The organism is Scytonema hofmannii PCC 7110, from assembly GCF_000346485.2.
Lineage (GTDB): Bacteria > Cyanobacteriota > Cyanobacteriia > Cyanobacteriales > Nostocaceae > Scytonema > Scytonema hofmannii.
Window position 1 is genome coordinate 2,412,200 of the sequence record NZ_KQ976354.1, and the last position, 57,671, is coordinate 2,469,870.

Consider the following 57,671-nt stretch of genomic DNA (forward strand, 5'->3'; position numbering starts at 1 on the left):
CCCCCCCCCGCCACTACATAGAAGACGGGCGGGGACGCCCGTCCCACAATCACCGGATAATTTATTTCCTGGAAATCCCTTAAGCAGTTATTTAGAAACCTGGTATCTCCAAGATACCGGGTTTGGTGCTCCCCTCTCAACCGCTTCAAACCCTTAACTGAACCAGATTGGGTTTTTGCCTCCTTTTTGAATACTGTACTGGCGTTCTATTCTCCAATACCTACATACACAAATAGTTTTTATTAACAAGACATTTATTATACATAAGCAAGAAAATTAAAAAACATCTCTTTTTATAAGATCTATACATTATTCATATAATATATTCGTTACCTCGTTGTATCCCATATCTCTAACACCAAGAATAACTATATGGATCTGAATCAGATTAGTCGAGTAGCACTTCAACTATTAACTGAGTTCGGACTCAAGCTTTTGGGTGCGATCGCGCTATGGATCGTTGGTCAGAAATTAATCGACTTTGCACTAAAGCTGTTAAAGCGCGGTTTTAGAACTCAGCACGTTGACCCGACAATCGTTAGCTATCTTGTTAATATCATTGCCGTAACGCTGAGAATTGTTTTAGTCGTTGCACTTCTGGGCTTCTTTGGAATTGAGACAACTTCTTTTGCAGCATTGTTAGCAGCTGCAGGCATTGCGATTGGCGCGGCTTGGGGTGGATTATTAGCAAACTTTGCAGCAGGCGCATTCTTAATTATCTTTAGACCCTTTAAAGCAGGTGATTTTATCTGCGCTGGAGGTGTTACAGGTACTGTGACAGAGATTGGATTGTTCACAACCTCAATCAATACACTCGATAATGTACAAACAATTGTCGCCAACAATAAAATCTTTTCCGATAATATACAAAACTTTTCAGCCAATCCCTACCGTCGCGTTGACTTAGTTGCTCAACTCCATCATAGTGTCAACCACAATGAAGCTATCCAATTATTAAAGGGGAGCGTGAGCCAAATTCCCAACGTTCTCAGCAATCCAGCACCAGATGTAGAGATTTTAGAATTCAATTTAGCTGGTCCTGTGCTAGCAGTGCGCCCCTACTGCAATAACGAGCACTACTGGCAAGTCTATTTTGAAACTAACAAAGTCATTCGTGAAACTTTTGGAGAAGCTCGTTACCCAATTCCCGAGCATCACTACGCACTTAGTCAGTCATCTCATAATGGTGCAGACAGTAGTTACATCCAACCACCTGTAGCTTATTAGTAAAGTATACAGCTAAGAGGATGTTTTAAAAGTCCTGGCCTCATATAATTCGCTACTATACAAACGCTCGTCCGCCTACGCGGACTAGTATTTTGAAACCCACGTAGGTGGGTTTTGCCTGTATAGACGCGAATTCCATTCGCCAAGACTTTACAAACATCCTCTAAATAGGTTCACATAAAAACATGAGCCATAAAAACCTGGTTTCTTTGAGAAACCGGGTTTTTGACGACAAGCATCTTACATTTAACTACCAACTGGATGTTTAAAACGCCGCAAGCGTTCTGAGTAACTTCGCATGACTTGCAATGCAAAAATAGGAGTTTCTTGAACAGCAAAGAGAAAGCCTTGTCGGTTGATAAATGCAAGCTCGCAATCGGTTTTGGCAGTAGCAGTAGAAGCTCTTGTATGTTCTGGGGTAACTAAGGCTCCTTCACCAAAAACATCTCCTTGGTGTATAGTCTCAACAACTTTACCATCAACAGATAAGTCTACTTCTCCACCTAAAATACCATACATATGCTCGCCATACTCACCTTCGGTAAAAATAACTTCACCGGCTGAGTAGGTCTTATGGTCTGACTGTTTTTGAAAAATCCTAACGGTTTCTGCTGGTTGAATCATAATTAATAAAACCTGTTTATTGCTCGTTTAGCTTAACAATTTACCCAGTTACCCATTATCACAAATCATGAACTCATTTTCACCACTTATAGGACAACCACAAGCAGTTGAATTGCTAACACAAGCTGTAGTCAAACAAAGAATTGCTCCAGCATACCTGTTTGTCGGTCCGGATGGAGTCGGAAGGAGTTTAGCTGCTAGATGTTTTGTTGAGTTGCTCTTTGACTCACATCAAAACCGCATACGTCAAGGGAATCATCCCGATTTACTTTGGGTAGAACCAACTTATCAGCATCAGGGTCAACGCCTGACATCAAAAGAAGCGGAAGAGAAAGGGCTAAAGCGCAAAGCACCACCTGTGATTCGTCTCGAACAGATCAGGCAAATTATTGAATTTCTCAGCCGTCCTCCGTTGGAAGCATCTAGAAAGATTGTTGTGTTAGAGCAAGCAGAAACAATGGCTGAAGCAGCAGCTAACGCCTTACTGAAAACCTTAGAAGAACCGGGACGAGCAACATTAATTTTAATTGCACCAACACCAGAATTTGTCTTGTCTACAATTGTATCTCGCTGTCAGCGCATTCCTTTTTATCGGCTTAATCGGGCGGCGATGGCTGAGATTTTGACACAAACAGGACACGGAGATATTTTGCAATATCCAGCCGTCTTTAGCGTTGCAGCCGGTAGTCCGGGAAATGCGATCGCATCCTATCAGCAATTGCAAGCTATTCCCAAAGAGATCCTGCAAGCCGCCACAAAATTTCCTTCATCTTATCGTGAAGCTTTGGAATTAGCCAGACAAATTGATAAGAATTTAGATACAGAAGCCCAACTATGGTTACTTGATTATCTACAACAGTCTTACTGGGAGCAATGGCGTCAACCTAGCATTATTCAACAGTTAGAACAAGCCCGCAAATCCTTGCTTAGCTATGCTCAACCGCGTCTTGTTTGGGAATGCACGTTTTTGTCAGTGACCAGTGACCAGTGACCAGTTAATCCTCATAATGTTTATATATCGAAATACTCAGATCCCCGACTTCTTTGAGAAGTCGGGGATCTTGTTTCTCCACATGATTTAGGACTGCTAGGAAAAATATTATTTTTTATTTGTATAAAAATATTTTTTAATCTAATTGAATTTCTCCCTCGATTTCAGTCGATTAACTTACCGATAAAAACTCTATCTTGCTGAATTTTTGCTGCATATTTTATGCCTCTAAGTTTTCTTGCTTGGGAGGGAAGAACAAATACAATTAATGATAGGAAAGAAAAATATTAAAAAAAGTAATGTAATCTAGCTATATCCTGTTTTCTGAGAAAATATAAAGAATTTATACATTTCAAAAGTCAATAATCCCCTCTTCGTTGTGCTGTTGGTACTAGTTTTGGGTACTGGAGAGCAAATTTGGTGTAAATTCTGTACGGTACTTTTGTACGCTAGCGTTCATGAAATTTCAGTTATATTAATTCATCAATTCTAAGTTGACATCAATATGTCCGTGTCAAATAGATGTCCAAGCACAATGAGTAGCATAAATAACTGATAAAAAGTTATCTCTTGCTACTCTATTTAAATTAAATCAGAAAATTTAGTGCATCATATTTGACTCGAATATGTAATGGCACTTTATTTAGATGTGGACAGACTGATGTGACTCATAGTGTTCCCAATGGCTAAAACAGTTCAAACACCAATTGACAATAAGCTGTTATCGTTACTACCCGATGAAGTCTATCGAAAATTACTTCCTCACCTAGAAACTGTTCCTCTTAATTTCAAGCAAGTTTTGTTTCAACCTGGAAGATCTATAAACTACGTATACTTCCCAATTCATGGTGTTGTTTCTCTACTGACGATAATGGCAGATGGAAGTCAAGCTGAAGTGGGTTTGGTTGGCTACGAAGGCATGGTGGGTATTTCCGTAGCGTTAGGAATCCCAACTACACCTTTTAGGGCAATTGTACAGATTCCTGGTGAAGCTGTGCGAATGCGTACAGATATCTTTAAAACAGCAGTGGGCGAGAAAACGCTACTACAAGAGATTCTCTTGCGGTACACGCACGCGTTAATTGTACAAATTTCTCAATCTGTTGCTTGTAATAGTTTACACTCAGTCGAACAGCGTATGTGTCGTTGGCTACTAATGATTCACGATCGCATGAGAAGAAATCCGTTTCCACTCACTCAGGAATCTTTATCCCAAATATTGGGTGTACGCCGTGCCAGTGTCGGAGCAGTAGCAAGAAAACTACGTACATCAGGACTGATTGATTACGATCGCGGTGAGATAACAATTTTAAATCGGCTTGAGTTAGAAACAATAGTCTGTGAGTGTTATGACATTTCCAGAACAGAGTTAAACCGATGGATTAGGGGAAATTAGAGAAAGTCGAGTAAATATTATGCCAAATTTTCTTCAATTAATCATGATGCAGTTTATCCCTCACGGACATTGCTACCTTTGGATACCAAATTTGGTGTGGCTGCATGGTGTATCTGACTCTTTGATTGCACTTGCCTACTATTCCATTTCTATCACCCTTCTTTATTTTGCTTACAAGCGGCAAGATTTACCCTTCCACTGGGTGTTTTATCTATTTAGTGCGTTCATTGTCACTTGTGGAACATCGCACCTGATGGAAGTGTGGACGTTATGGTATCCAGTGTACTGGTTGTCAGGTGGTGTCAAAGCAATAACAGCTACTATTTCACTCGTGACAGGTGTATTGCTAGTGCCAGTAATGCCTCAAGCTCTTGCTCTTCCCAACTTAACACAGCTAATAACAGCCAACCAAGAATTAGAACACGAGATTGGAGAACGTCAAAGAGTAGAGGAGGCGCTGCGAGAAAGTAATGAACGCTTTCGCAGTGCTTTTGATTATGCTGCCATTGGAATGGCATTAACGGCGACAGATGGTCGGTGGCTACAGGTGAATCGAGCTTTGTGTGAAATTACTGGATACTCGAAAGAAGAACTCTTGTCCACAACTTTTCAAGCTATCACCCATCCAGACGACTTAGATCTCAGCCTTAACTATGGCAATCAACTATTAAATGGTAAAGTTCGCTATTACAACCTTGAGAAACGGTACATCCACAAGCGGGGAAATGTGGTTTGGGTTCTTTTAAGTGCTTCACTAGTCCGCGATTTTTCTGGTACTCCACTATACTTTATAATTCAGGTTTTAGATATTACCGATCGCAAAGTAATTGAAGAGACTCTCAAACAACAGGCTTGTATTTTTGAAAATATTTCTGATGGCATTATTATTACTGATTTATCTGGTAATATTGTTGACTGCAATGCTGCGGCAGAAAGAATGTTTGGTTATGCTAGAGTGCGATCGCTAGGAACAACACAAGAGGTTCTCCACAAGTCAGAAAATTCTGCTGTTGTGACAGAAAAAATTATAGAACGGACTTTAGATACAGGTCGCTGGACTGGTGAAATGAATTTTACGCGCAAAGATGGTACTGAGGGGATATGCGAAAAAGTCGTTGTACCGCTTTACAACGAACAAGGTCAGCCTACTGCAACAATTGAAGTTAATCGAGATATTACGGAACGCAAGCAAACTGAAGCTGCACTCAAGCAAGCTAACGAACAGTTGTCCTCTTGGGTGAAAGAACTAGAAATTCGCAACAATGAAATTGCGTTACTCAGTCAAATGAGTGACTTTCTACAAGCTTGTATGACAAATGAGGAAGCTTACAAAGTGATTGCTCATTTTGTTCAATCCTTATTTCCTGATATGTCAGGAGGAGTTTTTATTATTAGCCCCTCAAAATATTTAGTAGAAGCTGTGACGACTTGGGGAAATTCAACATTATCTAGTAAAAAATTGTTTACATCTGAAGAGTGTTGGGGACTAAGGCGGGGACGCGCTCATTTTGTAGAGTCTCAATGCAGTGGTTTGCAGTGTACGCATATGAGTGAAGATTGGTGCGGTGAATCTCTTTGCGTCCCCATGATGGCACAAGGGGAAGCTTTAGGGATGTTGTATTTAACATCACAACAAGAGGAGCAATTTACAAAATCAAAACAACAGTTAGCCTCTAGAATTTCCGAACATATTGCACTTGCTCTGGCAAATTTAAAGTTACGTGAAGCATTACAACAGCAAAGTACTCGCGATCCCCTCACTGGTTTATTTAACCGCCGTTATCTTGATGAGTTTTTAGAACGGGAAATATACCGAGCAGAACGCAAGCAATATTCGGTAGGTATAATTATGATTGATGTCGATCGCTTCAAAGACTTCAACGACCTTTACGGTCATGAAGCAGGCGATACAGTTTTGCGAGAACTCGGTATATTTCTCAAACAACAAATTCGTCAAGCTGATATTGCTTGTCGTTACGGTGGTGAGGAATTTTTGATTGTATTACCAGAAACGTGCTTAGAAACTTGCTCCGAACGTGCCGAACATATACGGGAAGGTGTTAAACATTTAGATCTAGAGTATCGTCACCAGTCACTGAGCAGAATTTCTCTATCATTGGGGGTGGCGCTTTTTCCAATGCACGGTTTAACTCCAGGAGCAGTTATTCAAGCAGCTGATAGCGCTTTATATTGCGCCAAACAGTCAGGACGCGATCGTGTTATGACTGCTTTTCGTAAAGAAACAGCGACCAGTGACCAGTGACCAGTGACCAGGGTTTTATTGCACTACTCAACAACAGAAATGAAGTATGCAGATAGAGCAACGTAAGCAGCAAAGAAGGCGACAACAGCGAGCATATGAACTTCCTCCTTTTTAGGATATTCATAGAAACATTTTTATACTTTCAGTATATAACTTTTTTCCGCACTATATATCTCCTCAACAGATGATTCTCAGGGATAAGACTTAGTTACAAAAGATGATTTATTCGCTGTCAAAAGAAGTATTTGACTAGTGAGCAGTGACCAGTGACCAGTGACCAGTTAATTTCTATCTTGAAAAGTGGGGGTTTGAATGATGAATAAAATTATTTTTTGAGAGAAATTAATTTAGAAGCCCTAAGTAGGTAGGTGAAAAAAACCGAACTATGTAAAGGTATGTAAATGGGAGCATCCCGTTTTGGCAAATTGCCTCCAGAATAGAATTCTGAGGCTACACAAACGCTCGTTCGCAAGACAAGGACTTTATATTAAGTCACGCTATTAAATAGCGTTAAAACGTAGTAAATCAGGGTCAATTGTAGTAAAACTGTATTCATAGCCATCAGATTGATGAATTAGTTTGACGTATTGTCGATCTACGGCAATACGATGACCGCTAATTAAGACTTCCACTCCTTTTTGAGTTGGAGTTTTCACTCTGGCACGATAAATTCCCGCTTTGATATGCTTGCGATCTTTCAGTAAATTGAAAATCACATAATCACCTGTCGTCGCATGAGTGTATTTCTGATTTTTACTGACTAACTTGACTTCTTTTTTACCAGTAACGAGATTTTTCTTGATCCTAGCAATTGCCGGAAAGCCTTTAGCATTAACTCTTTGTACTTGCCTTGTGCCATGTCCAGTACAAGTAACACGTAATGGTTGGCAGATTCGCAATTTCACAATTTGGTCAGTTCCCACACAAGCACTATCAATCCAATGAGCTTTTGGCAATCCGCTTTTAATGCGAATCATTTTAGTAGATGCACCATCTCCACTAATTACGGGTAACTCAAATTTATGAGTCATCTCAAATATGGCTTTACGAGTTGAGTTAACAGCAGATGCATCACTTAATGACTTTTTTTGGTGTGATTTAATTTTTTTGAGAGTTTCGCCTTTGTTTTGCAGAAATTGCTCTACTGGTTTATTCCCCTTTTTTTGGTTACATGAGTCACAAGATAGGGTTAAATTAGAAAAGCGATCGCTACCTCCCTTACTTCGTGCATTAATGTGTTCTATTTGCAGGGGTACATCTGTCTTACCGCAATAAACACATTCTCTACCCCAGTGTTCTAGGAGTGCTTCACGTAGGGTGTAACCGAAAAGTGTACCTTGCTGATATTCAATACCTTCTATATCAGCTGTCTCCAATTTTTGCAGATCGAATTTCACAGATTCTATGGCAATGGATTTAATTGGTGCTACTTTCAGTAATCGTTTAATCCATGTCTCAGTGGTTAACAACCGATGTCGTAAACTAGGTGGTAGCCAACCATCTGGCTTTTTCCGATCGAATCTCTTTTGACGATAGCGAAGTCTTCTGGATCTTCTAGAACGACGAACACCTGCTCTTTTAATCAATTCCATTCTTATGGCTAATCCTCGGTGTTCTAATTCCATTGCCCATATAACCTCATTCTTAATTAAATCCACTAGAGAAACTCCCGAAAATCGGCTTCCGGGATCGATCCTCAGTTCTAAATATGGTTCTACATTTTCATCAATTTCCTTATCTAAAACTAGAGTAAATGGAAATAGCTTGAGTTTTTTAGCTTTGCCCTGTGTTTGAAGAATTCTAGCTCTAGCTGGTGTTGTTGGTTTTAGGATTTTTCCATTTTTACTCTCGACGAATACAGAATTGGTAATCATTTGATTAGCTCCCAAATGGGGTATAGTTTGCCTCAACACTGCTTTTAAACTTCACGGGTAAGGTTCGGTGTTGCACTATCGCAAAGTAGCCATGTTCCTTCCTCGACGCTTGAGACTGGCAAATCTCATTAAGTCATAATTTAAAAGCGGACTTAAACCTTTGCAGGTAATACAGAATAAACAGTTCTGTACTGAGTTATGGTGAAGTCAGTTAACCGAATTACTCGGTTTCACTACGAATTGCTCCGTTTTGCGGACTTCTCTAGCATATCTTCCTAAAAGTGCGATCGCCGGACTGCGGAATACAGTCATTGCCATAGCCCATGCGATCGTCACTGATAGCAAAATAATACGTGTGACATCAGAAGGAGGAAAAAAAACTGTCAAAGTTGGAATCGCAATAAAAAATGCTGATGAGAGAATCACACCAACTGAAATGAAGGGAAAACTCCTTCCTATTCGATGCTTAGCTTTATCGGAAAGCGCACCAAATAGTGGTTCCATCACCACTGCTAAGGCATTCTCCACAATCAGCACCCATACTGCCAAAGATGCAGGAAAACCAAACCCAGCCAACAGTCGTGGCAAGTACAAAGCATAAATCAGCCAACTTAGGGTAATTGCTCCCTGTACTCCTGCCAAACTGCAAACTTGCAACCATAAAATATGTGGTTGTGCTGAGGTTCCCGTATTTTTTTCCATGTTCTAAATCAAAAAGCTCACGCCAAGGCGCAAAGAGTGCTTGACGTCTTGGCGGTGTATTCTAATAACTCGGTATTGATGGGTCGATTTCTTTGCTCCAAGCAAGAATACCACCCTTTACGTTTGTCCCCTCAATCCCTGCTTCTTTGAGAATATTTAAGGCTTTTGTCGAACGCATACCCGATTTACAATGGGCAATCAATCGATGACCGTTCACTAATTCCCTTACCTTAGTAACTCCTTCACCGTTTTCAATCTCTGGTAACGGTATTAAAACAGAACCGGGAATTTTGGCTATTTCGTACTCGTGAGGATTGCGGACATCTAGCAACACAAAATCTTTTGCACCGCCATCTAGCAATTCCTTCAACTCTTGCACTGTCATTTCTGGGATTTCCATCTGCTGTTTCTCCTCTTGTGCTTTGGCTTGTGGGATACCGCAGAATTGCTCGTAGTCTATCAGCTTTTCAATCACTGGGCGAATTGGGTTGGGACGCAACTTCAATTCCCGAAACTTCATGTCTAAAGCATTGTACAGCAACAATCGCCCACTTAAAGTCGTCCCATTGCCGAGAATAATTTTGACAGTTTCCGTAGCTTGGATAACACCAATTATCCCTGGCAAAATTCCCAGTACGCCACCTTCTGCACACGAAGGAACCATTCCTGGTGGTGGTGGTTCTGGGTAAAGATCGCGGTAGTTTGGTCCACCCTCGTAGTTAAAGACTGTAGCTTGTCCTTCAAAACGGAAAATAGAACCGTAAACGTTGGGCTTATCTAACAATACGCAAGCATCATTGACCAAATACCGTGTTGGGAAGTTATCGGTACCATCTACCACAATATCGTAGGGTCTGATAATATCGAGAGCATTTTCCGAAGTCAGGCGAGTTTCATATAGATCCACCTGACAGTGGGGATTGATTTCTTGAATGCGATTTTTTGCTGACTCAATCTTGGGTTTTCCGACCCAAGACGTGCCGTGAATGACTTGGCGTTGTAGATTGGAGGTATCAACAACATCAAAATCAACAATACCGATGCGTCCGATCCCAGCGGCTGCTAAATACAATAGCAGTGGCGAACCCAAGCCGCCAGTACCGATACACAAAACACTAGCAGCTTTCAAGCGTTTTTGTCCTTCCATCCCCACTTCAGGCAAAATGAGGTGACGGGAGTACCTTTCGTATTCTTCTCTTGTTAGCTGGACTTCATCCAGATTGGGATTAAGCATAACAGTTTAATGAGGAAGCGCGGACTTATTATACTATCGAAAATTGTGTGGCATTGGGAGTGGTGAGTGAAGACTGGTGAATAAAACATTACAATTATTATTCCTTGGGACTCCCCGTGTTGATTGCTTCTTGTTGGAATTGATGGTCATCGTCCAATACCCAACTTTTTATGTCAGCAGCTTTGCCATTCATTACGGAGACAATAATATATGAGTATTCTTGCCAAGCTAGCTGGCGGTCCAATTCTGAAGGATTTGCTGGATTGTTGATGTGGGAGTGATAAATACCTATTATATTAAGGTTGCGATCGCGTGCATCTTTTTGGACTTGCAGCATCACTTGGGGTGCGATCGCGTATCTTCGTTGTTTAGTCGCTGTACTATCACATAAGGGGTCTGATGTCTCTGACCAAGTATTTTCTGTAGGTATGACTTCTAGCACTGTTTTGTTTTTGTCGGTTAGGGAACCTAACAGCAGCCCGCTGCACTCTTCTGGATAAGTGGTTTCGGCGTGGGAGTAGATGGTTTGGAGGTGTTCTGAGTTGAGATTCACGAGTAATTTTTAACCGCAGATGAACGCTGATGGACGCGGATGAATACAGAAATTATAGATTTTGAACGATGCGTTTAAATTCTACTTTTGGATTGCCAAAGTTGATTAATAGGCATATGTTAAGATTTGTAGCTTTTAGGTAGTTGAGGCATTGTGCAAAGTGGATTTCGTCTAGGGATTTTACGGCTTTTAGTTCGACTAACACACGTTTTTCTACCAATAAGTCGGCTACGAATCTCCCGACAACTACGCCCTTATATTGCACCTCAATCTCATACTGTTGTTCAACGAACAACCCAGCTTGTCGTAACTCATAAGTCAACGCATTCTCATAAACCTTTTCCAGAAACCCACATCCCAAACCTCTCCCAACCGTAAAAGAACAACCAATAATCCGTTCTGTAATCTCATTCAATTCCCATCTGCGTCCGTCTGCGTTCATCTGCGGTTCCTTATTCTCACCATTTATATCCCACCACTATGACACCAATTATCAAATAGCAGTTTTAGTACTTACACCCAATTAAGTATGAAAAATAACTATTAATTTGAGAGAAAAGAGGAGCTATACTTAAAAAGACCAAGCTCCTCCTCAATAATTCTACGTTGTAATAGACACTTTACCAGTATCAATATCGTAATAAGCACTTACAATTTGTAGTTTTCCTTTCTGAATAAGGTTAGCCAAAATCGTCGAGCGACTTTGTAATTTTTCTGCCTGATATTTGATATTAGCTGCGATCGCATTTTCCCGAACATCACCTTTACTTAGCCTAACTCTCGCGACAGCTGGTCTGATCCCCTCGACAATAAAGCTAATCCTACCTGGAGCTGGCTTCTCTTGTAGTGCTTCTATAACAGCACCGCATTTTTTATGTCCCAACACGACTATGAGTTGGGAACCCAAAACTGATGTGGCATATTCTAAACTTCCTATAGCTATATCACTAGCGACATTCCCTGCAACACGCACAACAAAAAGATTACCAAGCCCTTGGTCAAAGATAATTTCTGCCGGTACCCTAGAATCTGCACAACCTAATACGGATGCAAAAGGATACTGACCTTTTGCCAGCAATTGCACGCGTTTCAGTGATTGGTCGGGATATTTACGCTTTTGATCTACAAATCGTTGGTTCCCTTCCAGCAATCGTTTTAAAGCTTCTGTAGAAGTCACTGGACGGGGATTTACTGGATTTGCATCTGCACCCTCTGCTTGTAGTATAGAATTTGGTCGTTGATACCAAAGTAAGCCACCAGCTGTGGCAAAGCCAGCTGCACCCAGCAAAAAATTACGACGCCCTACAAATCCATTAATTCGACTCATCAATCTTTCTCGGTAAATGAATCCAACCCACAACAGCTTGGTTGTTGGCTGGAACATACCAAACTCTCGGAGGGTGCGAGAGTTAGCATCTACACGGTTTAAGAGTTATTTAACTTTGGCGTAGCTTCAGACTCCGCATGGTTAATACTGAAAGTATGCTTTTTTTGAGTTTGTTCCTCTTGAATACTTTTTTCATCCCGTTGAGTAAACTCAGGATTGAGTCACCAGAGCAAAGTTGGTCGGATTCCCTGTTTGACTGGGCTTTCATTCCATCCGCCCAAACACTTCAAATCTACACAAGTTATGCACTTGTTCAGGTCAATAAATGGACTGGTAAATATTTCTACCTCAATAACCCCTGTGGTATCTCGAAAAACTGCCCATTGCTGACAATTCGCTTGAATTTCGTCTTTTATCTGTTGTCCTAAGCGCTCGTAGTAAACAATTACACTCACCCACCTAGAAAAACCTTGTTGCATCACGTCCATCTCCGACTCCCGCAACATAGCCTGAATCTTCGCATTCTGAAACAGGCTGACAAACTCCTCTAACACGTACTGCTTTAATAAAGTAGCAGCCCTATTTTTACCTACCTTTAATGGGACATCATTAGAGTCAGAGTTAAGCATATTTTTATACTTAGTTAAATTTGAAGAAGAGGAAAGCAAGAAACGTAGGTGCTTGTTTGTGAAAACTTATTACGACAGATCGATCTTGTATATGAGGTAGGTTTCTTTATCAACGATTTTTCAACTCAACTAAATCATGGGAAAATCCCTCTTCCCCTACTCCCTACTCCCTTTTTTTAACTTACACTAAACTTGTACAAGTTTATGATGACTTTCCAGCCCCCAGATACAATTCGCCCACCTTGGGATCGTTGAGTAATTCCAAACCGGGACCGGAAATTGCGTCGCGTCCGGACTCCAGTACATAACCGCGATGGGCCATTTCCAAAGCTTTACGAGCATTTTGCTCTACGAGTACAATTGCCGTACCGCTTTGATTGATTTGTTTAATCTGCTCGAACACTTGTGTGACAAGGATGGGAGATAAAGCAGCAGATGGTTCATCAAGTAGTAATAAGCTAGGTTCTAACATCAACGCTTTACCCATCGCTAACATTTGACGTTCCCCACCTGAGAGAGTACCAGCACGTTGCTGACGGCGATCACTTAACTTAGGAAACATAGCAAATATTTTATCTTTCAGCGGTTTTAGGGGAACATTACGGACAAAAGCGCCCATTTCTAAATTTTCTTCCACGCTCAGGGAAGGAAAAACATTGGCGATTTGTGGTGTGTAGCACATTCCCCGTTGAACGATTTGGTTTGACTTTAGCCCAACGATATTTTCACCTTTAAAAGTAATTGTGCCTGTATGGGGAGTCAAAAGCCCAAAGATAGTTTTTGCCAAAGTCGATTTACCCGCACCGTTAGGACCGATAACTGTAACCAATTCTCCTGGTTCTACCCGGAAATTGACACCCTGCAGAATATCCACATCTTTGATGTAACCGGCGTGGACGTTTTGAGCTTCGAGTATGGGGGATGAACTGAGTGAATTAGACATAATTTTCTTACAATATTAGTAAAATATCTTTTATTGAACTATAGTTCGTTCGTCAATTTTGTAACACGAGGCGTTTCCCCTGCAACACTGCATAAAATATTCATTGCTTTTAACAATCTTCCTCTCGGTGCGCTTTTACGCTCGCAAAATTTTATCCCAATCTCTACAATATCTTTTGTAACTGAAAACAAATCGGGCGACATCGTCAACGGCTGGATATTTTTCTTTCCTTCAGGCAATGCGACCAGTTTCGTAATTATCTCATAGAGTTCATACACTGTCATGGCACGAGCAATAATTGGTAGCAGTGGTATCCCTTTATTCTCATTAGTCATCCCTTTCTGGGCAACTTTTCCGTCCATAATACGTAACTGTAGCAAACCAGTGTCATTTGCATTGCCTTCTGTAACAAAACGAGCATACACTCCCTCAGCAAGCTGACTCCACGGAGTGGCTAAAACATTCCCCGCTCCTGGTGTTCCATCATTCATCAAAAAAAGATCGGCTAGATTTTGCCAATTCCCTCCCTTCGCCACAAGACGATCGCGTACCTGTTTCATCGCAAACAAGCTACGTCCTGTGTCCCCAAGGTTCCTTGTTAAAAACTCTTGCAAGGAATGTAAGCGCAATGCTTGAGAGCTTTGATTCCATATCTGTTCAATCTCTTCCCACCAACCAGGCTTTAAAGCAGAACGATATTGAGGAATCAATCTATCTACCAAGGCTTGCATTTCAGCAGGCATATCTTTATATGATGCTCCAGCTTGTACCGCCCAAGAAAGGTTTTGCAAATCCTTTTGAGAAACATCAGAACTAGCAGCAGATCTGTTGAAAGCTGCAAGAACTTCTTTCCGGCTACCACCGTACTTCCCCAATAAATAACGATGTCCGTTAGGGCTGCTTGCTACTCTTTGCAAAGAGTAAACCTTTACTGGAATCACATAATCACCAGCAGGCAAAATTTGATCGGGAGAAGCACCTTCCAAATCAAGAATGTTAGGACGAAACGAACCACCTGGTAGAGAAGATACCAAAGGATAAAGGTTGTTGCTACTTGCTGTAACAGGAGCATTTTTCTCAGCAAGCTCTCGTATTTGTTTTGCTAAAAAAGTCTCTGTGAAATAACTTTTATCAATGCAGAAACTACGAAGGCATATCTTCTTATGACTTTGAGGAATACGATCTTGTTCCTGTAACAAGCTTTTTTGTAAATTGAGTTTATCCGTAGTAGACTGAGAACCAAGAGCTTTTTGCTGAAAAGTTAAAATATTATTAAACAGTAACAAAGATAGCAAGGAATAGGAAAAAAATCTTTTTGCAGAATTCATAAACCAACAAAGATATCAATTTATGAATTATTGACACCTAATTGTAAGTTTGTCAATGCTATGGTAAGGCGGAAATCGTCGTACATTAAGATAAAAACGAGTCAGCAAATCCAGAACAATCTCATCACTCAGGAATACAAAATAATGATACATCAGGAGCCAGCATCTACCATCGTCAATTCCACCGCAAACTACATCTCTCCCACCGAGCGACAAGCAGCTGGCAAAGCATTGCGCGATCGCATCCCCCGTTCTTCCCATAGCAAATGGAAGGTCCCTACAGATCGCCCCGACCCCATCGCTCTACTAAAAATCTCCAGCAAGGGAAGATTGCCCAACCTAGTACCCATCCGGTATGGTCGGATGCTCAAGTCACCCTTTGCTTTTCTTCGGGGATCTGCGATCGTCATGGCATCTGACCTGGCTACAACTCCTACAACAGGGATTTACGTTCAGGCGTGTGGTGATTGTCACTTATTGAACTTTGGTGGATATGCAACACCAGAACGCAACCTCGTCTTTGATTTGAACGATTTTGACGAAACGCTCCCCGCGCCATGGGAATGGGATATCAAACGTTTGGCAACCAGCTTTGTTGTTGCAGGTCGTCACATTAACGCTTCAGAAAATAATTGTCATGAAGCGGCGTTAATGGCTGCTTGTTCTTACCGACAGCACATGAGAAAATACGCTCAAATGGGTGCCATAGAGGTTTGGTATTCCCGCATTGATGCCAGTGTTTTGCGTAATTTTGCCCGCCATGTTCAACACCGCCAACGGATTGAATGGTATATGGAAAAAGCATTGACACGCACCTCTGCCCAAGCATTACCAAAATTAACCGAAGTTGTTCGCGGACAGTAGCGAATTGTTGACAATCCACCATTAATGTATCATTTATCACCCGATGATGTCCTAGAGGAAGAGGTGGAATCTGTTTACCAACATTACCGCCAAACTTTGCGAGATGACTTGCACGTTTTACTAGATCGCTATCGCTTAATTGATATTGCTATCAAGGTGGTAGGAGTTGGTAGTGTCGGTACGCGTTGCTTTGTCGCACTCTTAATGGCAGACAATAATGAACCTTTATTCCTGCAAATGAAAGAAGCCCGTGCTTCTGTCTTAGAAAATTATGCAGGCAAAAGCAACTACAAAAACCACGGTCAACGTATTGTTGCAGGTCAGCGATTGATGCAAGCAGCGAGTGATATTTTTCTTGGATGGACGCGCAGCGATACGGCTGAAGCCGTTGAGCCTCCGGCTTATCGCGGTCATGATTTTTACGTTCGTCAATTGCGGGATATGAAGACCACTGTAGACATCGAAGATTTATCTAGCTCGGAGTTGATCGGCTACGCAACATTGTGCGGGTGGGCGCTTGCTCGCGCTCATGCTCGTTCTGGTGACCTGATGATGATAAGTAGCTATCTCGGCAAAAAAGATGCTTTTGATGAAGCGATCGCAAATTTTGCCACTATCTATGCCAATCAAGTCGAGAGCGATCATCAAGCATTTATCGCTGCAGTCAACAGTGGTCAGTTACCAGTGACCAGTGACCAGTAATCAGTGACCAGTGACTGTTATTTTAGGACGATTTAGGGGAACTATTTACCTATAGTGCCACCCTTTATTGTCAGTGAACTAAAATGTTTCTTCTATCTGGTCGAAATTTAATTCTATTTTTTGCCACTTGTTTATGTATGTTAGGAGTGAGTTCGCTCCAAATGCCACGCATGCAAAAATTGCTCCATAGCAACAAAACGGTGCCAGTAAAAACTTTACAGAGAGAACTTGATTTAGAGAGAACCCGTCTTAATTTGATGGAGAAAATACCGAGTTTTGGCTATGATAATGTCATTGCCAATTTTGCATATCTCTGGTTTCTACAATATTTTGGTGACGATGAGGTTCGCTCAAAAACAAATTATAGTTTGAGTCCACAATACTTTGAGATTATTTTAGCACGCGATCCTCGATTTATAACTGCTTATCTGGGGCTTTCGACCAGTACTTCTATGTATGCTGCCATGCCAGAATATTCTATTAAATTAATGGAGAAAGGCTTAAAATCTCTATCTCCTTTTGCTCCCACAAAGTCTTATTATGTTTGGCGGTATAAAGGTATTGATGAGTTGTTATTTTTAGGACAATCCTTAAAAGCACGGCAATCGTTTGAAAAAACATCAGAATGGGCGAGTCATCATTCTGATGAAGAAAGCAAACAAGCTACAGCAATCTCAAAGAAGACTGCGGAGTTTTTAAGCCGCAATCCTAATAGTACATATGCAAGGATAGCAACTTGGGCTATGGTATTAAATAATCAAGTTGATGACAAAACTCGTCAACGAGCTATTCGTGAAATTCAAGCTTTAGGCGGTGATGTTACTAACAATACTGACGGTACTCACAAAATTAAACTTCCTGAAAAAGATTAATATGGTTAGTGGTTATTGGTTAGTGGTTAGTGGTATTGACAGATTTGGTATTTTACTAAAAACCTTTAACCACTACTAACAACTAACAACTAACAACTAACAACTAACCACTAACAACTATCAACCAACAACTAACCACTAACAACTATCAACTAACAACTAACCACTAACAACTATCAACCAACAACTAACAGAGGTATAATTATTTACTGGTACAACGGTCAATTAATCAAGTCTCAAACTATAGAGTTAGCAATTGACGATCCGGGATTACTCTATGGAGCAACGGTTTTTACGACATTGCGAGTTTATGACCATTCCCTTGACAGTAGGTTAACTCACTGGCAGGCACATTGCGATCGCTTAAAATCTAGCCTGAAATCTTTTGGTTGGAAGTTGCCAAGTGAAGAGAGATTGCGTCAAGGTGCTTTATCGATCGCGCCTGACTTTCCCGTTCTAAGAATCACTGTCTTTCCTGATGGAAGAGAATGGATAATTGGTAGAACTCTACCAGAAGGATTAATAGAAAAACAAAATCATGGTATAATTGGGTTTCTCTCTCAACCAGAATTTTCTCGTTGTCTTCCCGATCGCAAAAACGGGAATTATTTAGGCGCATGGTTAGCAAAATCCATTGCTCAACAGTCAAATGCACAAGAAGCGATATTAGTGGACGGGAAAGGAAATTGGTTAGAAACGAGTACGGGAAACCTCTGGGGTTGGTTAGATGGAAGTTGGTGGACGCCACCTGCAACTGGAGAAATTTTACCGGGAATTATGAGAGGAGAACTGGTCAAATGGCTTCGCCAAGAGGGTCTAGTTGTGAGAGAGGAACCTTGGACACCGAACCTAGTCAGGGAATTTGAGGCCCTTGCTTATAGTAATAGTGTAGTGGAAACCGTCCCTATACATACCGTTAGCTCGCTTGTAGGAAAGCTAGAATATAATCCGCACCATCCATGTTTTCAACAACTGCGGATGTTTTTTTCATAGCACTATAGGAGCAAAATTTGGTATAACTTAAGATAAGTTAATATATTTCTTAAAATGCCATCTCTTTAGAGAGACGCACTCGCGAACGCACAAGACAATTAGGAGGATTAGCCTCGGTGAATAATAAACGATGGAGAAATGCGGGGCTGTACGCACTGCTATTTATTGTTGTCATAGCCCTTGGGACAGCATTTTTTGACAAACAACCACAAAGCAGAGAAACATGGCGTTACAGCCAGTTTATTCAAGAAGTTCAAAATGGCAATGTAGAAAAAGTTAGTTTGAGCGCAGATCGGTCTACAGCTCTTGTCATGCCCAAAAATGACACAAACAAGAAACTGGTGACCTTGGTTAACGATCCTGACCTCATCAACACTCTGACTCAATACCAGGTAGATATCACTGTTTTGCCTCAAACCGACGAAGGATTTTGGTTTAAGGCACTAAGTAGCTTATTTTTCCCCGTATTGCTTTTGGTTGGCTTATTTTTCTTGTTGCGTCGTGCTCAGAATGGACCTGGTAGCCAAGCCATGAACTTTGGTAAGTCCAGAGCCAGAGTGCAAATGGAACCACAAACCCAAGTGACATTTAACGATGTCGCTGGTATTGACCAAGCAAAGCTAGAACTAAACGAAGTTGTAGACTTTTTGAAAAATGCCGATCGCTTCACTGCTGTTGGAGCCAAAATTCCCAAAGGCGTATTGCTAGTTGGTCCTCCTGGAACTGGTAAAACCTTGCTAGCACGTGCTGTAGCAGGCGAGGCTGGTGTCCCCTTCTTCTCCATCTCTGGTTCTGAGTTCGTCGAAATGTTCGTGGGCGTAGGTGCGTCCCGAGTTCGTGACTTATTTGAGCAAGCAAAAGCCAATGCTCCTTGTATCGTCTTCATTGATGAAATTGACGCCGTAGGTCGTCAGCGAGGTGCAGGTTTAGGTGGTGGTAACGATGAGCGGGAACAAACCCTGAACCAGTTACTGACCGAAATGGACGGATTTGAAGGCAACACTGGCATTATTATCATTGCTGCTACTAACCGTCCCGACGTATTGGATGCTGCATTACTGCGTCCCGGTCGTTTTGACCGTCAAGTTGTCGTGGATCGCCCAGACTACGCCGGACGAGTTGAAATTCTCAAAGTTCACGCCCGTGGCAAAACCTTGTCAAAAGATGTGGACTTGGACAGAATTGCCCGTCGTACCCCAGGATTTACTGGTGCAGATCTTTCCAACCTGCTAAATGAAGCTGCAATTCTAGCAGCACGTCGAAATTTAAGTGAAATTTCGATGGATGAAATTAACGATGCAATCGATCGCGTATTAGCCGGTCCAGAGAAGAAAGACCGTGTCATGAGCGAAAAGCGCAAAACATTGGTTGCATATCACGAAGCAGGTCACGCTCTAGTTGGTGCTTTGATGCCAGATTATGACCCAGTGCAGAAGATTAGTATCATTCCTCGCGGACGTGCAGGTGGTTTAACTTGGTTCACCCCTAGTGAAGACCGGATGGACACTGGTTTGTACAGCCGTGCTTATCTGGAAAATCAGATGGCAGTTGCCTTAGGTGGTCGCATCTCTGAAGAATTAATCTTTGGTGAAGAAGAAGTGACCACTGGTGCTTCTAATGACTTGCAACAAGTTGCACGTGTCGCTCGTCAAATGGTAACACGCTTTGGGATGAGCGATCGTCTTGGACCAGTTGCCCTCGGACGCCAACAAGGCAATATGTTCCTTGGTCGGGACATCATGTCAGAACGGGACTTCTCTGAAGAAACCGCAGCTGCAATTGATGAAGAAGTGCGCCAGCTAGTAGAAGCCGCTTACCGACGCTCTAAGGAAGTGTTGGAAAATAACCGCCACATCCTTGATAAACTTGCAGAAATGCTAGTTGAGAAAGAAACTGTAGATGCCGAAGAGTTACAAGAATTGCTTGCTAGCAACGATGTTAGAACTGCAACTTTTGCATAGTAAGTCTAGATTTAGGATTTAAGATTTACACAAATCTTAGTTTTTAATTCTTAATTCATGAGAATCAGGGTAATTTCAGAATTATCCTGATTTTTTGTTTTTACTAATAGTCAAGAATAAAAATCCATAACAATGTGTGGGTTCGCGCATGAACCCACACATTATCCACTTGTGAGGCAGCAGGATAAATTTGTAGACGATTGTGTAGATTCAACGGTTGAGGCAACTAGTTCAGCAATGAATTTGTCCAGCACTTTTACCGCAGTTTTGTACTGGGGGGAAGTTGTGGCAACTTTGTTTTTACCTTGAGTTAGGGATTTGAGGATGCGATCGCGTATTGCCTGTAAATCCGGTAGTGGCGTTGCAGTTCTTTCCTGCACTTCCAAATTATTCAACCTCATAAGCAACTCCTGATTCTCTACCTTGAGTGCTGCTATTTGTGCCAAAAGCTGCTCGTTCTCCTGCATCGCCTCCTCCTTTGGCTGTTGTTGTGCTGGTTTCTGCAACTGTTCTAACTGTTCTATACGGCTGTCTAGAGCAGATTCTAGATTGCGGAGATTGCCCTGTAACTCTTCTAGTTTCTCCTCTAAAATCTGAACCAAACGCAATTCTAGATTTCTATCCCGTTCATCTAGAAATTTATCTAGATTGTCTGGTAACTGTTGTTGTGCTTGGATTCTGGCTTCAATCCGAGGATCTATAATAGAATCTAGATTGTCTAGATGAGTGCTTCTTTTGGTGTCAGCAGCAATTCTGTTTCCAGACCGATACCAGCGAATGAAATCAACCAGCACGGCCGAGGCACTCGACCCCTCTGCTTTTGCCTGTGCCATAAAATCCTTCCACTCTTCTTGATTAATGCGAAAAGTGGCTAAGAATTTGTTGTCCATAGCCATATTCTAGAATACCATCTGTACAAATCTAGATAAGATTATTGTACAGATTAATGTACAGCATGAGTATAGATTTTTGGTCATCAACTAAAAACCCTGTGTGGAAAGTCAGGTCATTCCATACAGTCAATGCGAGTTTCTCACAAGACTACAGTACGCTCAACAGCTTTTCTTCTGCATTGCAAATTTTCTGTTCTTGAGTACACAATAATAATTGTCATTCACTGAATGAAGTGCTATACACCACATGGCTTCCTCACCTCAATTTAGTGTCCGAATCCCACCAGAACTGGATGAACGGCTTAATGCTTATGCAAAGCAAGCTGGTACAACAAAAACCAAGGTCATAATTGATGCTTTGGCACATTACCTGGGTTGTGCTGACGATGTGCCGTTGATACGCAGAGTTCTTGAGCTTGAGGAACGAGTAGCTGCTTTGGAAACTCAAGGAAGGCAAGTGACTAGCTAGTGTGGTTACTTGCTGAAATATATGTAAAAAATATCATTGATTTTGAAAAAAAGATAATGCTGACTTCCCAGCAACGCAAAAAATTACAAGATGCCTTGATTGGAGCTTTTCCTGAAAGGTCATTGCTGGAACAATTGTTAGATTACGAGCTAGATAAAAAACTAAACCTAATTACTCAAGATAGTAACTTACAAACCGTTGTTTACCAATTGATACAAAGAGCACAATCTGAGGGATGGCTTATTGACCTCGTTCGGGCTGCACGTCAAAAAAACCCTGGGAATTCACAGTTGCGAGCTATTGCTCAAGAACTATTTTCCTTGCCTAATATTCCTAGGAGACATCACATATCAAACTATGATAGTCTAAGTAATGCCAATTTTGACGGTGGTTGCACTGACATAGAGGGAATTCAAAGTAGCAGCGAGCATAAGTATCCTAGATTAGTATTCGTAAAGATACGGCTCCTAAATTTGAATTTTCAAAAAGAAGTTCAGCAATTTAATCTGATTTTAGATATTTCTTTTGGAGAAGAAGAAGAAAAGTTTCAATATAAAGAACAATTAGGTTTTGTAGAAAGGGAAGGATATATTAGGTTTGGAATCAAGTTTGGAGAATTATGTTTTCAATTGACCAATGGATGTATGCCTACAGATTTACGTAAATTTCCTAAAATTGAACAAGTTTTTGGATTGTTATCGCCTACAGGAACCGAGGAATATCCTATATGGCAGTTTAAAGTTGACGATAAGAAAAGCTCCACTTTATTTGGTTGTCTCACCAATCAAGAACTGGGAATTATCTCACTACAAAATATTCCTTGTGTAGTAGAAGCTACTTTTCAAATTAATGTAAATAGCAATAATTTAGGAGTAACTGCACAAGAGGGTGTGTGGAATGCTAAAACTAGCAAAAAGGTAAAAGAAACTAAACTTCGTGCTTTTTTTAAAAAAGTTGTAGAACCTAAACTAAAAGATTATGTGAGCAAGGTGGTATTGGAATATGACTCAACCTCTAACTCCTGAAGAACTTACCCAACTTTTCCAAACAATTGAAGGTGAATCGACAGGAAAGCTATCGGAGTTAGCAAAGGTGGCTGGACTGAATTTAGCTCAGGATTATATTGGTGCGGACTTAAGTAGTGAGGATTTAAGTGAAGATAATCTGAGTAACGCTAATTTCAGAGATGCCAATTTGAGTCATGCTAATTTAAGTGAAAGCGACTTGAATAGTGCTGTCTTAAGTAATGCTAACTTACATGATGCTGATTTAAGTAATGCTAATTTAAGTAATGCCAATTTGAGTTATGCTGACTTAAGCAGTGCTAACTTAAGTGGTGCAAATCTTTTTCATGCCAATTTAGATAACACTAACCTAAGCAATGCGAACCTAAGCAATGTTAACCTCAAAGGTGCTAGTCTTTTACGGGCAAAAAATCTAATCACTGCTAACTTGGTCGATGCTGTTTTAAATACAACCACTTTTGGACTCTCTCAAAAAGAGATGCTCGATTTAAAGCAACGAGGAGCAATTATTGAAGACGTTACAGTTGAAGACGTTACAGTCAGTCCAGTTAAAGTTTTAGAAAAATCTGAAAGCTCTACTTACAACTTAAACAATGCTAATCTCAATCAACCCCGGAGAATTTTGCTTTTGTCAGCAAATCCTACAGATAGCAGTCAGCTTCGTCTGAGTGAGGAGATGCGCGAAATTAAAGAGGGATTGAAACGCTCAACAATGCGCGACCAGTATTCAATAGTTACGGCGGAAGCAGTACGATACATAGACATACATAGAGTGCTGTTGCAGTACGAACCGTATATCATTCACTTTTCGGGACATGGGACGCAAGAGAAAGGCTTAGTCTTTGAAGATGAGTTAGGTCAAACTAGGTTAGTCAGTGCGGAAGCATTAGCAGACTTGTTTCAACTGTTTGCCGATCAAGTAGAATGTGTTGTTCTTAATACCTGCTACTCGGAGACACAGGCTCATGCGATCGCAAAACATATTAAGTACGTGATTGGTATGAGCGCAGAAATCAGGGATACGGATGCTATTAAATTTTCTATTGGCTTTTACGATGCATTATGGTCTGGTAAAACTGTTGACTTTGCTTACAAACTTGGTTGTTCGCTCATGAAAATAGCAGATTTTCCAGCCAACGTGGCTCCTACATTAATCACTAACTCTAGGATTTCATCTTCTCCAATTCCTTTAAGAAATCAAAATCAACAAACATCCTACTTAGGTAAGACTATTCTTTTACAAAGACCCAACTCTAACAAGACTGAGAATTCCTCATTAGTCTGTCAAAATATAGGTGATTTAAATTCTGAGGAGAATGATAGTAATATAGAGTTTTTACTTATGAAAATTCACGTAGAACCCGTAGACTCGCAAAAAGTTAATTTATATATCATTGCAAATTTTAGCGAGCAACGGATCGAGGTGAATGGTGTTACAATTTGGTTTGGGTTGAAGCGGGGACAACTAAAACTGTATTTAAAAAACGGCATTATCCCTATTGAATCCATAGATACATCTCAGTTCGTAAATTGTCAGGTTGATTTGGCACGAGGAACAGAGAATGATATATGTTGGATTTTTCAAGCTAATACAACACAAACTGATACACTAAAATGTTTAATTAATCGAATTAAGTTGGGAACTGTAGTTAAAAGTATGCAGCAAACAACATCGCAGCAACCTGTCGATGCAGAAGATAGTACAATATGCTCTATAAAAGCAACCTTTGAAGCTACATCCATCACAGATTTTTGCATTACTGAAATTGAGAATGAGAATGAGCAAAAGAACTCGCTTTTGGGGTTATTTAGAAATAAAAAGAAAAAAGCATTTGCTGAAAGGTTAATTCTTCTTAATTATTTAAAACCACGACTGAAACCTTGCATAGTTCAAGCAGAGTTTAATGTTTAAGCAACCTACGGCTAGAAAAGGAATTCTATGAACTTGCTCCTAATGGGACTTAAACAAAAATTAAGCCCAAATGTAGCCTAAACTAGCTTTGTAAGCGGCAAATACGTCACGATTATGATTCAACCACTCAAAGAAACGGTAAGACATAGCTGTTCTAAACGCTGATAACCCACATTCCGCACTTCAACTTGAAGCATAAGGAGACTACAGTCAAGATAAAAGCGAAAAATCAGGATAATTAAGAAAAGAATACTGATTTAATCTTATTAAGGGATAGAAGTCATCAAAAATAAAAAAATGACTCATAAAAGTGCTTATTTAAGCATTATAAATGCTTGGAACAGTTACTGTTCCTTCGTATTTTGATATTCTTATTAACTAAGGGCGCATGTCGTTTCAATTAAGAAAGCAGATAATACTTTTGACAAGATGATGGCAGATAATTCAAGATAAAATATCGTTCTGAGGTTAAATTAACAATTTGATTAACTCCATTCAATATTAAAAGATGAATACCTTGGAAACATTGAAATACCCATCTTAAGGTAGGAGAAATAGTTAACTTTCCTAGCTGATTTTTGATTCCAACTTTAGCTCTTTTTAAGCTATTTCTCAGTTCCCTTTGACCAAGGTTATAAACTAATAGACTTGGACTTTGGACAAAATCAAGATGTTCGCGGATGTTTTACGCGAACAAATATCTCATGAGTTTTATTTATATTTTTCTGTGGGTTCGCAGATAAAGTGAAATTTTGGGAACGGAATTATAGGGGTTCCAGTCTACGGAATTCGCGCATAAAGTGAAATTTGTGGTTTAATGAGACCCTAGTCGCGCATAAAATGCAACGAAATCGCGCATAAACTGAATTGTTCTCATGAAACCTCTACAGACGGGCATTCATCAATCGAACAGTTGCGATCGCTATCCTCAAAGAAGCTCACAAACCCCTATTATATCGTTTCATCAACGTCGGAAAATTTCATCTTATGTGCGAATTGACAAGGGAGCCTAAAACCCTTACTCCACGGTCAATTTCACTTTATGCGCGAATCTCGTCGCCTGAAACCCTTATAAATTCGTTCTCAGAATTTCATCTTATGCGCGAACCCACAGCTATATCAGCACCTGAATGCATCGCTTAGAAAAAATTAGATATGAATCTGTTTTAAGTTTATGCTTGTGTTCAAAATCGTATATTTGACTGCAAAAGTCAAAAAGGATATAGGTTTTTTTTAACATTATTGTAGATAATTTTGGAAAACTATTTCTATCCAAAATTACTTCATATTAATGATTGATACGATTCCAAGAAAAACAAAAATTTTATCAACAAATCCATCTAAAACCTTGCAGAAACAAGATCTTGCACATTATTTTTTTTACAAAAAACTTAAATTAACCGTATTTTATTAACCCCAAACTGTGCTAAAAAGTTTGAATTAATTACCTAAATTAGGTACATTATTTACGATTATTTAAGTATTAAATGCAATATTATGCAAATTCAATAAATAATTTTCATGAGACTAATAAATTAGATAAATGTATGTTAGTCTTGCTATAGGAATCAAAAAAGTAAACGCACAAAAAACTGCCAAAAACATTGAGGCAAGCTCAATAAAGTTCTTTTGTTCTGGTAAATCCACTTCATGAGTTACAGCTTTTTGTAACGAAGAGGTAAAACCAGAATGAATTAGAATAGCGGTTTTCGTCACAACTTAGTGGATTGCAATTTTGGTTGGTTGTATGGTTTAGAGAAAAACTCTGCGTAAACTTAAATTCGTACTATAACCACTCTTAAGGTTTGAGCAACTTATGGGATTTTGCCACAATCATCGGTCATGTTTGAGTTAGGTCTTAAAGGCTTCGTCATCAAGAGACGTAGACTCCCTCTACATCAACTTCAAGCAGCCGTACTCTACAGGATTTTATGAAACAAGCATCACTTCCTGTAGGGAGATCGTCACACTGCGCGTTTGATAGCACTTGCAATATCCGTTAAGCGAGACTTCACAGCAAGCCCTTCGGTATCTCCTCCGGAGACGCAACGCGTTACCTCTTACATCAACCTTCAGCTCCATAGACAAAGTAATTGTAGGAAAATATTAACCATGACTGACGAAAAAATTAGACAGATAGCTTTTTACGGTAAAGGCGGTATTGGTAAGTCTACCACCTCCCAAAATACTCTAGCAGCTATGGCAGAAATGGGTCAGCGCATTTTGATTGTCGGTTGCGATCCTAAGGCTGACTCTACCCGTTTAATGCTACACAGTAAAGCTCAAACAAGCGTTCTCCAATTAGCTGCTGAACGAGGCGCTGTGGAAGACATAGAACTTGATGAAGTGATGCTTACTGGCTTTCGGAATGTGCGTTGTGTGGAGTCCGGCGGTCCAGAACCTGGTGTAGGTTGCGCTGGGCGCGGTATCATCACCGCCATCAACTTCTTAGAAGAAAACGGTGCATACCAAGACGTTGATTTTGTAAGTTACGACGTATTGGGTGACGTTGTGTGCGGTGGTTTCGCTATGCCAATTCGTGAAGGCAAAGCCCAAGAAATCTATATCGTTACCTCCGGCGAAATGATGGCGATGTATGCTGCTAACAACATTGCTCGTGGTGTTCTGAAATATGCTCACTCTGGTGGCGTGCGCTTAGGTGGTCTAATTTGTAACAGCCGTAACGTTGACCGGGAAATCGAACTCATTGAAACCCTGGCAAAACGCTTGAATACCCAAATGATTCACTATGTACCTCGTGACAACATAGTGCAGCACGCTGAGTTGCGCCGCATGACCGTGAACGAGTATGCACCTGACAGCAATCAAAGTAAAGAATACCGGGCATTGGCTACGAAGATCATCAACAACGACAATCTCACCATTCCTACACCTATTGAGATGGAAGAATTAGAAGCGTTGTTGATTGAATTCGGTATTCTCGAAAGCGACGAAAATGCTGCAATGTTGGTTGGCAAGTCAGCAGCTGAAGCCTCAAGTAAAAAGTAGTACTAAGTAAGTAATGTTCTAGGGTGGGTAGCAGCCCACCCTTAGACATTCACCCTAAATCCTTAGTTTTAGATTTGTTAAATGATTAATTTATTTGTAGAGATTTGTCTATACTTAGACATGAATTGTTTATATAACTTTATATAACGTTTTTTTCATTGCCTCTCTGTAAAGTTATCTGCTATGTGATAATGAGAAGCGAGAGTTAATTCGGTTAACAGCGTTTGTTTTTATTAACAGGCTTTTTGTTTTTGGTATTGACAAACTTTTCTCCGAAACTTAAATCTCCACACATTTATGATTTCGGAGACAATGTATGTCAGTTTATGTAGGCAATCTTTCTTATGAAGTTACAGAAGAGAGTCTGAGTGGCGTGTTTGCAGAATATGGTTCTGTCAAGCGGGTTCAGCTACCTACAGACCGTGAAACTGGTCGTTTACGCGGCTTTGCTTTTGTAGAAATGGGTACGGATGCTGAAGAAACAGCTGCTATTGATGCGCTTAATGGTGCAGAGTGGATGGGACGTGATTTGAAAGTGAATAAGGCTAAACCCAGGGAAGAAAGAGGCTCCTTTGGTGGTAATCGGGGAAACACCGGCTTCCGCAACCGCTACTAAAGCTTTGCAAATTTAGCTCTTTGAGCTTAACCAATTAATTTACTAAATTAATTCTGTTTTGCAGTGGCTCAGGCAAGAATGCTTGGGCCTTTTTGATATATCCAAAATTCATTTTTACTGAAGTTTGAGTTTAATACAATACTGAGGAAATAAAAATGTCTAGTAACACTGACCTAGTTGTTTATGTTGAAGAAAGTGAATTTGATACTCTTTTAAGTGAAGAAAAAGTTGTTGTTGTTGACTTTACTGCTACTTGGTGCGGTCCTTGTCGTCTAGTCAGTCCGCTAATGGATCAACTCGCTGAGGAATACAAAGGTCGCGCCAAGGTCGTCAAAGTAGACGTTGATAACAACAAGCCAATTTTCAAAAAATTTGGGCTTCGCAGTATTCCAGCAGTTTTAATTTTCAAAGATGGTGAGTTAGCAGAAACCATTATAGGGGTTTCTCCTTACGAGGAGTTTAACAGCGCTGTTGAGAAGCTTTTTTAGCTGGTTTTAGGGATTGCTATTTGGTATTTGGTGCCAAAAGTCTGCTAAGGTCTGTAAACGTATCATAGAACGTGTGCCACATTACCAATTTGGTACACTGCCTCAATTTAACTTTGACAGAGTACTAGAGGTAGAGATTTGTTGAAATCATTTTGGGTTAGGCTATGGGCATTGATGAAATACTTAAAGCTGATCGGGAAGAAATTTTGAGAATTGCGGCTTCCTACGGAGCGTATAATGTCCGGGTGTTTGGTTCTGTAGCGAGAGGAGAAGCAAGACCAGACAGTGATGTAGATTTTCTGGTGGAACTTGAACCACAACGAACCTTGTTAGACCAAATTGCTTTAATGCAGTCCTTAGAAGAATTGCTAGGACGTAAAGTGGACGTAACTGAACCAGAAACTCTACATGAGTTGATTAGAGATAAAGTGTTGCGGGAAGCTGTGGCGTTATGAGAGACGATCGGCTGTACTTGAGCAACATCTTTGAATGTATCGAGCGCATAGAGTCTTATACTTGTGATGGCAAAGAGGTATTTTTGCAAACCACAATAATTCAAGATGCGGTAATTAGAAATTTTGAAATTATTGGGGAAGCAACGAAGCGGTTATCTCCCGAAATCAGAGCAGCTTACCCAGATGTACCTTGGCAGCAAGTAGCTGGTTTTAGAGATGTACTGATTCATGATTATTTAAAGGTAAATTTAAATCGAGTTTGGGGCGTGATTGAGCAGAATTTGCCCCAACTGAAGGCAACTATTGAGGCGATTTTGCAAGAATTGGGGAAGTAATGATACTGTTTCATTTACATTTCTACAATTAATCTGTTTAATTCTAAATTGACCATACCGACTGCGATAGGTATTGGCCCAACTTAGTTGCAGGGAGTACGATCGCTAGCGATCGCACTCTTGCGATCGTCAATCTGCTCAAACTGATGATTCTGTTTGTAGCCAATCTTCTAAAGAAATTCCTGGAACTCTCTGCATATCAGAATCATGAGAAACAAGAATTAAGCCATGTGTAATCGCTGTTGCAGCTATCAAAATATCTGCATCTTCCAGACGGTTACCTCTACGCTTTAAATCCAAATGAATTTCACATGCTCTCTCAAAAATTTCTAAATTGTCTAAAAATAAAATTTTGTAATTGGTGCAAACTTCATTAAGTTCAGATAACTGCCTAGTAGCATTTGCGTAAATAAGACCTCTTTTAGATTCGTAGTATGCTACGCAACTTATAAAAACTTCTTGTCTTAAAAACCTTACTTCTTCTAGTTTATTAATTATTTTTTGATTTTTTTTCAAAATAGCCGTTAATATATTTGTATCCAGGAGATAACCCATTATGACTCACTATCTCCCTTCTACTGCCTCATCATACATTTTTATTTGCTCCGGAGTTAAATCATTTAATGTTCCAGAAACTGCTTCTATTACTAAAATACTATCAATTATACTTACTAATTCATCATGAGGAATACTTTTTACATATTCCGGAGAAAATTTATCTACAAATTTTGCTAAATGTTGAATCATTCCCTCTTTATCTAACCTTTCCCTGTACAGGCTATTATCTTCTATCAATTTCTCAATAATCTTTGTTATACGTACAATGGCAACATTTCTTTCACTATAAAGTTCGTGCATAATTTACCCATTGTATAATTTAATGACTTCAAATAAAATCCATCATCCTAAGTATAACTTACTTTTGTAAGATTTAGGGGTGCGAGCGTCAATCTGCTCAAACTTAAGATTCTGTTTGTAGCCAATCTTCTAAAGAAATTCCTGGAACTCTCTGCATATCAGAATCATGAGAAACAAGAATTAAGCCATGTGCGATCGCTGTTGCAGCTATCAAAATATCTGCATCTTCCAGACGGTTACCTCTACGCTTTAAATCCAAATGAATTTCACATGCTCTCTCAAAAATTTCTAAATTGTCTAAAAATAAAATTTTGTAATTGGTGCAAACTTCATTAAGTTCAGATAACTGCCTAGTAGCATTTGCGTAAATAAGACCTCTTTTAGACTCGTAGTATGCTATGCGACTTATAAAAACTTCTTGTCCTATAAAATCAACCTCTTCTAGTTTATTAGTTATCTGTTCATTTTTTTTTAAGATAGCCGTTAATATATTTGTATCAAGAAGATAACTCATTATGACTTATTATCTCCCTTCTACTGATTCATCATACATCTTAATTTGCTCTGGAGTTAAGTCATTTAATGTTCCAGAAACTGCCTCTATGACTAAAATTTTGTTAATTCTATTTGTTAATTCATCATCTGGAATGCTTTTTACATATTCCGGAGAAAATTTATCTACAAATTTTGCTAAATGTTGAATCATTCCCTCTTTATCTAACCTTTCTCTGTACAGGCTATTATCTTCTATCAATTTCTCAATAATCTTTGATATACGTACAATTGCAACATTTCTTTCACTATAAAGTTCGTGCATAATTTACTCCTTGTATAATTTAATGACTTCAAATAAAACCCATTATCCTAAGCATAACTTATGTTTGTGAGATTGATGAAGCGATCGCCGAACCACAACAAGTGGCTGATACTTTTAATAAAATTAAGGTGCTACCAAAACAAGTAAGTAATAAAAAGGAAAATATTTGGAACGGCAATGTGTAATATAAACTCCCTGGCTTAGATAACCAGGAGTTTTTTGGTAAGAGTGACTAACATCATTACAAGCGATGCAGCAAACTTAAGCCATGAGTATCAGTCCCACAACTGTTAAATAGACTGTATTTACTGGCTAACTGTTGCACCTGTTCTGACTCTCTAACGCTAGGTTTCCAAGGGTTGGGATTGTTGTAGGCGTAAAAAGATTCGACGCCATCAATACCAACTGCAGCGGCGGCGGGAATCAAATCAAAGTGCGATCGCCGATAACGAGCCGGGTGAGCCAATACTGCCAATCCGCCTGCTTCATGAATAGCAGATATCACATTAGCTGCTTGATAGGTTTCCCCTGTCGTGACTTTTCTTTGAAGATAAGGTTTTATATTGGCTTGTTCTGGATCGAAAGCATACCCCAGAATATGGACATCTGTATTTAGAAGATTGGCGTTAATTTCTATACCAGTCCATAGATAAGGTGTATTTGCTCCTGGATTATTCCATCTCCATTGTTCTAACCAAGTTTGCGCTGCTTGATAACCAGCTATACTATGGTGGTCAGTAATGGCAAGCCCTTTTAATCCAATGGCAATAGCTTGCTCCATCAATGCACTTGGTTGTAATTTACCATCAGAGTGGATGGTGTGCATGTGAAAGTTGTAACTCATTGGACAACTCAATGTATTGATGCTTTGAAATATATACTTCAATTGTTCGCTTGAGGTGGACACCTCGACAACCTTTACACTCATACGTACCTCTTTTTTAAATAGGCGATTTTTTACACTAGAAAACATGACACTAATAGCCCAGAATGCACCAGCACTACATACGTATGTTGGTAATCAGCTTCTGGGCATTTGGCAATTTTTTTCAATATGTTAAGACTACGTTAGCAAATTCAAAAGCTGACGGTCATGCGTATATTCGATTGGTCTTATAAGAAAAAGTAAGAAATGTTGCAACCAGTATCCGTTAAATTCACTAGCTACAACTATAGAAATCATTTATAAATACAAGAAAAAATGCGATAAAAAAGAAAGTAACTTTTCCAAAATATGTATAAATTATACTATTTAAATTGGTAATCCCAATAATTCACCAGAGCCGGTAACAACCTCCCCAATGACATTGGCTGTAATATTTTGTAAAGCAAAATGTGCCATTGCTTGCTCTACTTCATTGGGGGTAACAAGCAGTACAAACCCGATCCCCATGTTGAAAGTGTTATACATGGCTTGTGAATTCACAGATCCCTTTTCAGCTAGCCATTGAAATATAGGTGGGACAGACCAACCACTGGGATCGATTTTAATCGCTTGACCCTTACCCAAGCAACGAGGCAAATTTTCAGGCAATCCTCCGCCTGTAATATGTGCCATCCCGTGGATTTCTAACCCTGCTTTACGCGCAGCTAGTACAGATTTGACATAAATGTAGGTGGGTGAGAGGAAAATTTCTCCTAGAGTTTGTCCTCCTAATATTTCTGGGCGATCGCTCCAAGAAAATCCTTTGTCGCTGACAATTTTCCTAACCAAGCTAAAGCCATTGCTATGTACACCAGCACTTGCAAGAGCGATCGCCACATCGCCCACTTGTACTTGAGAACCATCAATCATCTGGCTTTTCTCTACAATTCCCACACAGAAACCAGCCAGATCGTACTCACCCACTTGATAAAATCCGGGCATTTCTGCAGTTTCTCCTCCAAGTAAGGAGCATCCCGCCTGCTTGCATCCAGAGGCTATACCTGCAACCACCTCAGTTAATTGTTCTTTTTCCAAATGACCCGTTGCCAGGTAATCTAAAAAAAACAGAGGTTCTGCACCAGATGTCAACACATCATTGACGCACATTGCCACCAAATCAATGCCTATGGTGTTGTGACGATTGAGAGATTGAGCGATTTTGAGCTTTGTTCCCACACCATCAGTCCCTGAAACCAGAACTGGTTCCTTATAACCGTATGGTAGTTGAAAACAGCCACTAAAACCGCCCAATCCACCAATCACTTCTGGTCGAAAAGTACTCTGAACTAAATTCCGAATTTGATTGACAAATTCTCGACCAGCCTCAACATCAACCCCTGCCTCTTTGTAGTCCATTCCTCACAACACTGTTAAAGTTAATAATTGTTAGTTGTTAGTTGTTAGTTGTTAGTTGTTAGTTGTTAGTTGTTAGTTGTTAGTTGTTATTAGCTACTAACTACCAACTACTAACAACTAACCTTTAAAAGACCTCATCTTCAATACCAAGCCACCATTCCCCCAAATTCATCAAATCCTGGCGGATATCTTCTAATTCTTGAACATAATCAACTTCTGTCATTGAGTCTTTACGCTCTTGAAGTTTCTTCAATCGTAACTGCACTAACAGCCAAGGCTTGGTTATGCTGTTAGTCTGCTCTAAGTATTTTGCCAATTGTGTGCTATTCATACACCTACTTTAAACCAAACTTAGCAAAGATTTTCACAACTCTATACCATTTTGGATTTTGGAAGCGTGGATTTTGGATGCGTGAATTGAGAAAGTAGCCATATTGTACTTTCGTACACCAGCAGACATGAAAATTTCTCTGCCTCCACTCCCTACTCCCACTCTCCCACTCCCTATTCCCTACTCCCTATTTTTATACCTACGTAACGGAAAAACAACCATGCCAAGTGGCATGGCTGCTGTTGAGAAATTAATTCATGGGAGACAGGTAGCTGATTTAGTACTTAGCTGCGTGAGCATACTGTTCGGCAACAAAATCCCAGTTAATTAGGTTGTCTAGGAAAGTTTGCAAATAATCTGGACGGCGGTTTTGGTAGTCCAGATAATAAGCGTGTTCCCAAACATCAGCTGTTAACAAAGGAGTTTGACCATCAGTCATAGGGTTAGCTGCATTAGGTGTTTTGATAACCTTCAGTTCACCTTTATCCAGTACCAACCAAGCATATCCACTGCCAAACTGAGTTGCACCAGCTTGTTTGAACTGGTTTTTGAATTCATCTAAGCTACCAAAAGAAGCATTGATCTTTTCAGCTAACTCCCCAGTAGGACTGCCACTGTTTTTCTTCAAGCCATTCCAGTAGAAGGTATGGTTCCATACTTGAGCGGCATTGTTGAAAATACCAGCTTTAGATGAATCCTTAGCAGAAGCCAGTATCACTTCCTCTAGGGTCTTGTTTTCAAGGTCTGTACCTTTGACAAGATTGTTAAGATTAGTGACGTAACCTGCATGGTGCTTGTCATGATGGAACTCTAGAGTCTGAGCCGAGATAAATGGCTCTAGAGATTTGTAGTCGTATGGTAACGGGGGAAGTTCAAATGCCATTGTGTCCGATCCTCTCTTTACCGTATTTCAGTTTAAAGCCACTGGGGTAGCTATGGAAATTACACGTTTGTGTTGAGCAGTTTCAGGAGCTTAAAACTGCGATACCAAACTTAACAATTCGATTCTACCTAAAAATGCCACTTGTATCAGGGAAGCGATCGCGACACTGGTGATTTCATGAGCAGGATTGCGCTCTAACGGGGAATCTGAAGCCGATTCATTATAAAAAAGACTTGCTGTCAGGAAAGATTGACAATTCCGCGTTTGAGGGCTACAAGCACTGCTTGGGTTCGGTCATTAACACTCAATTTGCTCAAAATATTATTAATGTGGAACTTGACAGTACTTTCAGAAATACGCAGAGCAGCACTAATATCTTGGTTGCTCTTACCAACTGCCATTAGACGAAGGACTTGCGTCTCACGATCGCTCAGTTCCGGGTTACTCATCCGTTCCGCCAGTTTAGCTCCCACTGTAGGCTGAAGGTACTTTTGGTTGCTAGCAACGGTGCGAATAGCCCTTAAAAGTTCATCAGGTTCAGCGTCTTTGAGCAAATAGCCCCTTGCGCCTGCTCGCAATCCGCGATAAATATCTTCATCACCATCAAAGGTTGTCAGTACAATAATTCTGGCATCATTAAACTTATTACAAATTGCATCAATCGCATCAACACCCCCCATCTTAGGCATCCGTAAATCCATCAGGGTGACATCAGGTTGGTATTCGCAGAACATTTCTATAGCAGAATGCCCATCACCCGCCTGTGCTACGACTACCATATCTGGCTCTCGCTCAATCATCGCCGCCAAGCCCTGACGTACCACAGGATGGTCATCAGCAATCAAGACCCGAATAAGATTTGACTGAACTAAGCTCTTTGTCATTTACTTTGTTGTCATTTGTCACTGGTCACTGGTCACTGGTCACTGGTCACTGGTCACTGGTCACTGGTCACTAACTATTACCACAACTTCTGTACCCTCTCCCGGATGACTTCGTATCGTCAGTTCTGCTCCAATATTTATGGCTCGTTCTCTCATTCCTAAAAGACCATAACCATTAGTGACAGATGGGCTGTCAGCATCAAATCCCCGCCCATTATCTTGAATTCTTAACAGACACCGTGTTTTTTCGTATATCATTTCAACTCGAATTTCACTGGCTTCACCATACTTAACAGCATTTGTCAAGGCTTCCTGTCCAATTCGCAGGAGATTATTTTCTATATCTGAGCGTAGGGGGTAAACTTCACCTGTCACTTCCCAAATAATACAAGTGTTAGAATAAGATTGCATTTGCATCGTTAGGTGATTGAGAGCGCTACATAGGTCTCCATTCTCCAACAGATGCGGACGCAGTGCCTCTACTGAACGACGTGCTTCTGTCAAACCTCCACGTGCAAGGTCGTGTACTGTCTTAATATGTTCTCTTGCTTCCTCTGAAACACTCTCCATCACTCGTGAAGCTGCGCCCAAATGAACGATAATACCTGTAAAAGCTTGTGCTAGGGTATCGTGAATCTCTCGTGCCATGCGGTTCCGTTCTTCAAGAACAGATGCTTCTTCGGCTTGTTTGCGCTCGGTAATGTCTTGCCCTATACCGATAATCGTATCATTATTCAATCGAATATTTGCCCAAGAAGTCTCGATATAATGTCCCACGCGAATTTTAATTTTAAAATCCTGCCACCTTCCAGTGGCTGCTATCATATGCTCTAAAGCTAATGCACGAATCTTAGGATCGGGAAAGAATTCTTCTAGTATGTCAATTTTTTGAATTTCTTCTTGAGATTTACCTAAGAGACGTTGGAACTCTCGATTCACTAAATGAAACCGACCTTCATTATCGTAAAGAGTCAACATCACAGGAATGTAGTCAAAAATAGTTTGTAAAAGTTCTTTTTGATGCCGCAGATCTTCTTCCACACGCTTGCGTTCTTCAAGTTCTGCTGTTAGTCTTAAATTTTGCTCTAAAAGTTCTTTGGAAAGCCTTCTAAGACGCAATTGATTTTCAACTCGAGCTAAAACTTCTCGCTCTTCAAAAGGTTTGATAATATAGTCTACTCCACCTAAAGAAAAAGCTTTTACCTTGTCAAGTATTTCATGCAAAGCACTGATAAAAATAATGGGAATATCTTGAGTTCTAGGAGAAGCTTTTAACCGATTACATACTTCATACCCATCCATTCCCGGCATCATAATATCTAACAAAATGAGATCGGGTAAATTCGATTGAATAAACCTTAAAGCCAATTTACTACTTGGGGCTGGGTGTACTTTATATCCTGCTTTTGATAAAATACTGCTTAAAAGATTTAGGTTGTCGGGGGTATCGTCAACAATCAAAATAGTTCCTTTATCTAAGAAATTTTTAACCACGTTCATTGTTATTTTTTAAAGTCATTAAAAAAATGGGTTTTTCTGATTTATCTATGTGTCAACTGATAGCTGGATAAAATCTAACAACTTCTCGTACTGAAAATTACACGCCAAATTATCTATGACTTGGGATAAAGAAGGATTAAATTCATAGAAGAGATTAATAATTTTTTGGATCGACTCTACATCCAAAGCAACGAGTGCTTGATGCAAATTACCAACTAAATTTTTAGGAAGGCTATCAATAGCGGCTTTTGTTAAAATATTAGCTTCATTGGAAATTGTTCGATTCGTTTTATATGATGGGACATCTTCATCATAGACATAACATACGCCAAGGTGTTTGTGTATAGCTTCAAAAATATCTTTTACTTGAAAAGGTTTTCGGATAAAATCATCACAACCTGTAGCGAGAAACAACGATCGCTTGTCTTCCAAAATATCAGTGCTTAAGGCAATAATTTTAGTTGCGGACAGAGAATTTTGCTGCTGTTCCCTAAAGCGAATCCTTCGGATAATTTCACTCGCATTTAAAGCAGGCATTCGCAAATTCACAAACATAAGGTGTGGTTTCTCATCGTTCGACATTGCGATCGCTTCTCGTGCATTGCTAGCTTCTTGTAATTCAAAATTGAAGGGAGAGAGCAATTTCATCAACAATTGGCGGTTGTCTCGATTATTATCCACTATCAAAATGCGATACTGTGGTTGATTGGGAGCAAGTCCTATGACGCGATGAGTTGCTTGTTGGTTATTGAGGGGCGCAGTTTTAACAACGCAGGTAGGAAGATAAAATTGAAAGGTACTACCGCCGCCGACACAAGAACTTACACTCATGTCGCCACCCATTAACTGTACTAAGGAGCGTGCGATAGTTAATCCCAAGCCCGTTCCTTCTGGAAATTGTTGTCCTACAAGCGTTTGGACAAAAGGTTCAAAAATACTGTTTAACTCATTTTCAGCAATACCGCAACCAGTGTCTGAAATTTCAAAATGTAAAGAGTAGGGGGCGAGTTTCTGTTCCTCTCCTCTAACATAAAAGGTGACTCTACCTGTAGAAGTAAATTTCAGGGCATTAGAGAGTAAATTGATTAAAACCTGACGCAACTTGACTTCATCACCACGCACGTATCTTGGAACTTCTTGTTCGCGATGAAATAACAACTGTAACCCTTTACTGTCAGCCGTGAGTTGAAACATATTTTTCAAATCATCAAGCAATTGATGTAAATCGAATTTATTTTCATTAAGAATTGTTCGTCCTGCTTCAATTTTCGATAAATCTAAGACTTGGTTAATCAAGGTAAGCAGGTGTTCGCCGTTCCGAATGATAACCTGCAAGTTTTCTTGATGTTCGAGAGATAAGTCATTGCAACGGCTCATTAATTGTGAAAAACCTAAAATGGCATTGAGTGGCGATCGCAATTCGTGGCTCATATTTGCCAAAAATGCACTTTTAGCGCGGTTTGCTGCTTGTGCTGCTTCTTCAGCACGTCTGCGTTCTACAATTTCTTGTTGTAGTTCTACAGAGCATTGTGCTACTTGCATACTAAAATTATTTTCTAAATACATAATTTTTACCAATTTATTTTGTGAATTTATAATGCTGATTTTATCAATTGACAAAAGATGCATTATACGCATCAAAATTAATCCATTGCGATCGCAAGAAGTTCAGTCAAAAGACATAGCCCCTACTCTTAAGTTGTTGCAAGCAACATGAGCTTATGCACTTTTGGCTAGGTCAAAGCTAGCTATTTTGGTAGTTGGAAACCTGAACTTAAGGCTAGGTACTGCCTTGAAAACGGGGAATAGGGAGTAGGGAGTGGGGAGTGAGGAAGAGGGATTTTCATGTAAGGCTAGTGAAAATTTTTTCATCGGGACAGCCTTCTTAAGGTAGCCATTCCAAAACTACACCTACACGGCTGTCTTTCTGCTCTTTAGAATTTTGAAACTGAAAATCTGTAGATAGCCTTATGTCGCGAGTCACAGCGTAACTGACAGACAAAGTTGTTAAACCAACTTCTTCACTCGTGCGCGGGGCGACCCAACTTTGGGTCAAAGAAATATCTGCTGCACCGCCACGAGATAACACTAACAGCAACTTGACTCCTAAATTCACACCATTTGTTAAGTAGCTATCTGTTTCTAAGTGTCGGTAACCTGCAACGGCTGCAATATTTATATAGCTTCCTAAAGGACGCAGATAGTAACGTAAATCTCCTCCGTAAGTCTCGCGCTGACCGTTAAATGTTGCTTGGTACTCACCACTCACGGTTAAGCGACTGCGACTGATCGAGACATCTTCAACACCAAGATTTATCCCAAATGCTTCCTCTGTGGAAGGAAAGTAAGATAAGCCCAGCCTGATTCTAGTGGGAAAGCTGGGGTCATTTTTGATTTCTTCCAACACATTGGGGACTTGACGCTGCCAGCGTTGTAAAACTGGGCTATTCTTAATAATTTCTGGGTTTATATCTAAATCTTGGGCAGCTTTTGAAGGAGTTTCGCACCAACTTGGAGTAGTTGTTAGGAGAAAGTTGAGGCTCAACCCAAAACAAATCCCTTTGACCCCCCATTTTTTGGGGGGCGAGATACTATGCCTTTGGCATCTGTAGTTTATCAACCTGTAGTACCTAACGCTGTTGCTGATAGTAATTTACAACCTTTTTCACGTAATCACCTGTAAATCCACTATTGCACCCCGTATAGTTACCAGTCATCCACCAACAAGCCACACCGCGCACGGCAGCAGTTTCATTGCCAGTCGCAGAATATTGCTTGTTCAGTTCGCGAGTTGTAATACATGACACAACTTGACGTGCTAGCTTGACATCGTTCTCAAACTGTGTAGGTGTGACTTCTTTTTTCAAGCAATTTTTTGACCAACCTTTGAGGGTTTCTGGTTTGACTTGCCAATCACTGTAATATCCGTCATTTTGACTACCAGTTTTAGGTGCAGCCAGTCTTAGGGCTTCTACCATTGCCGCAACTTGGGCATTGGAGACTTGTTGCTTTGCTTGAGCAAAAGACGATTCTGGGATTACCAGTGAAGATAATCCCATGCTGAGAGTTATTCCAGCCAGTAGCGATCGCATTAAGTCTTTCATCCTCCATCCTTTATGCTTCATACTTTATGCTTACACAATCAGCATGAAGAGGTGATTGAAGAAAGGTTATGAATACAGTGTACGATGTTATCTTTATAGGTGGTAGGATATAGTTTCTTCTGAGCGGAATTGAGCACAAAACAGTTTTTTTTAGCCAAGACTTCTAAGCTCTCTTGGAGTTATGAACTTGCAGACTCTGACACCAAATGCAATCCGATTGAATTGCACTTGCCATTGTGCCAGTATGGATTTCTAGCTGAGCGTTGGCTGGTGTTTCAAATAAAAGTCTTTGTCCTGGAAACACGACTCGCTCAAAGTACCAGTTTGGAATGTTGTCAATTCGAGCAACCTGAACCTGGTTGCTAAAATTGACATAGCAGCAAAGAATTTGGTTGGAGCGAGAGGAGGATGGAGGAGCAAGTAGTTGAGCAGTCATTGCCCGGATTTTCCTTATTTCAATTTTTTTGAGTAATTCTACTTATTAAGTTTAGAAGAGATAAGATTTTCAAAAAGTGATAATTGTTACAGTTTTTAACTTTGTTTTCATACCCAAACTTATCTCGAATCAAATAAGTATTTCTTAACAGTGGAGCCAGGATGCTGTATCAGTAGGCTATTGACTGAGTAAGGACTTTTGTTTCATATTTGTTATAAAAGATAACAAAATTTTAATAAACATAACTAATGCGTGCATTTATCACTTCTCCTGACTTAAAAACCGTTCAGCCGTTGCCAGATGAGATGGATGGTGAGGAATTGCTCGGGCAAGCCTGTATATTTAACTTTCCTTTTACTCTGGAACAGCTACGCCTTCTGAAAACGATCGCGGCGGCGGGAAGTTTTTCACGAGCTGCTGATAACCTCTATATTTCACAGCCCGCTGTCAGCATTCAGGTTCACAACCTTGAATGCCATTTGCATATTCCCCTGTTTGTTCGAGAAGGGCGACGCAGGCAATTAACTGAAGCTGGCCGTCTCCTACTGAGCTACGGAGAACGCATTTTAAACCTTTGCCAAGAAACTTGTCGCGCTCTCGAAGATCTACAAAATCTTCAAGGAGGTACTCTCATCTTCGGTGCCAGCCAAACCACTGGAACCTACTTGATGCCTCACCTGATTGGCAGATTCCGTCAAAAATATCCTAAGGTTGCACTCCAACTTCACGTTCACTCAACTCACCAGATTTGCTGGAGTGTTGTGAATGCTCAACTAGACTTGGCCTTAGTTGAGGGTGAAGTCCCTTCCCAATTGCTGGAACATCTAGAAGTTATTCCTTACACAGAAGATGAACTAGCTCTGATTTTACCTGTCTCTCATCCTTTAGCCCAAATTGAGACGATTGAAAAACAAGAGCTTTACAAACTTCTGTTTATTGCACTGGACTCCCATTCTACGACGCGTAAAACAATCGAGCGGTTGCTAATTCGAGGTGACATCGATCCTCAACGTCTGAAAGTTGAAATGGAATTCAGTTCCATTGAAGCCATTAAAAATGCAGTTCAAGCGGGTCTAGGTGCTGCTTTTGTCTCAACTTTAGCCATTCAAAAGGAATTACAACTAGGCATACTCAAGAGGGTGCAGATTCAAAACATGGCGCTCAAACGAGTGATATCAGTCATTTTTAGTGCAAATCGCGATCGCTCAAAGGCTGCACAGACCTTTAGTCGGGAGATTCTCCTTCAATAAGCTAAGATTTTCCGTTGCTTCTAAAAGTTTTCCCGGAGAGCATCAGCAGTTTGGGTGAATCGATCGCACCAGCCGCCGCTTCCAAAAATAGATGTGAGGTGACACCAGGCCACACAACGTTAAAGCTGGAAATTAGGTTTCCAATCTTGGAATCTTTTGGCTGGAGTGCAGGCTTCACAGCAATTATGGTTTTTTTATTGAAACGGAAAGACGCGCCATGGCGCGTCTCTACAATGGTGATTTGTTGGTTGTTAGTTGTTAGATTTATAGTTTGAGCCACTATCTACTAACCACTATTGCTTATTTTGTTGGTATTGTTGACGGCGCGCACGCATTTCTTGCTTGTATTGATCGAGCTGTGCTTTCTGTTCTGTTGTCAAAATTGCTTCCATTTTAGCTTTCTGCGATCGCATAACTTCGCGGATTTGAGTTCTCTGCTCGTTGGAAAGATTTAAAGAAGCCATAGCACCCCTCCAACCACGCTTACCGTTTTGATTTTTCATGGTAGTCATGAGTTGTGCTCGTTGTTCTTCGGTCAGAATCTTGTCTATTTCTTCACGAGTAACACGACGAATGTCCTTAAGTTGGGTTTTTTGTGCATCTGTTAGCCCCAATTTTTTCCACGGACCTCTCATCTCTCTAGGTTGTTCTTGAGCAACAAGGAAGGGTGAGGATGAGGTCGTTTCTGCGTTGACTGCCAAAGAAGTGGCAGTTAAAGTCAGAGCAATGGCTCCTGCTATGAGTGATAAGTTTTTGAGTTTCATTTCTTTAGTTGTCTCCTGGGTTTCTCCTACCTGCTGTTACCAGCATAAAATCTTACTTATAAAGGTTACATGAGGAGAAAGTCATGAGTCTATCCATGACTTTAGTCATATTCCCCTGGATTCTAGTTTAAGTCAAAAATTTTTCTTGACTTTGACTTTTCTAAAAAAGTAACTTTATAGTAGCTATATAAATTTAAATCCCTGGGGTCACAAACCCTCTTTTACTTTTTTGTCAATCCGTAAATTCTCAGAATTTTTCTTATTAGAGATAAAATTTTCAGTATTTTCCCCGATAATTTCAAATTGATAGCACATTTTTCAAACCAGATTTAAAATATAAAAATATTACATTGAAACTCAAAACGAATTCAACGCTTATAATTTATCAAATTGAATTTTATGACAACTATCCTTAAAAATTTCATAATTCCACATCATACAGAATATTTAATTATTTCTCAAAATTTCATTATTTTAGAAACTTCTCCAGATGCTCAAAGATTTGCGGAATCTCCTAGTCAGACAGTCCCCGGAAAAGATATTCGAGATAGTTTTCCTGAGTTAATAGGATATGAGAACTATCTTATTGATATTTTTGAAAAGAGTCAAGAAAGGTTTGAGTTAAGAGGAATTGTTCGCAATCAAGATATCTTGTCGCCTCTGTATATTGATTTATTTATTAACTTTATTGGAAAAAGTTATGTCATTATCTTAGAGGATGCAACCGAAAGGATGGTTTTTGAACAAAAGATTCTCCAAAAAGTTCATGAAGATGCTTTCTTAGTAAACTATCTTTTAAATGCTTTATCTGCAGCTTTCAGTTATATTGACAAGTTAATTACATCTATAAACGATGTTCTTTTGGTGACAAATACTTTAGGCAAGATTGTTACGGTGAATCAAGCTGCTCTCCAAATTTTGGAATATAGTAAAGAAGATTTAATTTTACAACACATTTCAATAATTATTAGCGAAACGAATTTTTTATGTAAACCTTGTCAGATAAATTCCGCTCTTCTATTAGACTCATTTAAAGATTGTGAGATCGTTTGTTATAGCAAGACAGGTAAAAAGTTAATCATCTCCTTTTCCAAGCTTCCAACTCAGATAGAAGGCTTAGAACATTTTGTTTATATTGGCCGAGATACCACCGAACGCAAACGTTTGGAAAAAGCACTTTATGAAGAAAAAGAACTAGCTCAAGTAACGCTACAATCTATTGGAGATGCCGTTATTACAACTGATGCCATCTGTCAAATAAAGTACATGAACCCCATTGCAGAGCAAATGACAGGTTGGCTGCTTGCAGATGCCCAAGGAAAAGCTCTGACAGAAATGTTAAAGATTATTAACGAAACAACTAGAGAAACTGTAGAAAATCCAGTCGAAAAAGCGTTGAGTTCGGGTTCCATTGTGAGTCTTACCAAAAATACTATCCTGATTGCGCGTGATGGTACTGAAGTTCCTATTGACGACTCAGCAGCACCAATTCGCGATCGCGATGGTCAAATTATTGGTGCAGTGATGGTGTTTCAAGACGTTTCCCAAACACGCAATATGGCGCACCAACTTTCTGGAAAAGCCACTCACGATCCTTTAACCGGGCTGTTTAACCGACGGGAGTTTGAGCGTCGTTTGGAACTTGCCCTAAACACTGGCAAAACACAAAATCAGCAACACGCTCTGTGTTATTTGGATTTAGATAGATTTAAAATCGTCAACGACACCTGCGGACACCTTGCAGGTGATGAACTGTTGCGCCAAGTGACGGCACTATTGCAGAATCTAGTTCGCGCCTCAGATACCCTAGCGCGTTTGGGGGGAGATGAATTTGTTATCCTGCTAGAGTGCTGTCCTCTAGAACCAGCATTGCGAATTGCCAATATAATATTGCAGCGCATTCAAGAATTCCGTTTTCTATGGCAAGATAAAATATTTAACATTGGTGTCAGCATCGGATTAGTGTTGATCGATGCTGACAGTCAAAATATGGGTACTGTAATGAGTACGGCTGATGCAGCTTGCTACCTAGCAAAACACAACGGACGCAATCGCGTGCATATCTATCAAGCCGACGATAGCGAAATGGAAAAAGCACAAGGCGAAATGCAATGGGGAGTGCGAATTGCTCAAGCTCTTGAAGAGAACCGTTTTTGCCTTTACTACCAAAAGATTGTCCCCACCACCCCGCATCAGTCTAGAGAAGAACATTGTGAGGTTTTACTACGCCTGATTGACGAACAGGGCAATGTAGTATCTCCAATGGCTTTTATTCCAGCAGCTGAACGTTACAATCTTATGCCACTTATCGATCGCTGGGTCATCCGCAATCTTTTTACTTACCTTGGACAGTACAAAAGAGAACAATTAAACGATTATGCTAAATCGGAAATCAATCGTAGCAGTTTGTATGCCATTAACATCTCCGGTGCAAGCATTAACGATGACCAATTTATGGGCTTTGTGCGCGAACAGTTGGCGTTACACCAGATTCCACCACAAATTCTGTGTTTTGAAATTACTGAAACTGTCGCCATTGCGAACTTAACGAAAGCAGCCAGTTTCATCCGATCCTTAAGAGAACTTGGTTGTCGTTTTGCCTTAGACGATTTTGGCAGTGGAATGTCTTCATTTTCCTATCTCAAAAATCTGCCAATAGATTATCTTAAAATAGATGGAAGTTTTGTCAGGCATATTGTTGAAGAACCAATTGACATGGCAATGGTAGAAGCCATCAATCAAATTGGACACGTTATGGGCATTCAAACCATCGCTGAATTCGTTGAAAATGACGACATTCTTAAAAAACTCACAGTCATTGGAGTAGATTATGCACAGGGTTATGGAATAGCACAACCACGTCCTTTTTAATGAAAATTTTGGATTTTGGATTTTGGATTTTAGATTGGGGTATTGGGGATTGGAGATTTGCCTATGAAAGAATAATAACGTACAACTAATACACATTTGAAAAAAGGATACGAAAGAGAATTGGAGAAAATTCAGTCAGACAAGTCTTTCTCAATCCAAAATCTAAAATCTAAAATCTAAAATCGTATAATTATGAACCATTCAATTCAGTTCAAAAATCATCCTTTTCGATTTTTGCTTTATTTAGAGTGGGTTTTGCTGGTATTTGCTGTGTTTACGGCAGTGATGCCATTTCCAGCATATCGTTACCCCAACCAATTTCCAGAACTGACAATTTGCAGTTTAATTATTTTTGGCTTAATGGGATTATACCTACCCACAGGTCATAAAGTTACAAAAATATTATATACATCTCTAGAAATTTTCTTAATTTTAATTATTGGTTTTTTTAGTGGGAGAACTGCTCGGCTTTTCCCATTTCCTTACCTTATTTTCGTGACTCGTAGTTGTTTAATTTTTCAATTACCCGGTCGCTTGATAAGTGCAGTTCTATCATTTATCTTGTTTTTACTGACATTTAGACGTCGGTTAGAGCGCATACCACTGTCACCAATAGCACAGGAGCGTTTTTGGTTTTTTACTTTAAGTTTTGTGATTGTATTCGGGTTAGCTCTCGTTTTTATTTTGCTGTTGATGAATGCAGTTCTATCAGAACGGAAAAGTCGAGAAAAACTGGCGATCGCAAATGATAAACTTCGTCAGTATGCTTTACAAATCGAAAACCAAGCAACTTTAGAAGAACGCAACCGCATTGCTCGTGAAATACACGATTCTTTGGGACACTCTCTGACGGCTTTGAATCTGCAATTGGAAACGGCTTTAAAGCTATGGCAATCTAACCCAGAAAAGGCAAAGGCTTTTTTAGCAAGGGCAAAGGAATTGGGAAGTAGTGCTTTACAAGATGTGCGTCAATCAGTTTCTACCATGCGTTCTCATCCTTTGCAAGAAAAATCCTTAGAAGAAGCAATTTTAGGACTAATAGAAAATCTTCAACGTTCCACGAGTATTACTCCAATTTGTCACATCCAATTGCCTCACCCTATTTCCGTTGAAATGAGTACCCCGATCTATCGAATTATTCAAGAGTCATTGACAAATATTTACAAACATGCACAAGCGACAAAAGTTAAACTGGAACTAATTGCGATTGATAACAGTCTACAGCTTAAGATTCAAGACAATGGAGTGGGGTTTGATTTGAAGCAAAATACCACGGGATTTGGACTAAAAAGTATGCGCGATCGCACTTTGGCATTAGGAGGTCATTTTCATATTCAATCTGCTCCTAATAGCGGTTGCACTATTACAGTGACTATTCCCATCTTGGGGAACTATGAATTATGAATATTAATTTGACATTCAAACTTCAGCATTCACCATTCTATGATTAAAGTTTTGCTAGCCGATGACCAGAATTTAATCCGTCAAGGATTAAAGGCATTATTGGAACTAGAAGAAGATTTAGAAATTGTGGGAGAAGCAGAAAACGGTGAAATGGCACTTCGCTTAATTGAAACATTACATCCAGATGTAGTCTTGATGGATATTAGAATGCCAATTATGGATGGAGTCGCAGCTACACGAGAAATACAAAACCGTTTTACTGAAGTTAAAGTTTTAGTGCTCACAACATTTGATGATGATGAATATGTAAAAGCAGCATTGCAAAATGGAGCAACGGGCTATTTACTGAAAGATACTCCTTCTGAGGAGCTAGCGTTTGCCATTCGTGCTGTCAACAAAGGTTATACTCAACTAGGACCGGGGATAGTTAAAAAACTTCTCTCTCAAGTTCCGCCCATAACTTCAACCCAAACTTTACCATCTGGCTTGGTTGAACTAACTCCTAGAGAAAAAGAGGTTTTGCGATTAATTGCCACTGGTGCGAGTAACCGAGAGATTGCTCAACAACTTTTTATCTCAGAAGGAACTGTCAAGAATCATGTAACAAATATTTTAAACCGATTGAATTTACGCGATCGCACTCAAGCCGCCATTTTTGCCAATTCGTTTTTACCCTATCTCGATCGGGAAATAACTAACTAAACAGTTTGAGACACTCCTCCCTTAAAATACCTTTTGTAATCTGAATTTTTCTAAAACTCTTAGCAATCACTTCCTCACAAGATATATTAATTTGAGATTGATTAACCGAGATTAAATCTTCAATAGATGCGCCATAAATAATTTCCGAGACACCAGCCCAAACACAAGCAGTTGCACACATTGGACAAGGTTCGCCTGTTGTATAGATAGTATAACCTTCCAAAGAAGGATTTTTAAGACTGGCAGTTAATTTCCGTATAACATTAATTTCCGCGTGTGCAGAAGGATCGCTATCTTGCTTCACGGTGTTGTAAGCCTTTTCAATAACGCGATCGTCTTTCACAAGAATAGCACCATAGGGTGCATCCCCTTTCTGAGCTTCTTCCAACGCCAAGCGCATAAAATTTTCTGTGTTCATAACTAATTTTAGTAGGATCTACCTCAGATTTATAACCAATTATCAATAAGAATTTAGAAATACCTTAATTTTGATACCATAATGTTAGCTGTTCTTCCACCCATTGGCGATTGAGTTCTGATATGGGAGGCGGAACAGCTTGTCTGTAGTCAATTCGGATAGCGTAACCGCCTCGCTCATAAACACCACTCACAACAGATTGTAAATTTACAGTTATGACCTCTTGCGGTTCCTTAAGTGGTAATAAAAATTCAGGAATTGCCTCACGCATTGTAAAAGCATATAGATCGGCTTTCGGGCGGCGATCGCACTGACTCACTACAATTCGATAATCAGTTATGAGATCGACTCCTTTCATTGCCATAGGTTCATCTGCAAGGGAGCAAGTCTATTTCAACCAAATGAGACATACTTCCTAAAATCGCATGACGTTTTTCTTCGTAAACAGAACGTCCTTTTCCTTTGCGTTTATTCTTAGGCGATAAAACTTCAATTACCGTAATTACGGCATCTGTTCGGTGTTCCCTCACTTCCAAGTATCGTTCTGTTATTTCCACTGGCATTGGTAGAGTAATTTGCTGAGGACGAGATTGGACTGCAACAGGATTAGCCTCTTGATGGCTAATTTGTTTTGAAGATTGCTTACCTGCTGATGAAAGAACAACCGCGTCCGGAATTCCAATGAGTAGTTCCTCATCAGAACTATCAAGATAGGTGCGAGTTTCTACCCCAACGTAGTATTTAGGGAACAAATTTGGCGCAATGGTATCTGCAAGCGCCACAATCAGACGGCTGTGGAACTCTGACCAGAAAATTGGCTGCTCCAGGTAAGGATCCATTCCTGGAAACGGTGATGGCATAAACGACCTCACACAATGGAAGATATCCTGATTTTAACTGTTCGAGCGGGAGTTCCACGCTTAACAAACATGGACTTTCCAAAATTGGAAAACTAATTTCCTCTGTTGACGATGTATGTTGAATAAAGTACAGATTCATCCGCGTTCGTCGGCGTTCATCTGCGGTTCCATAAATTTTTTATGTATTGCACCCAATTTCGGAAACTCAATTTTCTGATTTGATGCTGTATGTTCAATCAAATCGCTGTAATGTTAAAGAAATCAATAAAAGGGATTGCAATTGATTTCTTCTTAAACTACATTACAAATTGTTAAAAAAATGACTCAATACGATTATGTTGTTATTGGTGCGGGTTCGGCAGGCTGTGTCGTTGCCAACCGTCTTACAGAAGACTCTAACACAACTGTATTATTGCTGGAAGCTGGTGGTCCTAATACCAAACCAGAAATTCAGAATCCCTTAGACTGGACTAAACTATGGGGTACTGAGGTGGACTGGGCATATTTCACTGAAGCCGAACCGTACCTCAATGGGCGCAAACTCTATTGTCCCCGTGGTAAGGTTTTAGGTGGAACCAGTTCGATTAACGCCATGATTTATATCCGTGGCAACCGTCACGATTACGATCGCTGGCAAGAGTTAGGCAATCCAGGTTGGAGCTACCAAGATGTGTTGCCCTACTTCAAGAAATCTGAAAACCAGCAGCGAGGCGCGTCCCAATTTCATGGAGTCGATGGACTCCTAAGCGTCACCGATCCAGTGGCTCCGGCGGTAACATCACAAAAATTTGTGGAAGCCGCGATCGCACTGGGTTACGAGCAGAATCCTGACTTCAATGGCGCACAACAAGAAGGCGCAGGACTTTATCAGTTAACAATCAAAGATGGTAAGCGAGAAAGTACAGCATCGGCTTTTTTACTGCCAATTCTCCATCGCCCCAATTTAACTGTCACAACCGAAGCATTAGTCACCCGCTTACTATTAGAGGGAACACGCACAGTTGGCGTAGAATATCAGCACAATGGGATAATACACCAAGTCAGGGTCGATCGGGAAGTCATACTCTGTGCAGGTGTCTTCGATTCACCCAAACTGCTCATGCTCTCAGGGATTGGACCAGCAGAACACTTGCGATCGCTCGGTATTCCTGTAATTGTTAATTTACCAGGTGTCGGTCAGAACCTCCAAGATCACCTTCATGTTCCAGTAGCACATCAGTCAACTCAGGCTTTGGAACCCGCGCCAAGTAGCAATATTGCAGAAGCCGGATTGTTCCTACATAGCAAGAGCAATTTAGATGCTATGCCAGATTTGCAATTTTTCTCAGCTCCTGTTTTGTGGGTTCCTCCTGCCTATGCTCGTGAAGGTGCAGGATTCGTCACTACAGTGTGCTTGAATCATCCCCAAAGTCGTGGCAGTGTTCATTTGCGTTCTGCTTCTGCTAAAGACTCACCTGTCATTCAGATGAATTATCTCCAGAGTGAATCCGATTTGCAAAAGCTGGTTGCAGGAGTCAAACTTATCCGTCAGTTGTTTCAAACAGAAATATTTAATGAGTTCCGAGGTGAAGAAGTTGCACCTGGGGTTGACAAGCAGAGCGATGAAGCACTCCAAGCTTATGTCCGTGAAGTCTGCGATACTGTATACCACCCTGTCGGCACTTGCAAAATGGGAACTGATTCATTAGCAGTGGTAGACCCAGAACTGCGAGTCCGTGGGGTAGATGGTTTGCGTGTCGTAGATGCATCAATTATGCCAACCATTACAACAGGAAACACAAACGCACCCACAATTATGATTGGTGAAAAGGCAGCCGATATGATTAAAGCGGCAAGTCATGTTTCACAGAAAGTTTTTTCCACAACTGCAGTTGCATGAATGCATTCACAAAAAGGCGACATAAATATGTCCATTGCTAAGTAAGTAGGCGAGAAAAAACCAAACTATGTAACGAAAAGTAAAATCTCTGTATTTGGCTCGTAGTAGCGCTTTAGCGCATGCATCGCCACTACAAACTAGTAATGATTATTTGCGCCAACCTACTTACAATAGAACTAAATGTTAGCGTGTCGGCTTTTAAAAAGACCGATCGCACATCCTTAGATAAGAAAAAGATAGCAATTGAGCTTAATAAGTTAGAGATCGGAGATGCTAATTTGAGTTTGTTAAGATTCATTGGAAATCTTTGAGAGGATGTTTTAAAAGTCTGGGGCGAATTATATTCGCAAAGGCAAGTATGAATTGAGACTTTACAAACATCCTCTAACAAACTACTCCTATCCCGCTCAAAGATTACTGAATTAAATGAACCGCAAAGACGCAAAGAGCAAGGGAGTAAGAGGAGAAGAAGATCGGTAATCTTATGGCGGGAAGGCATTAATTCCTCTTGCTCTTCAAAAATGAGCGAACGTATAGCTATGAGGATGCCAACGGTATGTTCATATTGCACCTCGATTTAAGAAAGTTTAGTGCGGTGAGTGTCAACTTTCATCACAACTGAGAACTGGCAAATTAGCAGTAGCATTAGGCACGACGGCCACCAACTCCAACTCGCCCCTAGAATTCATCACCCATCCTTTTGCTTCCACAATGCTTTCATCTAGCATTTGCCCTCTATCAGACCGCTTGTTAATTGTTTGGGGTTGATTTTCTGCTTTTTGTGAGTCTGGCAAATTCCGCACATCGTACCATAAAGTCTGATCTCGTAATGTATTATCAGGATTTTCTGGTAATCCACCTCGTCCACTAAAGACTAAACTATTGTCTCTTGCTGCCGTAGGGCAACCTGTTGTGATTCGTTGGGAGGGATCGGTTAAACTTGTTGGTAGTTCCACTAACCCGCGAGAAATGTCTACATCTGGAGTGTTGACTTGTACCGTACCATTAAACTCCGGTCCTAGTTCGGAAGAAGCGGTGATATCACTCTCTAAAGTCTGTTGTTGGCGAACCTGGTCACCAAAAATACCTTGGGAATTGATGACAACCCTTCCACCAAAACCTTTTTGAGCATTTGCAGTTATGTCACTATTTTCTATAGCGACTAAAGTATTAGTAGAAATGGTAAGATTCCCACCACGAGAACTGTTAAGGGCGTTGGTACTAATCCTACTTCCTTGACGCATTATCATGTTTTGCGATTGGATTGTAATGTTGCCAAAATCGCCAGCGTTTGTATCGGCAGTCATTGAGCCTTGTTTCATGAGTATAGAAGGGACATTCATCTGAATACTACCAGCCGTCCCTGTACCAGGAGGAAGTTTGTTTTGACTCTGGAAGTTGCTCACACTGATAGTCGCGCCATCACGAATAGTTAATTGATTAGCAGTAAGTGTGATGTTACCTCCATCACCACTTTCTTGGATAGCGCTAGCAAATAATCCACTCCGAGTTGTTTTGCTAACCCCTATCAATTCAACATTGTTAGCGTTCACTTGCAAATTCCCCGCATCTCCCAAGCCAAAGGTTGTAGACGCTATTTGACCACCTTCCACAAGACGCAAATTTTGGGTTTGAATCTTTACATTTCCACCCCGACCAGTGCCAGAATTGGAAAATCCTGGGATTTTTTCGACTGTGGCTGCAAGTATACTGGGGTCTTCTACACTTTCACCAGTAAAAATGTCTGTATATTCTGCAACACCTTTGACTTCTATATCATTCGCTTTGATAGTTAACTCTCCAGCATTACCAGAGCCAAAGGTCGTTGCGATCATCTGAGCGCCCGCTAAAACTCTTAAACTTTCAGTTTCAATATTTAAGTTACCTCCATTGCCAGTGGCTCCTGGTGTGACTGGGGAAAATAGACCACTTGCTCCTAGTAGAGAATCGCCAATCAGTTGAATATCTTTCGCTTTCACATCTAAATCCCCCGCAGAACCAATCCCATAAGTGGCACTTTGTATTTGACCCCCATCCATCAAGAGCAAGGATTGAGTGTCGATCGCGATCTTGCTGCCATTTCCTGTTGCGTCTGGTGCAACATCAGCAAAGATACCGCTGTAATATTGACTGTTGGGATTATCAACTATCCCTTGTACCTTTATGGTTTCAGAAGCCAAGACATTGAGTGTTCCTGGAGTCCCATTCCCGAGCGTGTCTGTGAAAATAACTGAACCATTGGTCAGGCTAATGTTTTTTCCTCGCAGTTGTATGCCACCTGCACTGTTGCCACTGGTATCAATAGATGCGGCATTCAACAATTCTATATCAGAATAATTAATTCCTTGCCCTGGTTCAAGTTGTAGTTGTTGGTTTTTGTTGATTAAAGAAACTTCACCATTGTTGACTGACCAAATTTCTACTCTCCCTTGTGGAAGGGTAATATTTCCACCATCCAAAACCACATTCGCTCCTACCAAAGCGATGGTTTTACCTGTTTGGGTTCCAGAGTGCAATCCTAATGGACGATTACTGCGATCTACATAATCAGAATCAACAGAGAATCCTAAATTGTGACCGTTACCGTTGACACGAATACTACTGTTAGGATTTGACCCGTATTGCAACCCAATGGGAACACTAATTGTGAGCAGTGGATTGGCTGTAGGGCTAGTGGCGACAAATTCCGTACCGTCAGCAAATTTTATTTTATCTGCAGTAGTGGCAAAAAAAGAACCACCTATATCTAAACGAGCATTTTCTCCAAAGATAATACCACTGGGATTGATCAAGAAGAAGTTGGCACGACCAATATCTGCGGTACCTTTTATGAGTGTTTGAATAGTGCCGTTAATTTGAGAAGGCAACCCACCAACGATCCGGGTGATAATGTTCTCAATACCTTGAGGATGAACGAATCGAGCTGTATCTCCCGATTTTATGGAGAAATCTTTTAAGCTGTGGAAAAGATTGGTACTGTTGTTGGGTTGTCCACCTCCAGTAATTTCATAAACTCCCTCACCAATATTGTTAATATTGGTGGGTAAGCTACCATCTGGCGTTATTTGAGTTTGTGCTCTAGCTGGTAATGAGGTATTCCAAACTAGAGAAATAGTAATAAGATTATATAGGGATTTTTTTTGAAAAAGTAAATACAAAGTTTCCTGTAAAATTGTTGTCAACTTAAAAAACATATAGAAATCCTATTTGATTTTTGAACCACACGTAGGTAGGGCTAAAGCCCACCACATAAAGCTTGTGTGCGGCATAGACCTACCTACAGTACTTAAAGTTCCAATTCAAGAGGGAAAAATCCGATTTCTCTAGACGCGCAAAGATTGATATCTCATAGGCTAAACTGAAAGAAACCGGACTCTGGGGGGATTAAAGACCAATGCTCTAGATAAGACTTCCTTAGTTCAAGATAGACCTATCTGATTTGAAATTACTGACTATATTACGTCTTCTCTGGTGACAAACTCGTGACAAGATATAATCCTCCACTACCTTGTTTTTTTCACTATTGGGGAGTTGATTTTGCCTTGCACGATTCTTTTTCTTAGACGCAGAGCTAATAATCCACCTAATACTAGTAGACTTGAAGTAGCAGATGATTCTGGCACAGATTTAGGAGCGGAGGTAATGAGTGGATTTGGTTGCCACCTTTGCTTTAAACCTAATTTTTCATAATACTGTTTCCATTTTTCAGAACCAGAAGCTCGCCATCTTATACATTCAGATGTGTTGTAGTTCTCTAATAAATTACAGAACTCTGTTAGCGCAGAGTCTTGCAAAGACAGTGAGGGCGGGGTATCATCATCATCGTCATCATCATCACTGTTATTGCCGTCCACAGTTATAGGATTTACAAGTGGTGGCGGAGCACTCAAAATCCAGGTAGAAGAATTTGCAATTTTGGATTCTGCTGTAGCTTTGGCTTGGTTGTATAAAGTTGGTAAGATAGGTGCAAATTGGTCTAGTTGCAAAGCTGGCGATCGCACATCCCAACCAATTAAATCCAATGCAATGAGATCCGTGCTTGCGATCGCCTCTCTCTTACCTGTCCCTAGATAAGGCTCCATGATAGCATTTTTGTCTTGTTTCCAATGAGAGGCTTGGTCTCCATCTCCACCTAGTGTAGGGTCTTCTCCTGTTGCCATGTCCTCAACTTTTGAAACGCCTCTATTCAAGGTGAAAAAAGGATCTTTACCTATTGATAGGTCTGGTATTCCCTTGGTACTAGGGCTATCATCATCACCCGATACAATCTTGTCTTTGCTTTGAGTGGAAAAGCGGTATAAGTCTAGTGGAGTCATACTTTTTTCCAAAACAGAATCCGTTATGCTTTTACCCGTAGTTTTCTTGTTTTTGATTGCCGATTTTAAGTTGGGATTATCCACCCCACTGATAAAACCTAGAGTGTGACCCATTTCATGTACGACCGTACTTAAAAAATCTAATTGGTCAGACGGAATCAGATTACTGGTAAAGTTATAGCTCCATTTCAATGGAATGTTTGAGTCATTCAGTTTATTGAAAACAATGTGACCGTCAAAACCAGAATCGTTGCTGGACAGTAGCCCTAAAGCTTTGGCATTAGCACGAGTAGATTGGAGGTAATCAATGTTTGATACTACGCGATCGCCAACCATCACATTTAACCCAGAATCATCATCATCTCCTCCTTTTTGAAAGTTTGTGTAGGCAGTTGCATCATTTGGCGATTTTTGGTCTGTAGACAATTTAGAGAGAAAAGTTTGGTATGAAGTTTGGGGTACTGACATTTCTGCTGTTGCACTTCCCAAAACATCTTGAGGAATCTGATTGGTAGTTGTCGCGAAAAGCTTAATGGTAACATCATCCGCTAAGAATTCTGCCCAAACATTGGCTGCCAATTCAATTCCAATCATTTGGTCTAAAGTGGTCTCAGGTCCATAAGATATTTGGAATTTTGGCTTTGTTGTTGAGCTAGTCGTGTATGCAATTTGTGCTTGTGCTAGCGTTGAATTACCAATATCCGCAATGAAAAAAAGTAATGTTAGCAAAGACAACTTTCTTAAACGAGTGTTTGGCTCGCTCTTATTTCCACGACCGTATATGAGAGACTTTTGATTGCTAATGCTTTTCATGGCAAGTTTGTAGCTACAAAGAAATAGTTTATTTTTCGATTTCTGAAAATCTTTTCACTGACTATCCCGTTACATTCATCAATAATGATACGTTTATATTTACTCTAAAAAATTAGAGTACCCGGATTTTATCTTATAAGTAAATATACTATAGTTAAAATTAATCTCTACATCTATTGCGATAGGGCAGGAATTTAACATCCAAAAATCAAAGTTCAGAAGTATATGGTGCAGCTTTTTCAGACCTTTGCTCGCTTCGTTCAGTGTGGAAATTTTCATATTATAAATCAATTAAAAAAAATTATAATTTCTGTGGAAACAGAAAGAAAAACGATTTAATGTGGCATGATAAAGGATATACTAATTTCTACTTGCCTTGGTGACTGGAAGTCGCAGCTACACAGACAAACCACCTATGCACTTCGTGCATCCTATTTTGTGCAAAGCACACGCTACGCGAACGTGAGTTTAACTTCATGAAGTCCGCAAATTACGATTTTGTTCAAGAAACAATTTTTTATTTTTGCAAAAATACCTGCTTTAGGTTAAGATGAACCCCAAAGATAGCAAAATGTTAGAATCAACGCTATCTTAATGAACACAGGGTGCGTAAAGCGTAGATATTAAGATTTGAATTCCCTGAAGAACTCTCAACAGACATTACAGTATATGCCAAATCAGTGTAATTCTGTACTCAAATCCCACCTCTTGGGAAGCTCTTTGTTCATGTCATTGTTTTTAACCCCTACTTGGGCTGGACTGGAGGCTGCTCAAGTCACTTTCAAACCTCCACGAGTATCTGCACCAAGGCAATCAACAGGAGGATCTTCGCGAGTTGGTGACAACTGCTTTACGACTCAAAAAGTAGGGTTGACAGCCTCGGTTATCCCCTTACTTCCATCAAGCGGAATAGGCTTGACTGTAAAAGAGCATCCAGTAATATTGGTCTACATTCCGCCTACTACCGCCAAACAAGCATTGTTTAGCGTGCAAGATGAGCAAGCTATAAACCACTACCAAAAAACTATCAATTTACCTGCAAAACCGGGCGTGATGGTAATCAAACTCCCTAATTCCATACCGGGAATCAAGACAGGGAAGAATTATCAATGGTCTTTGGCAATCATGTGCTCAGCTGAATTAGAGCCAGATAGCCCACTAGTCAGTGGATGGATTCAGCGAGTTCAAAACCCTGTCGGCTTAAAAAATCAAAGCAACTTATCTCCTTCTCTAGAATTGGCTTCTCACTTAGCCAAACATGGTGTTTGGTATGATACTATTTTTGAACTTGCTAACTTAATGCAAGCTGAGCCAAATAACCCGATTGTAAAAGCTTCTTGGCAACAACTGTTAAATGCAGTGGGTTTGAATGCGATCGCCAATGCACCAGTGACCAGTGACCAGTGACCAGTGACCAGTGACCAGTGACCAGTGACCAGTGACCAGTGACCAGTGACCAGCGATCGGTGTTAGTCAGGTGAAATCTCCTAGTTCGGGAGCATCCTGAATTTGCCAAAAGCCTGCAAGAATGGAATTCTCTTGCTATACAAACGCTCGTCCACCTGCGTGGACTTTATAAGAAGTCCGCGTTCGCGGACTTGGTCTGTCTAGGCGT

53 protein-coding genes and 3 pseudogenes are annotated in these 57,671 nt (G+C 40.3%); 23 read left to right on the forward strand and 33 right to left on the reverse strand.

What is annotated here, in order from left to right; translation table 11 throughout:
• Positions 1–372: 372 nt before the first annotated feature.
• Positions 373–1,227, forward strand: a complete 855-nt coding sequence (locus WA1_RS10375) for a mechanosensitive ion channel family protein (protein WP_017743937.1) — start codon at positions 373–375, stop codon at positions 1,225–1,227.
• A gap of 246 nt (positions 1,228–1,473) precedes the next feature.
• On the opposite strand, the gene WA1_RS10380 is transcribed toward WA1_RS10375, so the two are convergent.
• The gene (locus tag WA1_RS10380) at positions 1,474–1,851 is read right to left on the reverse strand and encodes a cyclic nucleotide-binding domain-containing protein (RefSeq protein WP_017743938.1); all 378 of its coding nucleotides are present in this window, start codon (positions 1,849–1,851) and stop codon (positions 1,474–1,476) included.
• A 67-nt stretch (positions 1,852–1,918) separates the two neighbouring features.
• Between WA1_RS10380 and WA1_RS10385 the strand changes: the two genes are divergently transcribed.
• The 3 genes from WA1_RS10385 (at position 1,919) to WA1_RS10395 (ending at position 6,501) form a co-directional block, all read left to right on the forward strand.
• Positions 1,919–2,842: a DNA polymerase III subunit delta' gene (locus WA1_RS10385; RefSeq protein WP_017743939.1), complete on the forward strand. Its 924-nt coding sequence runs from the start codon at positions 1,919–1,921 to the stop codon at positions 2,840–2,842.
• Positions 2,843–3,524: 682 nt separating this feature from the next.
• A complete protein-coding gene (locus WA1_RS10390; protein WP_017743940.1) occupies positions 3,525–4,238 on the forward strand; it encodes a Crp/Fnr family transcriptional regulator in 714 nt (237 codons plus the stop codon).
• A 19-nt stretch (positions 4,239–4,257) separates the two neighbouring features.
• The gene (locus WA1_RS10395; protein ID WP_017743941.1) at positions 4,258–6,501 is read left to right on the forward strand and encodes a PAS domain S-box protein; all 2,244 of its coding nucleotides are present in this window, start codon (positions 4,258–4,260) and stop codon (positions 6,499–6,501) included.
• Between the two features lie 500 nt (positions 6,502–7,001).
• On the opposite strand, the gene iscB is transcribed toward WA1_RS10395, so the two are convergent.
• The 9 genes from iscB to WA1_RS10440 form a co-directional block, all read right to left on the reverse strand.
• On the reverse strand, positions 7,002–8,375 hold the full coding sequence (gene iscB / locus WA1_RS10400) for an RNA-guided endonuclease IscB (protein ID WP_017743942.1): 1,374 nt from the start codon (positions 8,373–8,375) through the stop codon (positions 7,002–7,004).
• A gap of 207 nt (positions 8,376–8,582) precedes the next feature.
• Entirely contained in the window at positions 8,583–9,077 is a 495-nt protein-coding gene (locus WA1_RS10405; protein WP_017743943.1) for an MFS transporter, read from the reverse strand.
• Positions 9,078–9,138: 61 nt separating this feature from the next.
• The gene (gene moeB, locus WA1_RS10410) at positions 9,139–10,311 is read right to left on the reverse strand and encodes a molybdopterin-synthase adenylyltransferase MoeB (protein ID WP_017743944.1); all 1,173 of its coding nucleotides are present in this window, start codon (positions 10,309–10,311) and stop codon (positions 9,139–9,141) included.
• A 97-nt stretch (positions 10,312–10,408) separates the two neighbouring features.
• On the reverse strand, positions 10,409–10,864 hold the full coding sequence (locus WA1_RS10415) for a M67 family metallopeptidase (protein WP_017743945.1): 456 nt from the start codon (positions 10,862–10,864) through the stop codon (positions 10,409–10,411).
• Between the two features lie 52 nt (positions 10,865–10,916).
• Positions 10,917–11,306 (reverse strand): GxxExxY protein, encoded by a 390-nt coding sequence (locus tag WA1_RS10420; protein ID WP_017743946.1) that lies wholly within the window; start codon positions 11,304–11,306, stop codon positions 10,917–10,919.
• Between the two features lie 159 nt (positions 11,307–11,465).
• Entirely contained in the window at positions 11,466–12,191 is a 726-nt protein-coding gene (locus tag WA1_RS10425; RefSeq protein WP_026134712.1) for a carbonic anhydrase, read from the reverse strand.
• Positions 12,192–12,412: 221 nt separating this feature from the next.
• Positions 12,413–12,820 (reverse strand): hypothetical protein, encoded by a 408-nt coding sequence (locus WA1_RS10430; RefSeq protein ID WP_017743948.1) that lies wholly within the window; start codon positions 12,818–12,820, stop codon positions 12,413–12,415.
• A gap of 202 nt (positions 12,821–13,022) precedes the next feature.
• Positions 13,023–13,763, reverse strand: a complete 741-nt coding sequence (locus WA1_RS10435; RefSeq protein ID WP_017743949.1) for an ABC transporter ATP-binding protein — start codon at positions 13,761–13,763, stop codon at positions 13,023–13,025.
• A 38-nt stretch (positions 13,764–13,801) separates the two neighbouring features.
• Complete coding sequence (locus WA1_RS10440) at positions 13,802–15,091, reverse strand: hypothetical protein (RefSeq protein WP_017743950.1); 1,290 nt, start codon at positions 15,089–15,091, stop codon at positions 13,802–13,804.
• A 144-nt stretch (positions 15,092–15,235) separates the two neighbouring features.
• Between WA1_RS10440 and WA1_RS10445 the strand changes: the two are divergent.
• The 4 genes and pseudogenes from WA1_RS10445 to ftsH3 all read left to right on the forward strand — a co-directional run bounded on the left by WA1_RS10445 (position 15,236) and on the right by ftsH3 (position 20,483).
• Positions 15,236–16,657: pseudogene (locus WA1_RS10445) on the forward strand (DUF2252 domain-containing protein).
• An 83-nt stretch (positions 16,658–16,740) separates the two neighbouring features.
• Positions 16,741–17,529, forward strand: a complete 789-nt coding sequence (locus WA1_RS10450; RefSeq protein ID WP_026134713.1) for a hypothetical protein — start codon at positions 16,741–16,743, stop codon at positions 17,527–17,529.
• A 198-nt stretch (positions 17,530–17,727) separates the two neighbouring features.
• A complete protein-coding gene (locus tag WA1_RS10455) occupies positions 17,728–18,522 on the forward strand; it encodes an aminotransferase class IV (protein WP_026134714.1) in 795 nt (264 codons plus the stop codon).
• Positions 18,523–18,638: 116 nt separating this feature from the next.
• A complete protein-coding gene (ftsH3, locus tag WA1_RS10460) occupies positions 18,639–20,483 on the forward strand; it encodes an ATP-dependent zinc metalloprotease FtsH3 (protein WP_017743955.1) in 1,845 nt (614 codons plus the stop codon).
• A 161-nt stretch (positions 20,484–20,644) separates the two neighbouring features.
• Here the strand turns inward: ftsH3 and WA1_RS10465 are convergent, their stop codons facing one another.
• A complete protein-coding gene (locus WA1_RS10465) occupies positions 20,645–21,373 on the reverse strand; it encodes a coiled-coil domain-containing protein (protein WP_148662667.1) in 729 nt (242 codons plus the stop codon).
• A gap of 250 nt (positions 21,374–21,623) precedes the next feature.
• On the opposite strand from WA1_RS10465, the gene WA1_RS10470 reads away from it, so the two are divergent.
• The 3 genes from WA1_RS10470 to WA1_RS10480 are packed head-to-tail and all read left to right on the forward strand — an operon-like array spanning position 21,624 to position 24,782.
• Complete coding sequence (locus tag WA1_RS10470; protein WP_017743957.1) at positions 21,624–21,845, forward strand: ribbon-helix-helix protein, CopG family; 222 nt, start codon at positions 21,624–21,626, stop codon at positions 21,843–21,845.
• The gene (locus WA1_RS58620; protein ID WP_017743958.1) at positions 21,845–22,870 is read left to right on the forward strand and encodes an effector-associated domain EAD1-containing protein; all 1,026 of its coding nucleotides are present in this window, start codon (positions 21,845–21,847) and stop codon (positions 22,868–22,870) included. The genes WA1_RS10470 and WA1_RS58620 overlap by 1 nt, the downstream gene beginning before the upstream one ends.
• Positions 22,848–24,782 carry a pentapeptide repeat-containing protein gene (locus WA1_RS10480; RefSeq protein ID WP_017743959.1) on the forward strand — a complete coding sequence of 645 codons (1,935 nt, stop codon included), beginning with the start codon at positions 22,848–22,850 and terminating at the stop codon, positions 24,780–24,782. The genes WA1_RS58620 and WA1_RS10480 overlap by 23 nt, the downstream gene beginning before the upstream one ends.
• Before the next feature lie 400 nt (positions 24,783–25,182).
• On the opposite strand, the pseudogene WA1_RS54845 reads toward WA1_RS10480, so the two are convergent.
• Positions 25,183–25,437: pseudogene (locus WA1_RS54845) on the reverse strand (IS1634 family transposase); the annotation flags it as partial.
• A gap of 220 nt (positions 25,438–25,657) precedes the next feature.
• On the opposite strand from WA1_RS54845, the gene WA1_RS56820 reads away from it, so the two are divergent.
• The 6 genes from WA1_RS56820 (at position 25,658) to WA1_RS10510 (ending at position 29,685) form a co-directional block, all read left to right on the forward strand.
• Positions 25,658–25,795 carry a hypothetical protein gene (locus WA1_RS56820; RefSeq protein WP_158516625.1) on the forward strand — a complete coding sequence of 46 codons (138 nt, stop codon included), beginning with the start codon at positions 25,658–25,660 and terminating at the stop codon, positions 25,793–25,795.
• Positions 25,796–26,894: 1,099 nt separating this feature from the next.
• A complete protein-coding gene (gene nifH / locus WA1_RS10490) occupies positions 26,895–27,791 on the forward strand; it encodes a nitrogenase iron protein (protein WP_017743962.1) in 897 nt (298 codons plus the stop codon).
• A gap of 316 nt (positions 27,792–28,107) precedes the next feature.
• Positions 28,108–28,407 (forward strand): RNA recognition motif domain-containing protein, encoded by a 300-nt coding sequence (locus WA1_RS10495; RefSeq protein ID WP_017743963.1) that lies wholly within the window; start codon positions 28,108–28,110, stop codon positions 28,405–28,407.
• 155 nt (positions 28,408–28,562) lie between these two features.
• A complete protein-coding gene (gene trxA, locus WA1_RS10500) occupies positions 28,563–28,895 on the forward strand; it encodes a thioredoxin (RefSeq protein ID WP_017743964.1) in 333 nt (110 codons plus the stop codon).
• 164 nt (positions 28,896–29,059) lie between these two features.
• Positions 29,060–29,350, forward strand: coding sequence for a nucleotidyltransferase family protein (locus WA1_RS10505; RefSeq protein ID WP_017743965.1), 291 nt, complete (start codon positions 29,060–29,062; stop codon positions 29,348–29,350).
• Positions 29,347–29,685, forward strand: coding sequence for a HepT-like ribonuclease domain-containing protein (locus WA1_RS10510; protein ID WP_017743966.1), 339 nt, complete (start codon positions 29,347–29,349; stop codon positions 29,683–29,685). The genes WA1_RS10505 and WA1_RS10510 overlap by 4 nt, the downstream gene beginning before the upstream one ends.
• Positions 29,686–29,823: 138 nt before the next feature.
• Here WA1_RS10510 and WA1_RS10515 read toward each other — a convergent pair whose 3' ends face one another.
• The 14 genes and pseudogenes from WA1_RS10515 to WA1_RS10580 all read right to left on the reverse strand — a co-directional run.
• Positions 29,824–30,240 (reverse strand): type II toxin-antitoxin system VapC family toxin, encoded by a 417-nt coding sequence (locus tag WA1_RS10515; protein WP_017743967.1) that lies wholly within the window; start codon positions 30,238–30,240, stop codon positions 29,824–29,826.
• Positions 30,241–30,249: 9 nt separating this feature from the next.
• Positions 30,250–30,543 carry a hypothetical protein gene (locus WA1_RS10520; protein ID WP_017743968.1) on the reverse strand — a complete coding sequence of 98 codons (294 nt, stop codon included), beginning with the start codon at positions 30,541–30,543 and terminating at the stop codon, positions 30,250–30,252.
• A gap of 103 nt (positions 30,544–30,646) precedes the next feature.
• Positions 30,647–31,057: a PIN domain-containing protein gene (locus tag WA1_RS10525; RefSeq protein ID WP_017743969.1), complete on the reverse strand. Its 411-nt coding sequence runs from the start codon at positions 31,055–31,057 to the stop codon at positions 30,647–30,649.
• Between the two features lie 9 nt (positions 31,058–31,066).
• Positions 31,067–31,360, reverse strand: a complete 294-nt coding sequence (locus WA1_RS10530) for a hypothetical protein (protein ID WP_017743970.1) — start codon at positions 31,358–31,360, stop codon at positions 31,067–31,069.
• 241 nt (positions 31,361–31,601) lie between these two features.
• Positions 31,602–32,288 (reverse strand): PHP domain-containing protein, encoded by a 687-nt coding sequence (locus WA1_RS10535; RefSeq protein WP_017743971.1) that lies wholly within the window; start codon positions 32,286–32,288, stop codon positions 31,602–31,604.
• 324 nt (positions 32,289–32,612) lie between these two features.
• Complete coding sequence (gene purM, locus WA1_RS10540) at positions 32,613–33,641, reverse strand: phosphoribosylformylglycinamidine cyclo-ligase (RefSeq protein ID WP_017743972.1); 1,029 nt, start codon at positions 33,639–33,641, stop codon at positions 32,613–32,615.
• A gap of 124 nt (positions 33,642–33,765) precedes the next feature.
• Positions 33,766–33,972, reverse strand: a complete 207-nt coding sequence (locus WA1_RS10545; protein WP_017743973.1) for a hypothetical protein — start codon at positions 33,970–33,972, stop codon at positions 33,766–33,768.
• Between the two features lie 277 nt (positions 33,973–34,249).
• Positions 34,250–34,855, reverse strand: coding sequence for a superoxide dismutase (locus WA1_RS10550; RefSeq protein WP_017743974.1), 606 nt, complete (start codon positions 34,853–34,855; stop codon positions 34,250–34,252).
• A gap of 239 nt (positions 34,856–35,094) precedes the next feature.
• On the reverse strand, positions 35,095–35,739 hold the full coding sequence (locus tag WA1_RS10555; RefSeq protein WP_017743975.1) for a response regulator transcription factor: 645 nt from the start codon (positions 35,737–35,739) through the stop codon (positions 35,095–35,097).
• A gap of 60 nt (positions 35,740–35,799) precedes the next feature.
• A complete protein-coding gene (locus WA1_RS10560; protein WP_017743976.1) occupies positions 35,800–37,239 on the reverse strand; it encodes a response regulator in 1,440 nt (479 codons plus the stop codon).
• 45 nt (positions 37,240–37,284) lie between these two features.
• Entirely contained in the window at positions 37,285–38,805 is a 1,521-nt protein-coding gene (locus WA1_RS10565) for an ATP-binding response regulator (RefSeq protein ID WP_051077053.1), read from the reverse strand.
• Between the two features lie 319 nt (positions 38,806–39,124).
• Positions 39,125–39,784: a BamA/TamA family outer membrane protein gene (locus tag WA1_RS10570; protein ID WP_017743978.1), complete on the reverse strand. Its 660-nt coding sequence runs from the start codon at positions 39,782–39,784 to the stop codon at positions 39,125–39,127.
• Between the two features lie 85 nt (positions 39,785–39,869).
• Complete coding sequence (locus WA1_RS10575) at positions 39,870–40,331, reverse strand: hypothetical protein (protein WP_026134715.1); 462 nt, start codon at positions 40,329–40,331, stop codon at positions 39,870–39,872.
• A gap of 193 nt (positions 40,332–40,524) precedes the next feature.
• A pseudogene (locus WA1_RS10580) lies at positions 40,525–40,779 on the reverse strand (DUF1830 domain-containing protein); the annotation flags it as partial.
• Positions 40,780–41,117: 338 nt separating this feature from the next.
• Between WA1_RS10580 and WA1_RS10585 the strand changes: the two are divergent.
• On the forward strand, positions 41,118–42,029 hold the full coding sequence (locus WA1_RS10585; protein WP_033335364.1) for a LysR family transcriptional regulator: 912 nt from the start codon (positions 41,118–41,120) through the stop codon (positions 42,027–42,029).
• Between the two features lies 1 nt (position 42,030).
• On the opposite strand, the gene WA1_RS10590 is transcribed toward WA1_RS10585, so the two are convergent.
• A complete protein-coding gene (locus WA1_RS10590) occupies positions 42,031–42,309 on the reverse strand; it encodes a hypothetical protein (protein ID WP_017743982.1) in 279 nt (92 codons plus the stop codon).
• Positions 42,310–42,322: 13 nt separating this feature from the next.
• Positions 42,323–42,793, reverse strand: a complete 471-nt coding sequence (locus WA1_RS10595; RefSeq protein WP_017743983.1) for a Spy/CpxP family protein refolding chaperone — start codon at positions 42,791–42,793, stop codon at positions 42,323–42,325.
• A 399-nt stretch (positions 42,794–43,192) separates the two neighbouring features.
• On the opposite strand from WA1_RS10595, the gene WA1_RS10600 reads away from it, so the two are divergent.
• The 3 genes from WA1_RS10600 (at position 43,193) to WA1_RS10610 (ending at position 47,770) form a co-directional block, all read left to right on the forward strand.
• Positions 43,193–45,664, forward strand: coding sequence for an EAL domain-containing protein (locus WA1_RS10600; protein WP_066612817.1), 2,472 nt, complete (start codon positions 43,193–43,195; stop codon positions 45,662–45,664).
• Between the two features lie 192 nt (positions 45,665–45,856).
• On the forward strand, positions 45,857–47,068 hold the full coding sequence (locus tag WA1_RS10605) for a sensor histidine kinase (RefSeq protein WP_017743986.1): 1,212 nt from the start codon (positions 45,857–45,859) through the stop codon (positions 47,066–47,068).
• Positions 47,069–47,107: 39 nt separating this feature from the next.
• Positions 47,108–47,770: a response regulator gene (locus WA1_RS10610; RefSeq protein ID WP_017743987.1), complete on the forward strand. Its 663-nt coding sequence runs from the start codon at positions 47,108–47,110 to the stop codon at positions 47,768–47,770.
• On the opposite strand, the gene WA1_RS10615 is transcribed toward WA1_RS10610, so the two are convergent.
• From WA1_RS10615 to WA1_RS59610, 3 genes are all read right to left on the reverse strand, one after another.
• Positions 47,763–48,188, reverse strand: coding sequence for a nucleoside deaminase (locus WA1_RS10615; RefSeq protein WP_017743988.1), 426 nt, complete (start codon positions 48,186–48,188; stop codon positions 47,763–47,765). The two genes, WA1_RS10610 and WA1_RS10615, sit on opposite strands and share 8 nt — an antisense overlap.
• Positions 48,189–48,252: 64 nt before the next feature.
• The gene (locus WA1_RS59605; protein ID WP_017743989.1) at positions 48,253–48,552 is read right to left on the reverse strand and encodes a DUF4058 family protein; all 300 of its coding nucleotides are present in this window, start codon (positions 48,550–48,552) and stop codon (positions 48,253–48,255) included.
• A 4-nt stretch (positions 48,553–48,556) separates the two neighbouring features.
• Positions 48,557–49,048: a DUF4058 family protein gene (locus tag WA1_RS59610; RefSeq protein WP_017743990.1), complete on the reverse strand. Its 492-nt coding sequence runs from the start codon at positions 49,046–49,048 to the stop codon at positions 48,557–48,559.
• A gap of 319 nt (positions 49,049–49,367) precedes the next feature.
• Between WA1_RS59610 and WA1_RS10625 the strand changes: the two genes are divergently transcribed.
• Positions 49,368–50,927 (forward strand): GMC family oxidoreductase, encoded by a 1,560-nt coding sequence (locus WA1_RS10625; protein ID WP_017743991.1) that lies wholly within the window; start codon positions 49,368–49,370, stop codon positions 50,925–50,927.
• Positions 50,928–51,529: 602 nt separating this feature from the next.
• Here the strand turns inward: WA1_RS10625 and WA1_RS10630 are convergent.
• Both WA1_RS10630 and WA1_RS10635 read right to left on the reverse strand, forming a co-directional pair.
• A complete protein-coding gene (locus WA1_RS10630; protein WP_017743993.1) occupies positions 51,530–54,121 on the reverse strand; it encodes a beta strand repeat-containing protein in 2,592 nt (863 codons plus the stop codon).
• A 309-nt stretch (positions 54,122–54,430) separates the two neighbouring features.
• Positions 54,431–56,056 carry an NF038122 family metalloprotease gene (locus tag WA1_RS10635; protein WP_017743994.1) on the reverse strand — a complete coding sequence of 542 codons (1,626 nt, stop codon included), beginning with the start codon at positions 56,054–56,056 and terminating at the stop codon, positions 54,431–54,433.
• A gap of 726 nt (positions 56,057–56,782) precedes the next feature.
• Between WA1_RS10635 and WA1_RS10640 the strand changes: the two genes are divergently transcribed.
• A complete protein-coding gene (locus tag WA1_RS10640; RefSeq protein ID WP_148662668.1) occupies positions 56,783–57,463 on the forward strand; it encodes a DUF928 domain-containing protein in 681 nt (226 codons plus the stop codon).
• Positions 57,464–57,671 lie beyond the last annotated feature (208 nt).

What these genes read in the sequence shown, in the direction of transcription:
- WA1_RS10505 (WP_017743965.1), top strand. Translation starts at nt 29,060, where the DNA reads ATGGGCATTGATGAAATACTTAAAGCTGATCGGGAAGAAATTTTGAGA.
- moeB (WP_017743944.1), bottom strand. Translation starts at nt 10,311, where the DNA reads ATGCTTAATCCCAATCTGGATGAAGTCCAGCTAACAAGAGAAGAATAC.
- WA1_RS10385 (WP_017743939.1), top strand. Translation starts at nt 1,919, where the DNA reads ATGAACTCATTTTCACCACTTATAGGACAACCACAAGCAGTTGAATTG.
- WA1_RS10575 (WP_026134715.1), bottom strand. Translation starts at nt 40,331, where the DNA reads ATGCGATCGCTACTGGCTGGAATAACTCTCAGCATGGGATTATCTTCA.
- WA1_RS10375 (WP_017743937.1), top strand. Translation starts at nt 373, where the DNA reads ATGGATCTGAATCAGATTAGTCGAGTAGCACTTCAACTATTAACTGAG.
- WA1_RS10535 (WP_017743971.1), bottom strand. Translation starts at nt 32,288, where the DNA reads ATGAGTGTAAAGGTTGTCGAGGTGTCCACCTCAAGCGAACAATTGAAG.
- WA1_RS10530 (WP_017743970.1), bottom strand. Translation starts at nt 31,360, where the DNA reads ATGCACGAACTTTATAGTGAAAGAAATGTTGCAATTGTACGTATATCA.
- WA1_RS10465 (WP_148662667.1), bottom strand. Translation starts at nt 21,373, where the DNA reads ATGGACAACAAATTCTTAGCCACTTTTCGCATTAATCAAGAAGAGTGG.
- WA1_RS10395 (WP_017743941.1), top strand. Translation starts at nt 4,258, where the DNA reads ATGCCAAATTTTCTTCAATTAATCATGATGCAGTTTATCCCTCACGGA.
- WA1_RS59605 (WP_017743989.1), bottom strand. Translation starts at nt 48,552, where the DNA reads ATGGCAATGAAAGGAGTCGATCTCATAACTGATTATCGAATTGTAGTG.
- WA1_RS10545 (WP_017743973.1), bottom strand. Translation starts at nt 33,972, where the DNA reads ATGAATAGCACACAATTGGCAAAATACTTAGAGCAGACTAACAGCATA.
- purM (WP_017743972.1), bottom strand. Translation starts at nt 33,641, where the DNA reads ATGGACTACAAAGAGGCAGGGGTTGATGTTGAGGCTGGTCGAGAATTT.
- WA1_RS10470 (WP_017743957.1), top strand. Translation starts at nt 21,624, where the DNA reads ATGGCTTCCTCACCTCAATTTAGTGTCCGAATCCCACCAGAACTGGAT.
- WA1_RS10605 (WP_017743986.1), top strand. Translation starts at nt 45,857, where the DNA reads ATGAACCATTCAATTCAGTTCAAAAATCATCCTTTTCGATTTTTGCTT.
- WA1_RS56820 (WP_158516625.1), top strand. Translation starts at nt 25,658, where the DNA reads ATGAAACCTCTACAGACGGGCATTCATCAATCGAACAGTTGCGATCGC.
- WA1_RS10600 (WP_066612817.1), top strand. Translation starts at nt 43,193, where the DNA reads ATGACAACTATCCTTAAAAATTTCATAATTCCACATCATACAGAATAT.
- WA1_RS10565 (WP_051077053.1), bottom strand. Translation starts at nt 38,805, where the DNA reads ATGTATTTAGAAAATAATTTTAGTATGCAAGTAGCACAATGCTCTGTA.
- WA1_RS10440 (WP_017743950.1), bottom strand. Translation starts at nt 15,091, where the DNA reads ATGAATTCTGCAAAAAGATTTTTTTCCTATTCCTTGCTATCTTTGTTA.
- WA1_RS10390 (WP_017743940.1), top strand. Translation starts at nt 3,525, where the DNA reads ATGGCTAAAACAGTTCAAACACCAATTGACAATAAGCTGTTATCGTTA.
- WA1_RS10435 (WP_017743949.1), bottom strand. Translation starts at nt 13,763, where the DNA reads ATGTCTAATTCACTCAGTTCATCCCCCATACTCGAAGCTCAAAACGTC.
- WA1_RS10525 (WP_017743969.1), bottom strand. Translation starts at nt 31,057, where the DNA reads ATGAGTTATCTTCTTGATACAAATATATTAACGGCTATCTTAAAAAAA.
- WA1_RS10510 (WP_017743966.1), top strand. Translation starts at nt 29,347, where the DNA reads ATGAGAGACGATCGGCTGTACTTGAGCAACATCTTTGAATGTATCGAG.
- WA1_RS10405 (WP_017743943.1), bottom strand. Translation starts at nt 9,077, where the DNA reads ATGGAAAAAAATACGGGAACCTCAGCACAACCACATATTTTATGGTTG.
- WA1_RS10425 (WP_026134712.1), bottom strand. Translation starts at nt 12,191, where the DNA reads ATGAGTCGAATTAATGGATTTGTAGGGCGTCGTAATTTTTTGCTGGGT.
- trxA (WP_017743964.1), top strand. Translation starts at nt 28,563, where the DNA reads ATGTCTAGTAACACTGACCTAGTTGTTTATGTTGAAGAAAGTGAATTT.
- WA1_RS10430 (WP_017743948.1), bottom strand. Translation starts at nt 12,820, where the DNA reads ATGCTTAACTCTGACTCTAATGATGTCCCATTAAAGGTAGGTAAAAAT.
- WA1_RS10450 (WP_026134713.1), top strand. Translation starts at nt 16,741, where the DNA reads ATGTTTCTTCTATCTGGTCGAAATTTAATTCTATTTTTTGCCACTTGT.
- WA1_RS10595 (WP_017743983.1), bottom strand. Translation starts at nt 42,793, where the DNA reads ATGAAACTCAAAAACTTATCACTCATAGCAGGAGCCATTGCTCTGACT.
- WA1_RS10380 (WP_017743938.1), bottom strand. Translation starts at nt 1,851, where the DNA reads ATGATTCAACCAGCAGAAACCGTTAGGATTTTTCAAAAACAGTCAGAC.
- WA1_RS10625 (WP_017743991.1), top strand. Translation starts at nt 49,368, where the DNA reads ATGACTCAATACGATTATGTTGTTATTGGTGCGGGTTCGGCAGGCTGT.
- WA1_RS10520 (WP_017743968.1), bottom strand. Translation starts at nt 30,543, where the DNA reads ATGCACGAACTTTATAGTGAAAGAAATGTTGCCATTGTACGTATAACA.
- WA1_RS10515 (WP_017743967.1), bottom strand. Translation starts at nt 30,240, where the DNA reads ATGGGTTATCTCCTGGATACAAATATATTAACGGCTATTTTGAAAAAA.
- WA1_RS10560 (WP_017743976.1), bottom strand. Translation starts at nt 37,239, where the DNA reads ATGAACGTGGTTAAAAATTTCTTAGATAAAGGAACTATTTTGATTGTT.
- WA1_RS10610 (WP_017743987.1), top strand. Translation starts at nt 47,108, where the DNA reads ATGATTAAAGTTTTGCTAGCCGATGACCAGAATTTAATCCGTCAAGGA.
- WA1_RS10480 (WP_017743959.1), top strand. Translation starts at nt 22,848, where the DNA reads ATGACTCAACCTCTAACTCCTGAAGAACTTACCCAACTTTTCCAAACA.
- WA1_RS10615 (WP_017743988.1), bottom strand. Translation starts at nt 48,188, where the DNA reads ATGAACACAGAAAATTTTATGCGCTTGGCGTTGGAAGAAGCTCAGAAA.
- WA1_RS10635 (WP_017743994.1), bottom strand. Translation starts at nt 56,056, where the DNA reads ATGAAAAGCATTAGCAATCAAAAGTCTCTCATATACGGTCGTGGAAAT.
- WA1_RS59610 (WP_017743990.1), bottom strand. Translation starts at nt 49,048, where the DNA reads ATGCCATCACCGTTTCCAGGAATGGATCCTTACCTGGAGCAGCCAATT.
- WA1_RS10640 (WP_148662668.1), top strand. Translation starts at nt 56,783, where the DNA reads ATGTCATTGTTTTTAACCCCTACTTGGGCTGGACTGGAGGCTGCTCAA.
- WA1_RS10555 (WP_017743975.1), bottom strand. Translation starts at nt 35,739, where the DNA reads ATGACAAAGAGCTTAGTTCAGTCAAATCTTATTCGGGTCTTGATTGCT.
- WA1_RS10495 (WP_017743963.1), top strand. Translation starts at nt 28,108, where the DNA reads ATGTCAGTTTATGTAGGCAATCTTTCTTATGAAGTTACAGAAGAGAGT.
- WA1_RS10630 (WP_017743993.1), bottom strand. Translation starts at nt 54,121, where the DNA reads ATGTTTTTTAAGTTGACAACAATTTTACAGGAAACTTTGTATTTACTT.
- iscB (WP_017743942.1), bottom strand. Translation starts at nt 8,375, where the DNA reads ATGATTACCAATTCTGTATTCGTCGAGAGTAAAAATGGAAAAATCCTA.
- WA1_RS10550 (WP_017743974.1), bottom strand. Translation starts at nt 34,855, where the DNA reads ATGGCATTTGAACTTCCCCCGTTACCATACGACTACAAATCTCTAGAG.
- nifH (WP_017743962.1), top strand. Translation starts at nt 26,895, where the DNA reads ATGACTGACGAAAAAATTAGACAGATAGCTTTTTACGGTAAAGGCGGT.
- WA1_RS10420 (WP_017743946.1), bottom strand. Translation starts at nt 11,306, where the DNA reads ATGAACGCAGACGGACGCAGATGGGAATTGAATGAGATTACAGAACGG.